We start from the raw sequence: 55,540 nt of genomic DNA, 5'->3' as shown, positions 1-55,540 counted from the left end.
TCTCCATGCCGTCCAAGTACTCCTCGGACCACTCCAAGGGCGACGCGGCCGAGCTGGCGCGCCGGACCGGCCTGAACTTCCGCACCGTACCGATCGAGCCGATGTTCGACGCGTACATGGGCGCGCTCTCCCTGACCGGCCTCGCCGAGGAGAACCTCCAGTCGCGGCTGCGCGGCACGATGCTGATGGCAGTCTCGAACCAGGAGGGCCACATCGTGCTCGCGCCGGGCAACAAGTCCGAGCTGGCGGTGGGATATTCGACCCTGTACGGCGACTCGGTCGGCGCTTACGGGCCGATCAAGGACGTCTACAAGACGACGGTGTTCCGGCTCGCGAAGTGGCGCAACCGCGCCGCCGAGGAGCGCGGCCAGACCCCGCCGATCCCGGAGGCCTCGATCACCAAGCCGCCCAGCGCCGAGCTGCGCCCCGGCCAGGTGGACACCGACTCGCTGCCGGACTACGACGTGCTGGACCGGATCCTGGAGCTGTACGTCGACCGGGACCAGGGCAAGGACGCCATCGTGGCGGCCGGCTTCGACGAGGAGCTGGTGACCAGGACGCTGCGGATGGTGGACACGGCGGAGTACAAGCGCCGCCAGTACCCGCCGGGCACCAAGATCTCGGCGAAGGGGTTCGGCAAGGACCGCCGGCTGCCGATCACGAACCGCTGGCGCGAGACGACGAGCGGCTGAGCACACCTTCGGAACCGGTACGGGGGCCTGCGGCAATCACCCGCGAGGCCCCCGTTCGCGTACGGTCCAGCAGCCCGGCGACCACTGCGATGCCCAGCCCCGCCACGGTCAGCGCCGCGCCGGCCAGGGCGGGGGACGTCCAGCCCCAGCCCGCCGAGATGGCGACGCCGCCGAGCCAGGCGCCGCCGGCGTTGGCGAGGTTGAAGGCCGAGTGGTTGGAGGCGGAGGCGAGCGTGGGCGCGTCCTGGGCCGCGCGCATCACCAGCATCTGCAGCGGTGTGGTGGTCAGGAAGCCGACCGCGCCGAGCACGACCACGGTGGTGAGGGCCAGCCACGGGGTGTGGACGGTGAGCGGGAAGACGGCGAGAGTCAGGGCGAGAGCGGCGAGCGAGCCGTAGAGGGTGGGGCGCAGCGCGCGGTCGGTCAGCGGCCCGGCGGCGAGTGCGCCGAGGGTCATGCCGATGCCGAAGAGGGCGAGGACGAGGGTCACGGAGGACTCGCCCAGGCCCATCGCGTCGGTCGTCATGGACGCGAGATAGGAGTAGACGGCGAAGACACCGGCGAACCCGAAGACGGCGGTGAGCAGGCCGAGCAGCACCTGACGGTCGGCGAGGGCGCGCAGCTCGCGGCCGATGCTCTGGTGCGCGTCGAGCGGCATGTGCGGGACGAGCCGGGCGAGGGCGGCCATGGAGACCAGGCCGATCGCGCTGACGACGAGGAAGGTGGCGCGCCAGCCGAGGTGCTGCCCGAGTGCGGTCGCGGCCGGTACGCCGACGATGTTGGCGACCGTGAGCCCGAGGAACATGGTGGCCACGGCGCGTGCCTGACGGCCGTCGGCGACGAGCCGGGCGGCGACGACGGCACCGACCCCGAAGAACGCCCCGTGCGGCAGCCCTGCGAGTACGCGCCCCGCGATCAGTGTGCCGAACCCGGGCGCGAGCGCGGAGGCGAGGTTCCCCACGGTGAAGAGCGCCATGAGGAGGAGCAGCATGCGCTTGCGGGGCACGCGGGAGCCGAGGGAGGTGAGCAGCGGGGCGCCGATCACGACGCCGATGGCGTAGGCGGAGACGAGGTACCCGGCGGTGGGGACGGAGGTGCCGAGGTCGTCGGCGACGTTGGGCAGCAGGCCCATCATCACGAACTCGGTGGTGCCGATGCCGAATGCGGACACGGCGAGCGCGAGTAGCGCGAGAGGCATGGGGATGGGCCTTTCGAGTTAAGTTCGCTTTGGAAACAAATACTCCCGGGCCACATGTTCCCACGCGTGAACGGGTGGTCGCGGACGGACTTCCCCCACCCCGCCCTCCCCCTACGGCCTGACGGCCGCGGGAGGACTCCACCCTCCCACCACGGCTCCGCCCCGGACCCCCCGCCTCAGGCCGTACGGGAGTCCGGGGGCTTGCCCCAGTTACGGGAAAGGGAGGTGGGGGAAACCTCACAGCTCCACGCGCGCCGCGATCGGCAGGTGGTCGCTCGCCGTGCGCGGCAGCGTCCATGACGAGACCGGCTCGACCCCGCGCACCAGGATCTGGTCGATCCGCGCCATCGGGAACGACGCGGGCCAGCTGAAGCCGAAGCCGTCGCCCGCCGCTCCCTGCGTCGAGCGCAGCTGGGAGGTGATGGCGTTCAGCGAGCGGTCGTTCATCGTGCCGTTGAGGTCGCCGAGGAGCACGACCCTGCGGACCTGTTCGCGCGCGATCGCCTCGCCGAGCGCGTCGGAGCTCTTGTCGCGCTGGTTGGCCGTGAAGCCGGCGTTCACCTTGACCCGTACGGACGGCATGTGCGCGACGTACACCGCCACTTCGCCGCCCGGCGCCGCGACGGTGGCGCGCATCGCGCGGGTCCAGCCCAGGCGGATGTCCACGGGCGCGGCGGCGGAGAGCGGGTGCTTGCTCCACAGGCCGACCGTGCCCTGGACCTCGTGGTACTTGTACGTCCCCGCCAGCGCCTTCTCGTACGCCGACACCTGCCCGATCGGCAGCTCCTGCAGCGCGACCACGTCCGCGCCCGACGCGGCCACGTCCTTCGCGGTGCCCGCCGGGTCAGGGTTCTCCGCGTTGACGTTGTGCGTGGCGACGGTCAGATCGCCGCCCGCGGCGGCCGACTTGCCGGTGAGCAGACCGCCGAACAGGTTCAGCCAGACGATCAGCGGCAGCAGCAGTGCGACCAGCGCGGTGGCCGAGCGCCGCAGCAGCGCGGCGACCAGGATCACCGGGATGAACAGGCCCAGCCACGGAAGAAAGGTCTCGGCAAGGCTGCCGACGTTGCCGATCCGGTTGGGGATCTGCGCGTGCAGGATCATCAGGAACGCGATCACCACGGCGAACAGCGCGATCAGAATGCCGCGCCGCCAGAAGCCCCGGTCGTCGCGCACCCGTTCGAGCATGCTCCGGAGCCGGGACCCGAAGGGCTGGGCGCCCGTTCCGCCGTTCGTCATAGAGGTGTCCTCACTGCCTTGCCGTCGCACCGGTCCCGCCGCCGCTCCTAGGACCCTAGGCGATGACCGCTGATTGCTCCGCCGTCCGTGGACGGCCGTACTTCCGGATGACGCCACGGGCGCGTACCGGGTTCCTGGTATCGGACCAGGTGGGAACGCTGTGACAGAACGCTCACACTTCGGCCCGCCGGCGCCGCGCCGTCAGCCGGGCGGACGCACGCCCTGCAGCACGGCGTCGACGATCCGCTCGGCGCTGCCCTCCCCCGGCGTGCGGTCGGGGCGCAGCACGCTGCGGACCAGCATCGGTCCCACGAAGAGGTCGCCGAGCAGGTCGAGGTCGAGGTCGGAGCGGATCTCGCCGCTCTCGACGCCGCGGCGCAGCACGGCTTCCATCAGTTCGCGGCGGGGGGCCACAGCGGTGCGGTGATACAGGTCCCAGAGCTCGGGATAGCTCTGCATCTGCGCGAAGAGGTTGTGCAGGAGGGCGGAGGAGCGCTTGGCGAGGCCGCGCCGCCGCATCGTCTCGACGAGAGCGATCAGATCGTCCCGGACACCGGTTCCGGGCAGCGGGGGGTCATCCGGTTCCATGGACCGCACGACGTCGAGGAAGAGGGCTTCCTTGCCCTCCCAGCGGCGGTAGATGGTGGCCTTCCCGACGCCGGCGGTGCGGGCGATGCGCTCGATGGAGAGCTCGGATATGGGCACGCCTTCCTCGAGCAGCCGCACGACCGCGTCGACGATGGACCGCTCGGCCGCCGCGCTGCGGGGCCGTCCTCGCCTCGGGTTGCTGTGCTGCTCCACCTGCTGCTCCCTCAGGGGCACGTCTCCGCCTCTCGCCGCGTCCCCCTGATTCTCCCCGACCCGGCCGCAGCCTTGATCGGCCAGGGCCGGAGCGGGCACGCCGCCGGCCTCAGTCGAGCGCCGCGGCCTGCGCCACGGGTTCCGGGTCCTGCGGATCCGGATCGTCGTCCGGCCGGCCGGGCAGGAACACCCCGACCACCACCGCGCCGATGACGGCGATGACCGCCGAGCCGAGCGACGTCAGATGCATGGCGTCGAGGAAGGCCTCGTGCGCCGGTCCGATCAGCGTCTTGCCCGCCGGGCCGAGCTTCTCCGCGGCGGTGAGCGTCGCCTCGAGGGACTCGCCCGCCGCGTCCCGTGCCCCGGCCGGCAGTGCGCCGAGGTGCTCCTCGATCCCGCTGCGATAGCGCGTGGCCAGCATCGAGCCGAGGACGGCCACGCCGAGCGCACCGCCGATCTGGCGGAAGGTGTTGTTGAGCGCGCTGCCGGATCCGGCCTTCTCCCGCGGCAGCAGCTGCACCACCGTGTAGGTCACGGGTGTCGAGACATGCGCCATGCCGACACCCTGGGCGAAGAAGGCGACCTCGATCACCCACACCGGGGTCGAGGCGTCGAAGTACGCGAAGGCCACGAACCCGGCCGCGATCAGCAGCATGCCCGCGGCCGCCGTGGCCCGGGTGCCGAACCGGGCCACGGCCAGGCGGGCCCGTGGAGCGAAGTACATCTGCGCCGCGGCCACGGGCACGATGAGCAGGCCGGCCTGCAGTGCGCTGTAGCCGCGCACGCTCTGCAGATAGAAGGCGGAGAAGAAGGTCAGGCCCATGAGGGCGAAGAAGACGAGCGCGATCGCGGCAACGCCGGCCGAGAAGGCGGGCTGTCTGAAGTACGCCAGGTCGAGGGCGGGGTGACGACTGCGCCTTTCGTGCACCACGAACCAGACCAGTACCGCGAGCCCCACGGCCACCGGGGCCACCACGGACAAGGCCGTGAAGTCGCCGAGCTCGCCGGCGCGGATGATCCCGTACACCACGAGCACCAGGCCGACGATCGACAGCACCACACCGACGGGGTCCAGCCGGCCGGGGTCCGGGTCCTTGGAGTCCGGCACCAGCAGCGCCATGCAGATCACGGCGATGATCACGACCGGCACATTGATCAGGAAGATCGAGCCCCACCAGAAGTGATCGAGGAGCAGTCCGCCGGTGAGCGGACCGCCGGCGATCGCGACGCCGACGCTGCCTGCCCAGATCCCCATGGCCCTGGGCTGCTCCTCGCGTTCGAAGACATGGACCAGCACGGCGAGCGTGGCAGGCATCACAAAGGCCGCGCCGAAGCCCATCATGGCCCGATATGCAATGAGTTCGGCGGCCGAGCCGGACAGTGCGGCGAACGCCGAGCCGACGCCGAAGAGGAGGGTGCCGAAGATCAGGACCTTCTTGCGGCCGATGCGGTCGCCCACCAGGCCTGCGGTGAACAGCATCCCGGCGAACACGAGCGTGTACGAGTTGATCGCCCATTCCAGCTCGCTCTGGGTGGCGCCGAGGCCGTGCGGCTGGGGGCTCGCGATCGTCTTGACCGCCACATTCAGGATGGAGTTGTCCAGCACGACGATGATCAGGCTGAACATCAGGACCGTGAGGATCATCCACCGGCGGCGGTGGACGGCCTCGGGGATCCGAGGCGAAGCGGTGAGGCCGGACGGGATCGTCATGCGGACAGGGTAGCCCGATTTCGATACGAGACCGTCTCGTATAGAAACTCCGTGCCGGGCGTGTCGCGACCTCTTTCCCCGGAGCGGCACGAGGTGCCACCATGGAGGCGGTCCGGGGACGCCGTCAGGGCGCCTCGAGATGACGAAGGAGCCGAACCCATGACGCTTCAGGCTGCCCAGAACCCCTCCGACAGCAGCAAGGCGCTGTACGGAGGCAAGGGGACCCGCCGCATCACCGTCCACGACATCGCCGCCGCCAAGGAGCGCGGCGAGAAGTGGCCCATGCTCACCGCCTACGACGCGATGACCGCTTCCGTCTTCGACGAGGCGGGCATCCCCGTGATGCTCGTCGGGGACTCCATGGGCAACTGCCACCTCGGCTACGACACCACCGTGCCGGTCACGATGGACGAGATGACGCTGCTGTCCGCCGCCGTCGTACGGGGCACCAAGCGCGCCCTCGTCGTCGGCGACCTGCCCTTCGGCTCGTACCAGGAAGGCCCGGTCCAGGCACTGCGCAACGCCACCCGGCTGGTCAAGGACGCGGGCGTCGGCGCGGTCAAGCTGGAGGGCGGCGAGCGCTCGCTGGCCCAGACCGAGCTGATCGTGCAGGCGGGAATCCCCGTGATGTCGCACCTGGGCCTGACCCCGCAGTCCGTGAACACCATGGGCTACCGGGTGCAGGGCCGCAGCGACGAGGCTGCCCACGGACTGCTCCGTGACGCCAAGGCCGCCCAGGACGCCGGCGCGTTCGCCGTCGTGCTGGAACTCGTGCCGGCCGAGCTCGCCGCAGAGGTCACCCGCTCCCTGCACATCCCCACCATCGGCATCGGCGCCGGCCCCGACACGGACGCCCAGGTTCTGGTCTGGACGGACATGGCGGGCCTGACCGGCGGGAAGGTGCCGCGCTTCACCAAGCAGTACGCCGACCTCCGCCGGACGCTGGGCGACGCGGCGAAGGCCTTCGCGGACGACGTCGTCGGCGGTGCGTTCCCGCAGGAGGAGCACACCTTCCACTGATCACTTCCGATCGCTCCGCGATCGGTCGCCGGCCACCTCCGGCACAGACGACAGCCCGCCGATCGTCCCCCGTCGGCGGGCTGTCGGCCTGCTCCGGGCAGGCGTACGGCTTAACCTGAGAGATGGACTCGGGGGTTCTGCGCTCTGTACCAGGAGGCGGTAGATCATGGCCGGAATCACGAGCAAGAGCTTCGACGCTGCGGACGAGACCCGTCCGTTCGAGGACGGCAAGGGAAGGCTGGACCTCGTCAACACCGACCGCGGATCCGTCGGGCGAGCCGTCTTCGAGCCGGGCTGGCAGTGGTCCAAGCACGTCAAGCCCATCGCCGGGACGGACAGTTGCCAGGCCGACCACGTGGGGTACGTCGTCAGCGGGCGGATGAAGGTCGTCATGGACGACGGCGAGTCCGCCGAGTTCGGGCCCGGTGACTTCATGGCCGTCGCCCCCGGCCACGACGCCTGGGTCCTGGGAGACGAGCCCTGCGTGGCGATCGACTGGGTCGGCTTCGGGAACTACGCAAAGGCCTGACCTGCACAGACATCCCCGGCATGGGCATGTGGGCGCCCTGTCGGCGATCTGTAGGCGTCCTGTAGGTGCGGCCGTGCACCGTAGTCGGCATGACGCGAACCGACATCAACGCCGTCGAGGTACGAGGCCTCGTGAAGCATTACGGCGAGACGAAGGCGCTGGACGGCGTGGACCTCGACGTCCGCGAGGGGACGGTCCTCGGTGTCCTCGGCCCCAACGGCGCGGGCAAGACCACCCTGGTCCGCTGCCTGTCCACCCTGATCACCCCGGACGCCGGGCGGGCGACCGTGGCGGGCTACGACGTGGTGAGGCAACCGCGCCAACTGCGCCGCACCATCGGGCTCACCGGCCAGTACGCCTCGGTCGACGAGAAGCTCTCCGGGTGGGAGAACCTCTACATGATCGGACGCCTGCTCGATCTGCCCCGCAGGGACGCCCGGCGGCGCGCCGACGAGATGCTGGAGCGCTTCTCACTCACCGAGGCGGCGCGGCGCCCCACGATGACCTACTCCGGCGGTATGCGCCGCCGGCTCGACCTGGCCGCCTCGATGATCGGCCGGCCCTCCGTGCTGTATCTCGACGAACCGACCACGGGACTCGACCCGCGTACCCGCAACGAGGTCTGGGCCGAAGTGCGGCGGATGGTCGGCGAGGGGGCGACCGTACTGCTCACCACGCAGTACATGGAGGAGGCCGAGCAGCTCGCCGACGAGCTCACCGTCATCGACCGCGGCCGGGTCATCGCGAACGGCGCGGTCGACGAGCTGAAGGCGAGGGTCGGCGGCCGGACCCTGCAGATGAGGCCGAGCGATCCGGCGCAACTGCCCGCGATGGCACGGGCGGTCGCCGATGCGGGCCTGGACGGTATCGCGGGGGTGCGGGTGGTACCGGAGGAGGGACTGCTGTACGTACCGATCCTCAGCGACGGGCAACTGACCTCTGTGATCGCCCTGTTGGGTGCACACGGCTTCGGCATCGCGCACATCGGCACCCAACTGCCCAGCCTGGACGAGGTGTTCCTGCTCATCACCGGCGGGCAGACGCCGGCCGTCACCGACACGATTCCCGAGGAGGTCGCGGTATGAGCGCGGCAACAGCTTCCGCACCCGCCACCGTGGCCACCGGGGAGGGCCGGATCGGCCTTCGGGCCAACCTGCGGCACATCGGCGCGCTGGTGCGCCGCAATGTCATGCAGATCAAGCAGGACCCGGAGTCGATGTTCGACGTCCTGTTCATGCCCGTCATCTTCACGCTGCTGTTCGTGTACGTCTTCGGGGGCGCGATCGCCGGCAAGGGCAGGCAGGACGTGTACGTCAGCTATCTGGTCCCCGGGCTGATGGCGATGATGGGCATGAACATCGCCATGGCCGTCGGCACCGGGGTCAACGACGACTTCCGGAAGGGCGTGATGGACCGGTTCCGGACGATGCCCATCGCCCGGTCCTCCGTCCTCATCGCGAAGATCGTCGTCGAGGTCGGCCGGATGGTGGTCGCCATCACCATCCTGCTCGCGATGGGCTTTCTGCTCGGGATGGAGATCAGGACGTCCGTCCCCGAACTCCTCGCGGCGGTGGGCCTGTCACTGCTGTTCGGCGCCTCGCTCATGTGGATCTTCATCCTGCTGGGACTGACCATGAAGACGGCGCAGGCCGTCCAGGGGATGGCCATGATGGTGCTGATGCCGTTGCAGTTCGGTTCGTCGATCTTCACCCCGCCGAGCTCGATGCCCGGCTGGCTCAAGACGTTCACCGACTACAACCCGCTGTCCAATCTGGCGGACGCGGCCCGGGGCCTGATGAACGGCGGCGCGGTCGCCCACTCCGTGTGGATGACGCTGGGGTGGGCCGCGGCGATCACCGTGGTGACGGCGCCGCTGGCAGTGGCCAAGTTCCGTAACAAGTCCTGACCGGGGGCGCGTCGGCTCACACCAGGGCGGTGGCCTCCTCGAGGGAGAGGCCGCCGCCCTCGGCGTACGCGGCCTCGTAGGCCGCGTCCCCCAGCAGGGCGCGGGCGGCCTGTTCGGCGAGGGCGCGGTTCTCGCGTTCCACGGTGGTCGCGAAGTGGCGGGCCGGCATCAGACCTTCGTACGCGCCGAGCAGGCGGGCGGCGCAGCAGCCCCGGTCCTCGCCGCCGAGACCGGCCAGCGCGCGGGCCGCGGTGAGCACATGGGTCGCGGGCATCTGCGGGGCGATCATCATGGCGAACGGTTCGGCGGACAGCCGCAGCGCCTCGCGTGCGTGCTCCAGAGCCTCGGCGTGGCGGCCGTCGACGACGTCGAGCCAGGCGAAGCCGCCGAGCACGATCCCCTCGAAGACGGTGAATCTGTGCAGGTACTCGCGCATCGACTCCAGCTGCCGGCGGGCCTCGTCGGTGCGCCCGGTGCAGCCGAGCCACAGGGCCAGGATCATCCGCGCCGCCGGAACCGCCTCGGCCCCGGACTCCCGTTCCGCGGCCAGCACCTCGCGCAGGATCGCCTCGCCCGTCCCGCCGTGGCCGCTCTCGATGAGCACCCCGGCGAGACGGGCCCGCAGCAGGGCGGCCTGGTTCTGGGCGCCGAGCTCCTTGGCGTACTCGACCGCCGCCCGGTAGTCGGCCGCGGCCTCGTCGTACGCTCCGGACCGCTCATGGGACTCGCCACGCGAGGACAGCGCCTCGGCCACTCCCCAGGCGTCGCCGAGACGCCGGTAGATCTCGAGGCTGCGGTCGGCGTCGCTGCGGGCGCTGCCGGCCGAGACGGTGCGGTTGGCCAGTACGTTGGCGCGGATCTGCAGGGCGGTGGCGAGCTCCCACGCGTAGCCGGCCTCCTCGGCGGTGCGGACGGTCTCGTCGAGGACGTGCATCACCTGGTCGCTGTCGCCGGTCATCAGGACTGCGTAGAACCACAGCGAGGCGGGGAACCGGCAGGTCTGCGGCCGGTCGGCCCCGTAGGCGGTGACGACGCCGTGGAGCCACTCGCGCCGGTCGGGGCCGGTCCACTCCTCGGCACTGTGGTCCATGCTGACCATACGGATCAGCGCGACCTGCCGCCGCGCCTCGTCGAGCAGTTCGCCCCGCAGCGGCGGCGGCGCGTCGATGCACCGCTCGTGCAGCGGAGGTGCGGGGCGCACGGGCGGCGCGAAGGGATCGGGTCCGAGGGAGCCGACGGCCTGCGACCAGTGGCGGGCGTCGGCGCGCAGGTCCTTCATCTGCCAGTACCAGGCGAGGGAGAGCAGGAGGCACAGTGCTTCGTGCTCGTCCCGGGCGCCGACGGCGCGGCGCAGGGCGGTGCGCAGATTCTCGTACTCCAGCTCCAGCAGCCCGACCGCGGCGCGCTGGCCGTGCTCGCGCAGCAGAGGGTCGGTGGTGCGGGCGAGTTCCCGGTAGTGGGCGAGATGCAGCCGCTCGACGGCGTCCCGTTCCCGGGCCTCGTCGAGCCGCTCGGCGGCGTACTCGGCGACGGTCTCGAGCAGCCGGTACCGCGTCTGCCCGCCGGGTGCGGGCACGGCGACGACGAGGGACTTGTCGATGAGAGCGCCGAGGGCGTCTGCGACGTCGGGAACGGTGTCGGGAACGGTGCCGTGCAGCGCGTACGGCATGCCCGGCGGGACCGATCCGTCCGGACCGGCTGGGGCGCTCCCCCGCGGTAGTGGTGCGGGCGGGCCGGAGCCGCCGGGGTCGGCCGATGACGGCACCGCCGGTGCAGTCCGTGCGGGTGGGACACCGAGGTTCGGGGCAGCCGCGGTGGGCGGCTGCGGCGCCCCCGCGCAGACCGATTCCGCCGCGCTCAGGTCGCAGCCGCCGGCGAAGACCGACAGACGGCGCAGGACAGCCCGTTCGGGGGCGTCCAGCAGGTCCCAGGACCAGTCGACCACCGCGCGCAGCGTCTGCTGGCGGGGCAGCGCCGTGCGGCTCCCGGTCGTCAGGAGGCGGAAACGGTCGTCCAGACGGTCGGCGATCTGGCGTGGGGTCAGCATCCGCAGGCGGGCCGCGGCGAGTTCGATGGCCAGGGGGAGGCCGTCCAGTCGCCGGCAGATCTCCGCGCACGCCGCCGCCGTCGCCTCGTCCTCGTCCACCCGGAAGCCCGGTCGCGCCGATGCGCCGCGCTCGGCCAGCAGGCGCAGGGCCGCCGGGTCCGGGAGCGGGTCGACCGGGCGTACCAGCTCGCCGGGCACGCCGAGCGGTTCACGGCTGGTGGCCAGGACCGTGAGGCCGGGGCAGCACTCGAGCAGCCGCTGCGCCAGCGTCGCCGCGGCCTCGACGACATGCTCGCAGTTGTCCAGGAGCAGGAGCATGCGGCGCCGCGCACAGTGTTCGGTCAGGCGGGCGAGTGCGTCGTCGCCGCGGCGGTCGGCGGCGCGCAGCTCCTCCGCACCGGCTCCGCGCAGCACGGTCTCCCGCGCCCCGAGCGCGCCGAGCACCGCCTCGGACACGGTGTCCGGGTCGTCGACGGGGGCGAGTTCGGCGAGCCAGACACCGTCCGGCCAGGGGTCGCCGGGACCGGCCGCCGCCGCGCGTTCGGCGGCTTCCTGGGACAGGCGGGTCTTGCCCGCCCCGCCGGGGCCGAGCAGGGTGACGAGCCGTGCGTGGCCCAGGTCGGCCCGGATTGCGTGAAGTTCGGGCTCGCGGCCGACGAAACTGGTCAGCCGGGCGCGCAGGTTGCCCGGCGCGGGGGCGGGAACACCCGGCGTGGGTACCGCGGACGCGGGCACGGCCGGCGTGGGCACGGTTGGTGCGGGTACCGCCGTCGCGGGCATGCCCGGCACGGGCATGCCCGGCACGGGCACGGCCGGCGTGGGCACGGCCGGCGTGGGCACGGCCGACCCAGTCAACCCCGACGCAGGCAACACCGGCGCGGGTTTGAGCAACTCGGCCTGGAGTCGCAGCAGTTCGGTACCCGGATCGGCACCGAGCGTGTCGGCGAGCGTCCTGCGTACCTCCTCGTACGCCGCCAGCGCCTGCGCCGCCCGCCCCGCGTCCCTCAGCGCCCGTATCCGCAGGGCATGCAGCGGCTCGTCCAGCGGATGTTCCGCGCACAGCGCGGCGAGCTCCGGCAGGGCTGTCTCGGCCCCGCCCAGCACGAGCTCGGCGGACAGCCGCGCACGGCGGGCGTCGAGCCGCCGGGACTCGAGACGCGCCGCCTGCGCCGCACGGTCCGGCAGATCGGCCAGCACCGGCTCCCGCCACAGCCCGAGCGCGTCGTCCAGGACCGTCGCCGCCTTGGCCACGTCCCCCTCCGCCAGGGCACGCGCGCCCTCCCCTGCCAGCCGGTCGAACCGGTGCAGGTCCACCTCGTCGCGTTCGGCGCACAGCCGGTAGCCGCCCTCGGCCGAGACCACCGCCCCGTGCCCGAGTGCCCGCCGCAGCCGGCCGACGAGCGCCTGCAGCGCCGCCACCGCGTCCGCGGGCGGATCGCCGTCCCACACCTCGTCGACGAGCACCCCGACCGGGACCGCGCGCCCGGCGCGCAGGGCCAGCACGGTCAGCAGGGCGCGCAGCCGTGCTCCGCCGAGCGCGACGGGAGTGCCGTCGTCGTGGAGTACCTGTACGGGGCCCAGTACGCGAAAGTGCACCCGGCCATTGTCCCTGGTGCCGACCGGGGCCTGTCCGGCGGGAACAGGAACCGGCGCCGGGGTACAGGACGTTCTCCCGGCACCCACCGGTACGGTCTATCCGCACGTGTGTCCCGCCCGCCCCGTTCCAGGAGTCGCTCCATGACCACCGCTGCCAGGCGCCACAGCGACCGCAGGATCAGTCCCGTCTTCATAGGGATCGCCGCGGTGATGGCGGTGACGGGCTGGGCCGTGTGGACGGAATTCGCGGCCAGCCCCGGCCTCGCCGTCTTCCTGTTCGTCACCTCGGCGTGGATCGTCTCGCTGTGTCTGCACGAGTACGCCCACGCCCGCACCGCGCTGCACGGCGGCGACATCACCATCGGCGCCAAGGGTTATCTGACCCTGAACCCTTTCAAGTACACACATGCGCTGCTGAGCATCGTGCTGCCGGTCATCTTTGTGATCATGGGTGGTATCGGTCTGCCGGGCGGCGCCGTGTTCATCGAGCACCACCGGATCCGGGGCCGCTGGAAGCACACCCTGATCTCGGCGGCGGGCCCCCTGACCAACGCGCTGTTCGCCGCCGTGTGCACCGCGCCGTTCTGGCTGGACGCGCTGGAAGGCATCCCCACCCCGTTCCGGTTCGCGCTCGCCTTCCTCGCGCTGCTCCAGGTCACGGCGACGATTCTGAACTTCCTGCCGGTGCCCGGCCTGGACGGCTACGGCGTGATCGAGCCGTGGCTGTCGTACAAGGTCCGCCGCCAGGTGGAGCCGTTCGCCCCGTACGGCATGCTCGTCCTGTTCCTGTGCCTGTTCTTCATCCCCGAGGTCAACGCCGCGTTCTTCGACGCGGTCTACGGGATCATGGACGCGCTCGGGGTGGACCGGATCGACATGGAGTGCGGACGGGACCTGTTCGAGTTCTGGGACGGGCAGCACGACTTCTGTGCGTCCCGCTGACCGTAGGCCCTGATCATTGTTGCTGACCGTTGCCCTGACCGCGTCAGGCCTGCCCGGAGCGGCCGGCAGGCCGTCAGCCCGCCGCCCGGCGCTCCGCCTTCGCCCGGCGCAGGTAGTACCAGGCCATGTTCGACGAGAGCCCGGCGAGCAGCACCCAGACGATCCCGAGCCAGGTGCCGTGGACGAAGGACACCACCGCCGCCGTGACGGCGAGCGCGCAGACGACGAGTGCGTAGAGAGCGAGGCGGGGCATGGGGTACGGCTCCTGTCGGGGGATGGTTCGTCCCGTCCAGTGTCCCCCATGCCCCCGGGTGCCCTACACGTCGGTGACGCGCAGCCCCGCATGGGCCTTGTACCGGCGGTTCACCGAGATCAGGTTGGCGACCAGCGACTCGACCTGATGGGCGCCTCGCAGCCGGCCGGCGAAGACTCCGCGCATCCCCGGGACACGGCCGGCCAGCGCCTGCACGATGTCGGTGTCCGCGCGTGACTCGCCCAGCACCATGACATCCGTGTCGATCTCCTCGATCGACTCGTCCTGGAGCAGCACGGCGGACAGGTGGTGGAAGGCGGCCGTCACCCGCGAGTCGGGCAGCAGGGCCGCGGCCTGTTCGGCGGCGCTGCCCTCCTCCGGCTTGAGTGCGTAGGCGCCCTTCTTGTCGAAGCCGAGCGGGTTGACACAGTCGACGACGAGCTTGCCGGCCAGCTCCTTCTGCAGCGCCTCCAGCGTCTTGGCGTGCCCCTCCCACGGCACCGCCACGATCACCACGTCGCTGCGCCGCGCGCACTCGGCGTTGTCGGCGCCCTCGATCCCGAGGCCCAGCTCGGCCGCGGCCCTCTCGGCGCGCTCCGCGACCCGGGAACCGATGATCACCTTCTGGCCCGCCCTGGCCAGCCGGTAGGCAAGTCCGCGGCCCTGGTCGCCGGTGCCGCCGAGGACACCGACGACGAGGCCGGAGACATCGGGGAGGTCCCAGGGGTCCTTGGCCGGAGCCTTCGGCGCGGTGCCGCTGCCGGTGCCTGCGTTGTCAGTAGAAGTCATGGCCCGACCTTACTTGCAGGTACTGCGCTCCCGATCGGGTGAGCCGAGGCCGGGCTGCCCCCGCCGGGACCCGGTTCTGGTACAGGATGCGGGGCCATGGATGCCGTACGCGTCGCGCTGCTGCGCGAAGTCCTGGCGGGGACCCAGTGGCCGGCGGCGACCCGGCAGTTCGCGCGGGCGCTGCGCTCGTCCGTGGTGCCGCAGGGCGGCGGGCTGCTGCTGGTGGGGACCGAGGAGTACGAGCCCTGGCATCTGGCCGCGCACCTGGCGGACGAGGCCGCCTGGTCGGGGCAGCCGGGGCTCGCGCCGACTCTGGTGCGCCATCACGCGCGCCCCGGGGACCCGGTCCAGCTCGCCGTGGGGCTCGGCAGGCTGGAGGCGGCGCGGCGCGGCGAGACATTGCTGGTCGTGGCTCCCGAGCGGCCGGACGCCGGACTGCTGGAGCGGGTGTGCGACGCGCGCCGGGCGGGGGCGACGGTCCTGGCTCTGGACGGCGGTGATCCGGAGACGCACGGTCTGGCCCATGAGGCGCTGGCGGTACCGGCCACGGACTGCGACGGCCGGCCCGCGGAGATCGACATCGACACCGTGCAGCATCTGGTCAGCGCTGCGGCGGGCGAGAACAGCCTGCCCGCACCGCGCGGCCGGCTCGGGTTCCGGGACCGCCTGTCGCGCCTCGCGGACCAGCTGATGTCCCCTCCGCCGCCCCGCTGGTGACCTGCCCCGCACAATCCGGTTGCCGCGGGCCACCGGACCGACGGAGCATGACCGCTTGTGACCACGGCTCCCGCGAGCTCCAAGCTCTCCGCGATTCTCCCGGACCTCACACCCTGGCGGTCCTCTCCCGGCTTCCGTCTGCTGTGGGTGCAGGGCCTGATCACCTACTTCGGCAGCTTCATGGCGATGGTGGCCCTTCCGCTCCAGATCAAGGAGCTCACCGGATCGCCGCTCGCGGTCGGGGCGATGGGCGCGGTGGAACTGGTCCCGCTCATCGTGTTCGGACTGTACGGAGGTGCCCTCGCCGATGCCGCCGACCGCCGCAGGCTGATCCTCGGCACGGAGGCCGGGCTCGGCCTGCTGGCCGTGGTCCTGCTGGTGAACGCCGCCCTCCCGCAGCCGATGCTCTGGCCGCTCTATCTGGTCGCGGCCGGAGTCTCGGCACTCGCCGGTATGCAGCGCCCGGCACTGGACTCGCTGATCGCCCGGATCGTGCCGCACGACCAGCTCACCGCGGCCGCCGCGCTGAACTCCCTGCGCTGGCAGACGGGCGCGATCGCCGGACCGGCGCTGGCCGGCCTGGTCGTGGCGTACGGAGGCCATGCCATGGCCTACGGGATCACGGTCGTCGCCTTCGCCGTGTCCGTACTGCTGTGTCTGCGCCTGGACCCGGCGCCGCCCGCGCACGACGCGCAGAAGCCGTCGCTGCGCGGCATCGCGGAGGGCGCGCGGTACGCATGGAGCAGGCCGGTGCTGCTGGGGACGTATGCGATCGACCTGGCCGCGATGCTCTTCGCGTTCCCGAACACGATCTTCCCGTTCCTCGCTGACGACCTGGACGCCGAGTGGGCGCTGGGCCTGATGTACGCCGCGGGCTCGGTCGGCTCCGTTGTGCTCAGCCTGACCAGCGGCTGGACCTCACGGGTGCGGCGGCACGGGCTGTTCGTGGTCTTCGGCGCCGCGGGCTGGGGTCTGGCGATCACCGCGGCGGGCTGGGTCACGAACATCTGGCTGGTGCTGCTGTGCCTGGCGTTCGCGGGGGCCGGCGACATGCTCAGCGGGCTGGGCCGCTCGACGATCTGGAACCAGACGATCCCCGAGGAGCTGCGCGGCCGGCTCGCCGGCATAGAGGTGCTGTCGTACAGCGTCGGCCCGCAGCTGGGCCAGGTCCGCGCCGGTGCGGCGGCCGGATGGACGGGCACCCGGCCGGCGGTGTGGAGCGGTGGACTCGCCTGTCTGGTGTCGGTGGGGCTGCTGACGGCTGCGCTGCCGAAGCTGTGGTCGTACGACTCCGAGACGGACGAGGACGCGCTGCGCAGGCGCTCCCAGAAGGAGGCGGCAGAGGTGGTGTGAGGCGTGAGGTGTCGCCCCTGCCCTGCGCGGCTTCGCCGGCCACGCATCCCGAAAGCGGGGCTCCCTACGCCCCTGGCGGGCGCGGGCCCCACCGGATCGAGCGTCTCGATCGCCGGCAGGGGCCGGTCCTGGGCCCGTCCGGGATCCCGGACGGGCCCAGGGGGGATCGGGTGGGGTGCCCCGGGCGGGGCACCCCCAAGGAACCGTGCTGCCCCGCGCAGGGGAGCTACGTGTCCTCCGGCCGGGCCGGGGTGTCGTGCCAGCGGGGATCGTTCTCCCACTCCAGATTCCGTTCGCGCGCAGTGTCCATCGCGTGCTCCGCCTCCGTACGCGAGGCATACGGGCCGAAGCGGTTCTTGGCCGGGCATTCCGGGCCTTCCTCGACCTTCTTGTGCTCCAGGCAGTAGTACCACTCGCCCGGTTTGCCCACCGTGCGCTTCTTGAACAGGGCCATCGTCGGCTCCTTCCTCCATGGCCATGCTGCCCCATGGGGCCTGGTTAGACTCGCTGGCATGTCTGGCCAGTCGCTGCTCGTTCCCGGGGAGCTCTCCCCCACCCGTTCCGTCCCCGGCTCCATCCGGCGTCCCGAGTACGTCGGGAAGCCCGCGCCCACCCCGTACACCGGGCCGGAGGTCCAGGACTCCGACACCATCGAGCGGATGCGGATCGCGGGCCGCATCGCCGCGCAGGCGATGGCGGAGGCCGCCAAGCACATCGCGCCGGGTGTGACGACGGACGAACTGGACCGTGTCGCGCACGAGTTCATGTGCGACCACGGCGCCTATCCCTCGACCCTCGGCTACCGCGGCTTCCCCAAGTCGCTGTGCTCCTCGGTCAACGAGGTGATCTGCCACGGGATTCCGGACTCGACGGTGCTGCGGGACGGCGACATCGTCAATCTGGACGTCACCGCGTACATCCACGGCGTGCACGGCGACAACAACGCCACCTACCTGTGCGGTGACGTCGACGAGGAGTCGCGGCTGCTCGTGGAGCGGACCCGCGAGTCGCTCAACCGCGCCATCAAGGCGGTGAAACCGGGCCGCCAGGTCAATGTCATCGGCCGGGTGATCGAGTCGTACGCCAAGCGTTTCGGCTACGGCGTCGTGCGCGACTTCACCGGGCACGGGATCAACTCGTCCTTCCACTCCGGGCTGATCATTCCGCACTACGACGCGGCGCACGCGACCACGGTCATCCAGGCGGGCATGACGTTCACGATCGAGCCGATGCTCACCCTCGGCACGTACGAGTACGACATGTGGGACGACGGCTGGACGGTCGTGACCAAGGACCGCAAGCGCACCGCGCAGTTCGAGCACACCCTGGTGGTGACGGACAGCGGGGCGGAGATTCTCACGTTGCCGTGAGCGGAACGCGGGGTAGCGTTTTTACCGACAGCGCGTCGGGAACACATTGACTTAGGTTAACCTAAGTAGTTAGGTGACCTAACTGCACGGACCGGCGGCGGCAACTGCCCGCGCCGCCGCGGTCGCGTTCCCGTCCCATCGGTCATTCGGTCCCCTGGAGGCCCGCCTTGGATGCCACCGCCACCGGCACTCCCTTCTCGACGCTGATCCGGGTCGCCTCGCACGAGCAGCACACCGAGGCCGAGACCTCGCCCTTCATGGGCGACCTGCTCGGCGGCCGGCTGGGCGTCGAGGCGTACGCGCGCTACACCGAGCAGCTGTGGTTCGTGTACCGGGCGCTGGAGGAGGCGGCCGGCGCACTGCGGGACGACCCGGTCGCCGGGCCGTTCATCCGGCCCGAGCTGATGCGCACCGCGGAGCTGGAGCGCGATCTGGCGCATCTGCGGGGTGCCGACTGGCGCGCCGGCCTCACGGCACTGCCCGCCACCGACGCGTACGCCGCGCGGATCACCGAGTGCGCCCACCACTGGCCCGCGGGATATGTGGCGCACCACTACACGCGCTATCTCGGGGATCTCTCCGGCGGCCAGATCATCCGCGACACGGCGGAGAAGACCTGGGGCTTCGCACGCAAGGGGGACGGGGTGCGATTCTACGTCTTCGAGCAGATCCCGAACCCCGCGGCGTTCAAGCGGGGCTACCGCGAGCTGCTCGACGCGGTGAACGCCGACGATCTTCAGAAGCAGCGGATCGTCGACGAGTGCAAGCGGGCCTTCGGCCTCAACGGCGCGATCTTCCGCGAGCTGGGGGCAGAGTTCCCGCTCAGTGCGTGAGGAGCCAGTTCCCGCTCGGTGCGTGAGGAGCCACGCGGCCCGGGTCCCCCGGGCCGCGCTCAGTGCATGAGCTGGGGCCGCCGGGCCGCGGGCGCCGGTGCCGCGAGGCGTACGCGTCCGCCGATCTCGATCAGGCCGTCGGGGCCGGGAGCGGCCAGGATCTGCGATCCCCGGCCCTGGGTGATGTTCAGGGCCCGGCCGAGCCGGTCGGTCAGCAGCAGCGCCGCCGCGCCCGTGGCCTCCTCCTCGGCGACGCCCTCGGGGCACACCCCGGCTCCACCGGAGCGGCTGTTGGCGCGCCCGTCGGCCCGGCGCGGGAAGGCCCTCGCCCGTACCCGGCCGGCGGCCTCGTCCTCCCAGGCCCACGCGTACAGCCGGCCCTCGCCCGGCGGCGGGGCGGGCAGGGCGTCGACCTCTTCGGGCGTCGCGTACCGTTCCAGCCGCCACGGCGGCGCCCAGTCGGCGTGCGCCGTGATCCACGTGAACTCCCCGTCCTGGCGCACCCATACCTCACCCGCGGGCGGGTTGACGGCCTCCAGATCGAGGAGCCACGCGGCCCCGACGAGCGGATGCCCGGCGAAGGTCAGGCGGGTGCCGGGCGTGTAGATGTCGACGACCCCGCGCTCGGGGTCGTCGACGAACACGGTCTCACTGAACCCGAGTTCGGCCGCGAGCACCTGGCGTGAGGCCTGGTCCGGGAAGCCACGGGGGTCGCGGACCACCCCCAGGGCGTTCCCGTACTGCCCGTCCGGCGCGCAGAACACGTGGAGCACATCGAGCACATCGAGCACATCGGGTTCGTTCACTCCGGCATTCAAGCATCAAGTGCCGACGGCCGCCCATGCCCGGTACGGGTGACGGCCGCAGCGGCTCACGGCGGCGCACCGCGGCGACCGCTCCCGCACCGGCGGCCACGATGCCCGCGCACGCCGCCACGACCGCACGTCGGCGCGGGCGGGCACTGCCCGCCCGCCCCTCCCCCGGTACGCCTCTCGTCGAGGCCCGGGATCTGCACGTCCGCCTCGGGCGGCGCGACGTTCTGCGACGCGGGGTCGGACTCACCGCGCACGGCGGCGAGGTGTGTGCGCCGGTGGGTCCCAACGGCGCCGGGAAGTCGTCCCTGCTGGCGGCCCTGGCCGCCGATCTGCCCGCTTCCCGGGGCACGGTACGGATCGCGGGGCGGGCCGCCACCGAGTGGTCCGCCCGCGAACTGGCGCTGCACCGGGCCGTTCTGCCGCAGTCCGCCGAGCTGTCGTTCCCGTTCCCCGTCGTGGAGGTCGTACGGATGGGGGCGTGCTCCATGGGCCGGGACCGCCCGGGAGGAGGACGAGGAGGCCGTCGCGACCGCCATGGCCGCCACCGAGGTGGCCGCTTTCGCCGCGCGCCCGTTCTCCGCACTGTCCGGCGGCGAACGCGCCCGGGTCGCCCTTGCCCGCGTACTCGCGCAGCGCACGCCGCTGTTGCTCCTGGACGAGCCGACCGCGGCGCTCGACCTGCGCCACCAGGAACTGGTGCTTGAGATCTGCCGTGAGCGGGCAGCGGCCGGCGACGCGGTCGTGGCGGTGCTGAACTGGTCAAGACCGGGCGCCGCGACGCGCTGCGCCCGATCTGGATCGACATCGGGATCGCGGGACGTTCGAGGCGCAGGAGCTGCTCGGCGGTTCGCTGTCGGTTCTCGCGGTGTGCCTGGTGACCTGGATGGTCTTCTGGATGCGGCGCACCGCGCGGCATCTGCGGAGCGAGCTGCACGGCAGGCTGGACGCCGCGCTGCAGATGGGTACCGGTGCGCTGGTCGCCACCGCGTTCCTCGCGGTGGGGCGCGAGGGCCTGGAGACGGCGCTGTTCGTATGGGCGTCGGTCCGCGCGGCCACCGAGGGGACCGGCAACCAGGCTCCGCTGACGGGTGTGCTGCTGGGTATCGCGACGGCGGTCGTCCTGGGCTGGTTGTTCTACCGGGGTGCGCTGAAGATCAACCTGGCGAGGTTCTTCACCTGGACGGGTGGCATGCTCGTCGTCGTGGCGGCCGGTGTGCTGGCGTACGGCGTGCACGATCTGCAGGAGGCGCGCTTCCTGGGCGGTCTGGCCGACAAGGCCTTCGACGTCAGCACGGCGATACCGCCGGACAGCTGGTACGGAACACTGCTGAAGGGCGTGTTCAACTTCCAGCCCGTCCCCACCGTCCTCCAGGTCACGGTGTGGGGGCTGTATCTGGTCCCGACCCTCGGCCTCTTCCTCGCCCCGGTAGGGTTCGGACGGTCAGAGCGGGTCGAGGAGCAGAAGGCAACCGATGAGAACGCTGGGTCGGGCGGCGACGGGGCTCGCGGCGACGGCGGTGCTGTCGCTGACGGCGAGCGCCTGCGTGACGGTGCACGGGGAACGGGAAGTCGTCCCGGCGGCGACGAAGGCTGAGGCCGCCAAGGCGCTCGAGGACTTCAGCGAGGCGTACAACAAGGCCGACAAGGCGTACGACCCCGCGCTGGACGCAGGCCATGTCACCGGCGCGCTCGGGGCCATCAACCAGGCGGGCCTGAAGGCGCGTCAGGTGAACTTCCCGAACGGCAACCCGGGCCATGTGCCGCTGGAGCTGACGGACGCGAAGTTCACCATCCCGAAGAAGGCGGGCTGGCCGCGCTGGTTCGTCGCGGACACCGACTCCAACCGGGACCGGGACGACAGCCCGACGGACAACCGCTGGCTGCTGGTCTTCGTGCGCAACGGCGCCGACGAGGGGTGGAAGGCCGCGTATCTGACGATCCTCACCCCGAAGGAGATCCCGGCCTTCAGGACCGACAGGGACGGCTTCGCCGAGAGCGTCGCCCTCGACAGCGGCGCGCTGGCGGTGGCGCCGCGCAATCTGAGCGAGGAGTACTCCTCGTACATCCAAAGCGGCCGGCCGGAGCACTTCGCGGACGGTCCGCACACCTCCGAGTGGCGCAAGGCCCGTGAGAAGGACGCGAATCTGCGGGGGATGTCGACGCAGTACATCGACCAGCCGCTGGACACCGGTGACTTCGCGCCGCTGGGGCTGGCCACCGAGGACGGCGGGGCGCTGGTGTTCTTCTCGATGCGCAACTTCGAGCGGCAGACGGCGGCGAAGGGCGTGCGGCTGAACATCAACGACGACGTCAAGGCGCTGCTCACCGGTGAGGTGAAGTCCACGATCACCAAGGAGCGGGTGTCCAGCCAGGCGGTGCTGGTGCCGCCGAGCGGGGGCGCGGCAGGCGGCGCGGCCGCGGGAAGCGATGCGGGTACCGCCGGTCGGGTGAACGTGCTGGGCCGGCTGACAGGTCTGACGGCGGCCGAGGGGTCGTAGCGGGACGCCGTCCGGCTACGACGGCCGGTTCCGGTCCATGGCCGGGCGGGTCCGGATCAGTGGCCGCGCGGGTCCATCGCCGGGCGGGCCCAGGCTCGGTGGCCGGTTCCGGTCCGCGGCCAGGCGGGTCCGGCTCCTTTGCCGCGCGGGTCCATCGCCGGGCGGGCTCAGGCTCGGTGGCCGGGCCCGGTCCGCGACCAGGCGGGTCCGGGCTCAGACGACTCAGGCTCCGTGGCCAGGTCCGGCTCCTTGGCCGGGCGGGCGCAGGCTCCGGGCCGGGGTCCGGCGCGGTTCGATTCCGGCAGGCCGCGTCCTGGCGGAGGCTCCGGCGCGGTCCGGTCAGCGGCCGCCGAGGGGCCGGGCCGCCTCGTGGCGCTCCCACTCCTCCAGCTCGCCCGCGTACCGCGCGCATGCGTCGGTCAGCGACTCCAGGAGGGTGAGCGGGTCCGGCAGCGGATGCTCCGGTCCGCGTACCCAGGTCACTGCGAGATCACCGTCGCCCGGCAGCCGGGCCGGCGGTACGAGCACATAGCTGCCTCGGCAGTGCCAGCGCAGCCCCGGATGCTCGTCCATCGTCTCCGGATTGCAGTCCAGGGCGCACGGCCACCATTCGTCCTCGTCCTCGGGCGTGCCGCGGGTCGCGGTGAAGAACAGCATCCGGCCCTCGTCGCCGCTGCCGCCCGACTCGGCCACCGGACCGACGTCGATGCCCTGCTCGAGCAGCCGCTCAAGAGCACTGCGACCGGCCTCCAGCGGTACGTCGAGGACGTCGTGGACCATGCCGGTCGCGGTGATGAAGTTGGCCTGCGGCTGATGCCGCGCCCAGCGCTCGATCTGTGCCCGGTCGGTGGTCGACTGCGTCTGCCAGGCGAAGGAGACCGGGTGGGTCGCGGGTGTGGGACAGCCGATGCGCTCACAGGAACAGCGGAACCCGACGGGGTGTGCGGCAGGCGCGAGCGGCAGTCCGGCGGCGGCGGTGGCCAGGAGCAGAGCCTCACGCCGCGAGTCCTGCGGGTCCTCGGCGTCGGTGTCCCTGGGGCGGCGGCGCAGCCACTGCGCCAGCCTGCTTCCCCCGGAAAGCCTGCCCTCCGTGCCGCGGTAGCGGCCGATACCGTCGCCCATCTATCCCCTCACACCTCATGCTCGCCCGATGCCGGACCCAGCCATCGTCCCACCATCCTGCTCCTCGGGTGGCCACTGTCCCCAACCGGGGTACCCGAGCGGCTGTTCCCGTGGGGCTGCTGTGAGGCTGCTGTGGGGCGCAAACTCCGCTCCCGTACGGGCTCAGTCCCTCGGTGCGAGGCCGTTCACGGCGTAGTCGACGACCAGGTCTGCGTAGTCGTGGGTGAGCGGGAGGGTACGCAGCAGCCAGCGGTGGGCGAGCGGTCCGGCGAACAGCTCCAGGGCGATCCGGGGATCGATACCGGCTCGGACGTCACCCGCGTCCTCGGCGGCGCGCAGCCGCTTCACATACAGCTGGAGCTGCGGTTCGAGCAGCTTCTCGACGAACGTCGCGCCCAGCTCGGCGTTGACCACGCCCTCCGCGGTGAGCGCGCGGGCGGGGGCGTCGTAGCGGGGGTCGTTGAGCTCGTCGACGGTGGCACGCAGGACGAGGCGCAGATCGGCCTCGAGGTCGCCGGTGTCGGGAATCTCGTACTCCCCAGGGCCCGCGGCCTCGGCGGCCTGCTCGGCGAGGTCGAGGAAGGCCTCGAGCAGCACGGCGGCCTTGGAGGGCCACCAGCGGTAGATCGTCTGCTTGCCTACGCCGGCGCGGGCGGCGATGCCCTCGATCGTCGTGCGGGCGTAGCCCACCTCGCCGACGAGCGCGAGCGCGGCCTCGTAGATCGCGCGGCGCGAGCGCTCGCTGCGGCGGGAGGCGTCGGGCGTTCTGGGGTCGGTCATGGCACCACCCTACCGCGCAGTGAGACGAGACGTCTCGCCTAGGTGTACGGCGCCGGGGCGCGGCGGCGGCACGTTGATTGAGCGAACTGCTCAAGGGCGGCGGCAGTGTGAAGTGCTGCACGCTGGGGCTGCGCGCCTGAGCCGAGGGGTACGGGAGCCATTCCGTACCCCCTTCGCCTCACCCTTCCGGCGGCCAGGCATCGCCCCAGTCCGCGTCGCGGGCCGCGCGGTACAGGGCGCCGTGGCGTTTGGTGACCGTCTCGCGGTGCAGGGTCTCGTCCGCCGCGCACAGGTCCAGCAGCACCATGCCCTTGCGGATCTGGGGTTTGCGGGTCACCCGGGACGGGGCCGGCGCGACGGGGAAGCGGGTGGCCGCGACGTAGCTGAACTTCTCGTCCTCGTACGGCAGCGAGCCGCCCTTCACCTGGCGGTGCAGGGAGGATCGGGCGACGCGGGTCGCGAAGTGGCACCAGTCCGAGCCCGGTTCGATGGGGCAGGCCGCACTGTGCGGGCAGGGTGCTGCGACGCTCAGGCCGGCCGCGATCAGCGCGTCGCGGGCCTCGATGACGCGGGCGTAGCCGTCAGGGGTGCCCGGTTCGACGATCACGACCGCCTGCGCGGCGCGGGCGGCCTCGGCGACGACCGCCTTCCGGTCCTCGGGGGTCAGCTCGTTCAGGACGTACGACACCGTCACCAGATCAGTGCTCTCGATCCGGAGCGCCGAGCTGATCCGTGCGCGCTGCCACTGCACGGCGCGCAGCGCGGGCACCTGGGAGGCCTCGGCCAGTTCGCGGCCCAGCGCCAGTGCGGGCTCGGCCCAGTCCAGGACCGTCGTGCTCGGCGCCGGCTCCTCCCACGCGTCCGCGACCGCCCAGCTCGCCGCGCCCGTGCCGCCGCCGATGTCGGTGTGGGTGGCAGGGGTCCACGAGGGGACCGCCGCCCGCAGTGCGGCGAGTGCGGACCGTACCGCCTCGAACGTCGCGGGCATCCGGTACGCCGCGTACGCGGCGACGTCGGAGCGGTCGCGGAGCACCGGTGCATGGGTCTGGGTGACCCCCCGGTAGGTGGCGATGAGCCGCTCGACAGCCTGCGCCGCGTGCCTGGGCGGCAGCCCGTCCAGCAGTGCGGCCAGGGTGCCGCGCAGGGTCTCGGCGGTGGGGGCGGTGACGTTCACCGCCCGATTCTAGGCCGTGTCCGACAAATAGCGCCGTCCGCCCGCGGGGCGGGGTGCTCGGCGTCCGGTGCGTGCAATCGCAAGGCGGAGGGTCATCCTCGTACTGAACGTACTTGGATGACTCCGACAACGCAGCTGGGGGTACCCCCAGGCGAAGCTCTGGGGGAGTGCGTGCCGGGCGTCGCGCACCAGGCGGGATTTGTCAGACACGGCCTCTAGGCGCGATCCCCGGTCCCGGATCCCCGGTGGCTGTGTCCCCTGCCTCGTCTCCCCTGCCGTCGGCTCAGACGGCTTCGTCGCGGCGCTGCCAGGGACGGCACAGCCCCAGGAAGCAGCCCACCGAGGCCAGCGCGCAGGTCAGCTGGACGACGGCCATCGGCACGGCCGTCGCCTCGCCCGCGATCCCGACGAGCGGCGAGGCGATCGCGCCGATCAGGAACGACGTGGTGCCGATCAGCGCGGAGGCGGAGCCCGCCGCGTGCGGGGTGCGCAGCAGCGCGAGCGCGTTGGTGTTCGGCATCGCGAGGCCCATCGCGGACATCAGGACGAACAGCCCGGCTGCGACCGGCACGAGACCCACCCGCCCGAAGACCCCCGACGTCATGAGCAGCAGGGCGGCCGCCGCGAGTGCGATCACGCTCAGGCCGATACCGAGCGCCTTGTCCAGGCTGACCCGGCCCACCAGCAGCTTGCCGTTGATCTGGCCGACGGTGATCAGACCGACCGAGTTGAGCCCGAAGAGCAGGCTGAACGTCTGCGGGGACGCCCCGTAGATCTCCTGAACCACGAACGGTGAGGCCGAGATGTAGGCGAACAGCGCCGCGAAGGCGAAACCGCCGGTCAGCGTGTACCCGGTGAAGACCCGGTCGGCGAGCAGTCCGCGCATCGTGCGCAGCGCCTCGCCGACGCCTCCGCCGTGCCGCCGCTGCGGGGGCAGGGTCTCGTGCAGCCACTTCAGCACGACGGCGGTGAGCAGCACACCGACGGCGGCGAGGACGACGAAGATCCCGCGCCAGTCGGTGATCCGCAGTACCTGGCCGCCGATCAGCGGAGCGACGATGGGCGCGACGCCGGAGACGAGCATCAGGGTGGAGAAGAACCGGGCCATCTCCACGCCGTCGTAGAGGTCGCGGACCACCGCACGGGCGATGACGATGCCGGCCGCGCCCGCGAGTCCCTGGAGCAGCCGGAAGGCGATGAGCAGTTCGGCCGTCGGGGCGAGCGCACACAGCACGGTGGCCACGGCGTACACGGCCATCCCCGCCAGCAGCGGGCGCCGGCGCCCCCACTTGTCGCTCATCGGACCGACGACGAGCTGGCCGAGCGCCATGCCCAGGAGGCAGGCGGTGAGGGTGAGCTGGACGGTCGCGGCGGGCGCGTGCAGCGAGTCGGTCACCGCGGGCAGCGCCGGCAGGTACATGTCCATGGACAGCGGCGGCAGTGCGGTGAGGCCGCCGAGGACGAGGGTGACCAGGAGCCCTGCGCGCCGCGCCGCGACGGCGGGGGCGGTCGTCTGCGCGGGCAGGGACGCGGACATCGGCGCCGGCGGGGACGCGGACACCGGGGCGGCCTGAGATATATGTCCTTGTTCGCTCTGGCCGCTCTCCGGCATCTGCTGCTCCCGTTCCTGGTTTCAACGAATTATGGTCTCCATTCCTCCGGCGTGGTCGAGTGCGTCTCGCGTCAGATCTGCCGCAGACCCGGGTTTCCCGCGTCCGTCACGAACGACGCGGCCGTGGTGACCGGCGAGCCCGGGGTCGTCACATGGGTGAGTGTCCGGAAGTCGGCGCGCGCCTGCTGCTCGCCCAGCGTGACGGTCACATAGCCGCGGCGTCCGTTGTAGAACCGCATGTGCGGATTGGCCCGGGTGTACGTGTCCCAGGTGGCCGGCTTGTCGGCGCCGTCCTTGCCGCTGGAGATCGACGTCGCCACGATCTCGGTGCCGACGACCTCGGCGCCCGGGGTGTCGTAGTCCCGCTTGATGTCGTACGCGTACGCCACATGGACGTCTCCGGTGAGGATCATCAGGTTCTCGACGCCGGCCGACCCGGCGCCGTCGAGGATCCGGTCGCGGGAGGCCGGGTAGCCGTCCCAGGAGTCCATGCTGACCCGGGCGGGCTCGGTCAGATCCAGCTTGCGCCGGGAGAAGTTGACCTGCTGCGGCACGACGTTCCACAGGGCACGCGACTGCCGCCAGCCGTCGATCAGCCAGCGCTCCTGGGTCTCGCCCGTCATGGTGCGCGCCGGGTCCTCGGACTCGGGGCCGGGGATGTCCAGGCCGTCGCCGTAGGCCTGGTCGGAGCGGTACTGCCGGGTGTCGAGCACGTCGAACTGGGCGAGCCGCCCGAAGTGCAGTCTGCGGTAGAGCTGCATGTCGGTGCCCCGGGGCCGCTGGGGCGTGCGCAGCGGCTGGTTCTCCCAGTACGCGCGGTAGGCCGCGGCCCGGCGCAGCAGGAACTCCTCACGCGGCACGTCGTTCTCGGGGATCTCGTCGGCGTAGTTGTTCTCGGTCTCGTGGTCGTCCCAGGTGACGACGAAGGGGTGCGCGGCGTGGGCGGCCATCAGATCGGGGTCGGACTTGTAGAGGCCGTAGCGCAGCCGGTAGTCCTCCAGGGTGATCGTCTCGCGGTTGTAGTGGGCGGGCAGTCGGCGGTCGGTGTGGTTACGGGCTCCGCCGACGGCGTTCACGGCGTACTCGTAGAGGTAGTCGCCGAGGTGGAAGACGACGTCGAGGTCCTCGTCGGCGAGGTGCCGGTGGGCGGTGAAGTAGCCGTCGTGGTACGCCTGGCAGCTCACGGCGGCGAACCTGAGCTCGCTGATGCGGGCAGCGCGGGCGGGCGCGGTGCGGGTACGGCCGGCCGGGCTGATCCAGCTGCCGGCGCGGAAGCGGTAGTGGTAGACGCGGTCCGGGTCGAGGCCGGTGGGCTCGACATGGACGCTGTGGTCGAACTCGGGGTGGGCGGTGGCGCTTCCGCGCCGGACGATACGGGTGAAGAGCTCGTCGTGGGCGAGCTCCCAGCGCACCGTGAACCGGGCGGCGGGCAGCCCGCTGCCGGGTTCGTACGGTCGCGGGGCGAGCCGGGTCCACAGGACGACGGACCCGGGCTGGGGGTCACCGGAGGCCACGCCGAGCGTGAAAGGGTCCTCGGTGATCTTCTTGGCGTCCGCCTCGGCCGCAGACGCGGAGCCGGGCAGATTGACGGCGAAGGCCAGCGCGGCGGCCGCGGAGGCGGTGGTCAGGAAGGTACGGCGGCCGATGTGCCGGGCCGCCGCCCTGAGTTCGGGTGCGTGGTCGCCATACTGCGGCGCGGGTGTCATGTGCCCCTCCCCTGACGGCTGTTGTCAGTTCGCATTGGAGTGGCGGGGGACGAAGCCGTGTTGTCGGGGACACAACTTCCGCATGTCGGTCGCATGAGTTCCGCGTTCGCCGTCGGCGCGTACGCTGCGCGTCCATGGATGCAGACGCAGTTCGTGCACATCGGGTACGGAGGATCGCGGTGGTGACGGGCGCGGGCTCGGGCCTCGGCCGGGCCGTCGCGCTGGCACTGGCTGACGGCTGGTCAGTGGCGCTGGCCGGCCGTCGGGCCGAGGCGCTGGAGGAGACGGCGGAGCTGGCCGGTCCGGACGCGGATGTGATGTGCGTGCCCACGGATGTGACGGACCCCGAGGCGGTGGACGCGCTCTTCGCGGCGGTGCGCGAGCGCTACGGCCGGCTGGACTTCCTGTTCAACAACGCGGGCACGTTCGGCCCCGGCGGCATCCCGTTCGAGGACCTGCCGTACTCGGCCTGGCGCAAGGTGGTGGACGTCAATCTGACCGGCGCGTTCCTGTGCGCGCAGGCGGCGTTCCGCCAGATGAAGGCACAGGACCCGCAGGGCGGGCGGATCGTCAACAACGGCTCCGTCTCTGCGCACACACCCCGCCCGCACTCGGCCCCGTACACCGCGACGAAGCACGCGCTGACCGGCCTGACGAAGTCGCTGTCCCTGGACGGCCGTCCGTACAGCATCGCCTGCGGCCAGATCGACATCGGCAACGCGGCGACGGAGATGACGGCCCGGATGCAGTCCGGAGTCCTCCAGGCGAACGGCGAGCTGGCCGCGGAGCCGGTGATGGACGCGTCGGACGTGGCGCGAACGGTGCGGCTGATGGCGGACCTGCCGCTGGAGGCGAACATCCAGTTCACCACGATCCTGGCGACGGCGATGCCGTTCGTGGGGCGGGGCTGACGCGGGGTGGGACTGAGGGGGAAGTGGGGCTGACGGGGCCCCTGTGACAGCGGCCGGCAGCGCGTTGGCTAGCCTGCTGCGATGCGGTGGTGGCACGACATCAACATCTGGGTGAAGCGGAGCGGGGCGGCGCTGCTGACCGCGGCCCTGGTGGGCGGCGGGTACCTGTGGCTGGAGCAGCGCTCGCCCGAGCACCGGCTGTCCGAGGCGTGCTCGGGCATGCTGCCGGTGTCGGACGTGCTGGACATGACCGGCGACGACTTCGAGCTGACCAGCGGGACGTTCGACGTCTCGAGCGAGGTCACGGAGCCGGCGGGCCTCGCCACGAACTGCAAGATCGGCAGCCTGTGGATCGACATCGAGACGACCGCCGGCGCCCACAGCCCCTACGGCACCTACACCTTCCAGCGACGTGACGACGTCCTGCCGGTGCCCCTGGGTTCCGGCTGGTCGGGTTTCATCGTCGCCGAGGACGAGGACGGGGGACTCGACGCATCCGTGCTGCTCGACTGCCCCAACTGGCCCGCCCGCAAGGGCAGTGGCATCCTCGTCACCACCCAGGCCCGGTACTCGACGGACCGGGTGGGCCTCGCCCGTGTGGCGACCGCCACGGCGCAGCGCACTGCAGAGCGCACCGGCTGCGACGCGACCCCCGGTACCCGGATCGACCGGGTGGATCCGGCGCCGCCGCCTCCCGACACCAGCGTCGCCGCCGAATTCCCGAAGGGCACCTGCACGGGCCTGACGTCCCACAAGGCCTTCCGCGAGACCGCGGCGGCCACGGCTCCGGTCGAGTACTGCGTCCTCGAAGGCGGCCTGGCACTGCAGGCCGAGTACGGTCCCTTCGCGGGCGGTCGCGACGGGACGTACGGCGGTCAGTCCCGCCCTGCGGGCAACGCGCGCAACATGGCGTGGGCCTCGGCCCGCTGCAAGGGCGCGCTGGGCACCGGCATGTACTGGGCGGAGACGACCGGGAACGCGGACCGCGAACCGGCGAAGAAGCTGCTCGACGCCGCGGAACTGAAGGACCTGCGCCGCTTCGCCCGGGACTCGGCGGCGCGTCACGGCTGTTCGGCGCCCACCGTCCTCTAGTCCCGTACTTCGCGGGTCGTCCAGTGCCGCCCCCGCCAATGTTTGCCCGGTGGCGAGGCGTCCTGGTGCGGTCAGATGCAAGGCGCCGGATCGGCCTCGTAGTGGGCTTACTCGGCTGATACGGCAACGCAGCAGATGGTCGTGCCAGGGCGGCGAGCGGGGCAAACCTTGGCGGGGGCGGCACTAGATGCAAGGCTCGCTCCGGTGGACCACGGTGACGGCGGAGGTCCAGGCGTGAGCGGTCCGTCGCGGTGTCAGGCTTCGGTGGCGGACGAGATTGTCGGCGCGGTGCCGGGAGCGGTGCGGCCCCTGCCGAGGCGCCGGCTGATCCGGCTCATCGCCTGGGACATGCGGGACGGCAGGGCGTCGGGGTCGGGGATGGTCACGGGTCGCACGCGTCCGTTGTGGAGGGCGGAGATCCGCCAGCCCTGCTCGGTGCGGACGACCACGAGGGTCTGCCGGGACAGGCGCCGTTTGGGCAGCTCGGAGCGCCACGGCATCAGCACCGATGCCGTGCCGTGGACGACGGCGGCGTCCGCGGTTATGTGGCGGATCGCCTCCAGGTCACCGACGAGCGCCGAGCCGGCCAGCACGCCACGGAACAGCCGGTCGTGGTTGTCCTGGAGAGCAGGTCGGCCGGTCGCGCGGGTGCCGTCGTAGGAGACGTAGTCGGCGTCGTCGGTGAAGCAGGCGCCGAAGGCGGCGGCGTCGTTGTCGGTCCACGCCTGCATGAACCGGTGGAACAACTGCGCGATCTGCTCGTCGCTGGTGGGCATGGCGGCCTCCCCGAGTTATCATTTCGACTGTCGAATCTTACGCTAACAGAAAGCTTCGAATGTCGAAAGATGATGGCTTGCGCGAGGTCGCCGTGCGGATGAGGTTGCTTCAACAGAGCTTCGACGCCTTCGACGAAGCAGCCGCGGCCACGCTGGGGCTGAACCGCACCGACCTGCGCTGCCTGGATGTGATCCTGGCCGAAGAGCCCGTGTCGGCCGGAGAACTCACCACTGCTGCCAAGCTCAGCCCGGCGGCGACGACGACCGCCATCGACCGCCTCGAACGAGCGGGCTACGTCACGCGCAGCCGGGATGCCGCCAACCGGCGGCGGGTTCTGGTCACCGCCACCGAGGCGGCCCGCACTGCCGAGCGCGAGGTGTACGGGCCCGTCGGCGAGGCGGGGATGCTGGCGCTCCGGCGCTACGACGAGCAGCAGCTCGCCGCGATCAACGACTTCCTCGAGACGGCCCGCAAGGTCCAGGAAGAACAGACAGCGCGCCTCAAAGGGCTGCCGGGCCCTGAATGAACGCAGCCATCGGCCAGGCAGGCGCAGCCGGCCCGCCCCCATGGGAGGCTGCGGCCATGGATCAGGAGTGGGAGACCATCGGCCGCCTGCACGCCTGGCTGGAGCAGGCGAACCAGCTGCCGCCCGAACAGGCGGTGCTGCTGCGGATGCTGAAGCTCACGGAGGAGACCGGCGAGGTCGCCCAGGCGATCATCGGTGCTACCGGCCAGAACCCGCGCAAGGGCACGACGCACAACTGGCATGACGTGCAGGCGGAGTTGTGCGATGTGATCGTCACGGCGATGGTCGCACTGCGGACACTGACCCCGACGGCGGAGGAGGTCTTCACCGCCCACCTGGACGGCGTCGCGAAGCGCTCACTTGCTCAGCCCCCGGCTGAAGCGTCCGGATGAGCTCGGGTCGAACCCGCGAGAACCGCCTCCAAAGACCCCGGCGGCGGCCCATGATGGAACAAGGCCGTGTGCCGGGATTCCGGTCACCGGAATCCCGGCACACGACCTCGAAGGCGGGACTGCACTACCCCTTCTGTCTCCTGGTGTCGCTCGCGCGATCCCACAGCGGTCCCCCGCCAGGCAAGTCACGGCTCGTTTCCTCTCCCTCACAGTGCGCACCCACGCGGATGCGAGATGTGTGATCTGCGCCATTGACATACACGCAATTCTCCCGTCTCGGTGCACCCTTACGTTCTGGCCATGGAACAGAACCTCGGGCGCAGAGGCTTCCTGCGCCTCACCGGAACAGCCGCCCTGACTGCCTCGCTGGGCAGCGCCCTCACCGCATGCGGAACGGCCGACAACAACTCCTCATCAGCCAAGCCCGGCCGTACCGTGCGACTTGGGTTCATCGCGTTGACCGACTGTGCACCACTGGTGATGGCGAAGGAGCTCGGGTACTTCGCCGAGCGTGACCTCAACGTCGAACTGATCAAGCAGGCCTCGTGGCCGGCCACTCGGGACAACCTGCTCAACGGCCAGATCGATGCTGCTCATGCCCTCTTCAGCCTCCCCCTGTCCGTTGCATCAAAGATCGCGGGCACGGGTTCGACCGACCTGAAGATAGCCATGGTGCTCAACAACAACGGCCAGGCCATCACCCTCAAGAAGGACTTTGCCGACGCAGGCTACGCGGATCTGGAAGGCGCCCGGGCACTGCTGGAGAAGAAGTCGCCGACGCTGGCCATGACCTTCCCCGGCGGCACGCACGACACCTGGCTGCGGTACTGGCTGAAAGCCACCAAGGCCGATCTGTCGAACGTCAAGATCGTTCCGGTCCCGCCGCCACAGATGGTCGCCAATATGAAGGTCGGCAACATGGACGGCTACTGCGTCGGGGAACCCTGGAACGCCGTCGCCGTCAAGCAGGACATCGGCTTCACTCACCTGACCACCCAGGATCTGTGGCAGCACCACCCGGAGAAGGCCCTGGTCGCGGGCGCCAAGTTCGCGACGGAGCGCAAGGACGTCCTGGCCGACGTGATGGGGGCGATCCTCAAGGCCGCCAAGTGGCTCGACGACCTGGACAACCGCGCCAAGGCGGCGACGACCATCGGCGCCGCGCAGTACGTCAACGCACCGCCGAAGGAGATCGAGGGCCGGCTGCTCGGCACCTATCAACTGGGAGCGGACCTCGGCGAGAAGAAGTACAGCGGCGACCAGATGATGTTCTTCCGCGACGGCAAGACCTCCGCGCCGCGCCGCGCGCACGCGATCTGGTTCCTGACCCAGTACCAGCGCTTCGGACTGCTCAAGGAAGCACCGTCCTACACCAAGATCGCCGATGAGATCATCCTGCGCGATCTCTATGAAGAGGTCGCCGGCAAGGAGGGCATCGACGTACCGGGCGACGACATGAGCCCGTTCCCCCTCAAGCTCGACAGCGCGACGTTCGACCCCGCCAAGCCCGAGGATGAGGCGAAGCGGCCATGACCAGCTCACTGACCGGCACGGACCAGGCTGATCCTGCGACGGAGCCGACCATCCAGCCGGAGCCGTCCGGCCCCCCGGACGCCGGGCCCGCCGTCCCCGGCGTCCGGGGGAGCCGGCTCGCCGAAGCTGGCCGTGGCATCGGCTGGGCCGTGGTCGGTACCACCGCTGTCGTGCTGCTCTGGCAGCTCGCCACGTCCACGTCGACCGACGTCCCGGCTCCGCTCGACGGGGCCCGGGCGCTGGCTGACCTGATCGCGGATCCGTTCTACGACAACGGCCCGAACGACAAGGGAATAGGCCTGCAACTGGGCATTTCACTGCAGCGGGTGTTCACCGGCTTCGCGCTGGCCGCCGTGGTCGGAGTGCTGGCCGGCCTGCTCATCGGCGCGAGCCGGCGGGCCTGGCTGGCGTTCAACCCGGTGGTGCAGGTGCTGCGTCCGGTGTCGCCGCTGGCCTGGTTCCCGATCTGGCTGTCGGTGTTCAAAGACGCCGACCAGGCCTCGGTATTCGTCATCTTCATCACCGCGCTCTGGCCCACGCTGATCAACACCGCGGCCGGCGCGGCGGAGATCCCGCGGGACCACCGCAACGTTGCGCGGGTCTTCCGGTTCGGCCGCCTGGCCTACCTACGGCACGTGCTCGTGCCCAACGCCCTGCCGTCCGTCATCACCGGGCTGCGGCTCTCGATGGGCATCGCATGGATGGTCATCGTGGCGGTCGAGATGCTCTCCGGCAATGCGGGGATCGGGTTCTTCGTGTGGGACTCGTACAACGCCGGCAACCTCAGCGCAGTCGTCGCCGCGATCGTGCTCATCGGTCTTGTCGGCCTGGTCCTTGACGTGATTCTGGTACGGGTCTCGCGCAAGGTCGCTATCGAGGAGGTTCAGTCGTGACTGTCGAGATCCGCGGGCTGCACAAGACGTTCCGCCGAAGGGGGGCAGCCGCTCAGCATGTCCTGCGCGGTGTCGATCTGACCGTCGAGGAGGGGGAGTTCGTCTCCTTCATCGGCCATTCGGGCTGCGGCAAGTCGACGCTGCTCAATCTGGTCGGTGGGCTGGTCCGCCCGGACGCGGGTGAGGTCGTGGTGGACGGTCAGACCGTCACCGGGCCGGGTCCGGAACGGGCGATGGTCTTCCAGAACTACTCGCTGCTGCCCCGGTTGAGCCTGCTGGCCAATGTGCGCGAGGCCGTCCGCGCAGCACGTCCGGACTGGTCCCGGACGAAGGCCGACGACATGGTCGAGCGGTATCTGACCGCTGTCGGGCTGTGGGAGCACCGCGACAAGCGCCCGGGTCAGGTGTCCGGCGGAATGGCTCAGCGGGCCGCGGTCGCCAGGGCCTTCGCCGTGGCACCCCGCACCCTGCTGCTGGACGAGCCGTTCGGTGCGCTGGACGCACTCACCCGCTCGCGATTGCAGCAACAACTCGTCGAGCTGTGGGGCAACGAGTCGGAGACCGAGAAGGTGCTCATGGTCACGCACGGGCTCGATGAGGCGATTCTCCTCGCCGACCGGATCGTGGTCATGTCCAACCCGCCGGAGCCGTCGGTGCGCACGATCATCCCGGTGCCGATCCCGCGGCCTCGGGACCGCGCGACGATCGCCGCCCACCCGGCATACGCCGGTACTCAGGAGCAGTTGGCCGAGCTGCTGCTCGTCGACCAGGCGGAGGCCGCATAGCCCCCGCCGGTCTCAGGGTCGATACACGTTCGCCGAGCGGTCGACAAGGGTGTGAGGTGGCTGCGTGTGGTGGTCTCAGCCGGCGTCGACGCCTCCTCGCAGGCTGAGACCACCTCCCGCGGCCAGCTCACATTTGCCGTGAGACCACCCACCGGGCCTCGCGGCGCACGTCGCCCGGCGGATCCGCCCGGCGCACCTGACGGGGTGACCGTTCGGCATTGCCGGCGTTATGCCGATCATGACCCTTCGACGTATGACCACCGTCCTTGGCACCCTCGCCGCGACCGCGCTTCTCACCGTGGCCGCCCCCGCCTCCGCCCAGGCCGCCGCCGCGGTGCCCGCCTGTCCCGGCGGGTCCGTCTGCTTCTTCAGCGAGGCGGACTTCGGCGGCTCCTCGTGGGAGTGGACCGCCGGCAGCGGCTACCGCGATCTTCCCCCGTCCCTCCACGACCACGTCGGCTCGTTCGTCGCGTCGACCGACGCCTGCTTCATCGCGTACGAGCCCACCGAGAAGCGCCAGGCACGGGGCGGCGACTGGCGCAGGGATTACCGCGGCGACTTCGGCGGCCGGATGGACGCGGTCGCGCCGGGCGCCTGCTGAGCGGAATCCGTGTGAAGCTCCCGCCCTCGGCCCGACGGCGGGAGCTGCCGCGACCGCCGGCTGGCCTGGCTCGCAGCAACGCCGTGGCGATGCCCTCGGCGGGCGGACGCCCCCCTTCTCGCCCAGCCGCCTGACCTGGGCAGACGCCACCGCTCGCCCTGGCGGCTTAGCATGAAATGCACGGTATGGGCACCATATGCCGCCAGGCAGAGGGAGGGCCGACCCGTGACCGCTGGGGCTGCGACCAATGAGATCCCTGGCATGGCCCGTGGCCCCGGAGGCGCGGGCACACCCCGGTATCTGCCGGTCTCCGAGCACGGGCTGATCGGGGACCTGCGCAGCGCCGCGCTGGTGGGGACGAACGGCACGATCGACTGGTACTGCTGCACCCGCTTCGACGCACCCAGCGTCTTCGCCTCCCTGCTCGACGCAGAGAACGGCGGCTCCTTCGAGCTCGCCCCCGACGTGCCGACGCGGACCAAACAGTTCTACTTCCCCGACACCAATGTGCTCATCACCCGCTTCATCGCCGATGACGGTGTGGGCGAGATCCAGGACTTCATGCCCATCACCGACGACTCCCGCGAGGCCGACCGGCACCGTCTGATCCGCAGGGTGGTGTGCGTCCGCGGCTCGCTGCCGTTCCGTGCATACGTGGCGCCACGCTTCGACTACGGGGCCCAGCCGCACACCGTCCGCACCGAGCACGGCTGCCCGGTGTTCGAGTCGCCGTCGCTCACCCTCACGCTGACGTCCAGCGTGCCGTTCGAGACCGACGGCCGGGACGTGTGGTCGCTGTTCAAGCTGCACGAGGGAGAGACGGCCGTGTTCGCCCTCGACCGGATCGGCGGCGACGTGGCACCACGGGCCTGTCCCCGCTCCGAGGCCGCAGACCTCTTCGAGGCCACGGTGCGGTACTGGCGGCAGTGGTTGTCCCAGTCGCGCTACCGCGGACGCTGGCGCGAAATGGTGCACCGCTCCGCGCTGACGCTCAAGCTGCTCACCTACGCCCCCACCGGCGCCATCGTGGCAGCACCGACGACGAGTCTGCCCGAGCAGATCGGCGGCGAGCGGAACTGGGACTACCGCTACGTCTGGATCCGCGACGCGGCCTTCTGCGTCTACGCGCTGCTCCGGCTGGGTTTCACCGACGAGGCCCGTTCCTTCATGCAGTTCCTGACCGAGCGCATCCGGCGCGCCGACGACGGCACGGCACCGCTGCAGATCCTGTACGGCATCGACGGCCGCCGCGAGCTGCCCGAGCGGGAACTGCCGCATCTGGAGGGCTATCTGGGCTCCGCCCCCGTACGCGTCGGCAACCAGGCCGTCGACCAGTTGCAGCTGGACATCTACGGGGCGCTCATCGATTCGATCTATCTCTACGACAAGTGGGGAGAGCCGATCTCCAGCGCCCACTGGGACACCGTCTGCCATCTGGTCGACTGGGTGTGCGGCAACTGGGACCAGCCCGACGAGGGCATCTGGGAGACCCGCGGCGGGCGCAAGAACTTCCTCTACTCGCGACTGATGTGCTGGGTGGCGATCGAACGAGCCATCCGGGTCGCCAGACGCCGGGGACTGCCGGCCGATCTGCTGCGCTGGAGCAGGACGCGCGACACGATCTACTTCCGGATCATGCAGCGTGGCTGGTCGACCGAGCGCAACGCCTTCGTCCAGCACGAGGACAGCAGTGTGCTCGACGCCTCGGTGCTGATGATGCCGCTGGCCAAGTTCATCTCCCCGACCGACCCGAAGTGGCTGTCCACGCTGGACGCGCTGGGCGAGGAACTGGTCTCCGACTCTCTGGTCTACCGCTACGACCCGCAGGCCAGCCCGGACGGACTGCAGGGCGAGGAGGGCACGTTCTCGATCTGCTCGTTCTGGTACGTCGAGGCGCTCACCCGGGCCGGACGCCTGGACGACGCCCGGCTGGCCTTCGAGAAGATGCTCACGTACGCCAACCATCTCGGCCTGTACGCCGAGGAGATCGGCCGCACCGGCGAGCAGAACGGCAACTTCCCGCAGGCATTCACGCACCTGTCCCTGATCAGCGCGGCCTTCAACCTCGACCGGGCACTGGGCTGACCGGGCGCCGGGCGGCCGGCGGCGTGAGAAGCGTTTCGGGCTGACGCCAGCCGTTGAGTGATACCTGCGGCCCCCGCACGAGGTAGCTGCGAAGCGCGCTGTCCGTGGTGGCGACGAACCTCTCCGGCAGGGCGTCGGCATCGACCCAGCAGACCTGGGAGTGCTTTCCGGGTTCGCGGTTCTCCGGCTCGCCGGTCCATTCGTGGGCTGCGAAGACGACCGTGAGGAAGCCGTTGGGGGCCTCCACGCCCCAAGCGCCGTGGATGATGTGGGCGACCTCGAGGGACTCGGGCTTCACAGTGAGTCCGGTCTCCTCGTAGAGCTCGCGGACCGCGGTCCCGGTGATCGGCTCGCCCGGCTCGCTCTTGCCGACGGGCAGGTCCCACATGCCCTGGGCGAACTTGGCGTTCTCGCTGCGCCGGAGGAGGACGACGCGGTCGGCGGCCTTGTCGTGGACGATCACGGCGGCAACCAGCAGAGTCATCGACTCGAGCGCCGGCTTGAGGGCGTGGGGGCGGTCATCGGTCTGCTGAGCCACGGGGCTCCTCTCGTCGGGCGGGTGTTCGGCATGTTGGGCGAGTGCCTCGCGGGAGCGCGGCCGCCCGGACGCATCCCCCGACGGCGCCCCGATGGACGTCACCCAACTCGGGGCGGTGGAGCCGGACATGGAACCTCGAAGCCCTGTTCGTCATCAAGCAGGGCAAGGAGGGCCGACGGCCTGACGAGGACATGGGGTGGGCACGGATGGGCAGCGGCATCGGGGGCACGGCACTTGCCTGTGCCGTTCTCATGACGGTCCTGGCGACGGGCTGTACGGCGGCCGGCGCGGCGGACTCCCGTACCGGAGAACCCTCTGTGTCCGCGCCGCAGAGCAAGCCGCCCGGCGGCACGGACACGGACGCGAAGGCGGAAACCGACGCCGCCTACCGCAAGTGGGGTCTCGAGCCGATGGCCGCACCGCCCGCCCCGCCCGCGGCGAAGCCGCCCGTACGAGGGGCGGCCGACGGCCGGGTGCCGGTGATCAGCGAGATCCCCACCAAGGAGAAGATCGTCTTTCTGACGTTCGACGACGGGACGGAGAAGGACCCCGAATTCGTGACGATGATGCGGGACTTGAAGGTCCCGTTCACGATGTTCCTGACGGAGTCCGTCATCCGCGAAGACTACGACCACTTCAAGAAGCTCCAGCAGCTCGGGAACGGCGTCCACAACCACACCCTGACCCACCCGAACCTCCGCACCCTGGGCGCGTCGGCCCAGAAGCACGAGATATGCGGCCAGCAGGAGAAGCTGAAGAATCGATACGGCACGGCTCCGCGGCTGTTCCGCCCGCCCTACGGCAACTGGAACGAGACAACCCGGGCCGCAGCCGAGTCCTGCGGCATCGAGGCGATCGTCCTCTGGCGCGAGTCCATGCAGATCACAAACATGCAGTACCAGCGCGGCGACAAGAAGCTCCACCCGGGCGACATCATCCTGGCCCACTTCCGGGGTCCGTCCGACCTCAAGGGCGCGACGATGACCGAGATGACGGCGAACCTGCTGCGCCACATCCAGGAACAGGGCTTCACGGTGGCCCGGCTGGAGGACTACCTCTAGACCGTCGAACGCTCCGAGCTCGCCGGGCGGTAGTTCGAGACGTTTCTCGCCGAGTGCCCTGGCATCCTTCCGATCCGGCCGGACCGGAAGGACAAGCCCGTCCGGCACGGCCGAACTGCCTGTGTCCGTGCTGATCGCGTAGGACCGCCAAGAGCATCGGACTCACTCATCCAGGGCCCCCGGGTAGGCGGTGCAAGCGGCATCCTCGGACAGCCGGAAGTCAACGCCGGTGAGCGTCTCGGACAGCTCCCACAGCCGGCGGGCGGTGGTGGTGTCACGGACGGCGCGCTCCCGGTTGCGCAGGACCGGCTCGCCGCGTAGCTGCAGCGGCCCGTCGGGCACGACATACGCTCCGCCCGGCAGATCCGGGACGGTCGCGGCGTACAGGGAGGTCTTGGCGCCTTCGGGTGTCGGGCGGAAGGCGACGCGGACCAGCAGCCGGGTCAACGCTCCGTAGAGTCGGCCGCGGTTGCGGTTGGCGCCGCCGGTGACAACGTTGGTGCGGGTGAGTCCGGGGGCCACGGCCACGCTGCGCAGCCTCAGGCCGGCGGCGTCGGCGCGGCGTTGCAGTTCGGTGGCGAAGTAGAGATTGGCGCGCTTGGACTGCAGGTAGGCGAACATCGCGCGGTAGCGGCGTTCGGCGTTGAGGTTGTCCAGGTCGAAGCGGGCGAACCGCTGGCCTTCGCTGCTGACGGAGACCACCCGCGGATCGGGCGAGGCGAGCAGATGGGGCAGCAACAGCCCGGTCAGGGCGAAGGCGCCCAGGTGGTTGATCCCGAACTGCGACTCGAACCCATCGGCGGTCCGGGCAAACGGCGCCATGGCCACGCCGGCGTTGTTGACCAGCAGATCGAGCCGGTCATGGCCCCAGTCGTCGGCGAAGGCGCGTACGGAGGCAAGGTCGGCCAGGTCGAGGAGGCGCACCTCGGCATGGGCGCCGGGTGCCCGGGCGAGCAGCCGGTCCAGGGCGGCCTGCCCCCGTTGGGGACTGCGGCAGGCCAGCACGACATGGGCGCCCCGGCGAGCGAGCACCTCTGCTGTGACCTGGCCGATGCCACTGTTGGCTCCGGTCACCACCGCCAGGCGGCCGGACTGGTCGGGGATGGAGTCGAGGGTCCACGTACGGGAAGCGCTGGGCATGGCCTTCCTTCTCCTAGGTCGAGGGCGTCCGGCACGCAGCCGGGCAGGAACCCCTCAATGCAACTTCTAGTTGCGATACGCTGGAGCCTGACACGTAAATACCCGCTAACGCAACTAGGAGTTGCAATGGAGTTGGGTTCCTCCGGGCCCGCCCGCCCGGTCGGACGCGGCCGCAAGGCACAGGCGGCGGTGCGCGCCGCCACCCTCGCCGAGTTGCTGGACCGGGGATATGCCGAGCTGACCGTCGAGGGCGTGGCCCAGCGGGCCGGGGTGCACAAGACGACGCTCTACCGGCGCTGGAAGGACCGCGAGAGCCTGGTCGTCGACGCGCTTGCCGAGCACTTCGCCACCGACATCCCCACTCCGGACACCGGCGCCGTCGAGACCGACCTGCAAGCGCTCGCGCGGGCGCTCGTGCAGAGCATGACGGGCCCGGTGGGCAGGGCGGTGCAGACCGCGATGTACTCCGACGCCGGCCGGCTGCCGGAGATCGCCGAGGCGCGGCGGCGGATCTTCGCCGACCGGTTCCGGCGGGCCGAGCCCGTGGTCACCCGCGCCATCGAGCGGGGCGAACTCCCGGCAGGGACCGATCCGGTCGAGCTGTTCAAAACGCTGGCCGCTCCGATCTACTTCCGGTTGCTGGTCAGTGCCGATCCGGTCGAGGAGGGCACCGCCGACCAGGCGGTGCGGATCACGCTCGCCGCCGCCCGCGCCGGCGCCCTGACACAGGGCGCTCCGTCGTAGCCGTCGAGCCGGCCGAAGCGGACGCCGGTCAGGCATGAAGGACAGCGTGCTCGCCCCATGCGCACAGCGCCGCGAGGCTCATGCTGTCTCACGGCACTCTTGGCAAGGAATCGGGCAACGTTCGCCCCTCTGCGACGTGTTGGCTGGTGCTGCGCCGGCGGGCACGGGCTTGCGGGGTCAATGAGGTCCGTCGGGTACGTCTCCGTGGTGCGCGCTCTCGAAGTCACTGGTGGATGTAAGCCCCTCGATGAAGGACCGGAAGTTCGGGGCGAGGGTCAGTTCTGCTTTGAGTTCCGCGTCGAACCAGGTCATGGAGGGTTCCCCGTGTTGGCCGCAGGCTCGGTAGTCCAGCCCGATCCAGCAGGGCCCGTCACCCGAGACCAGCACCACCGCGGTGGGGAGCCCCCATTCCTGGACCAGGTACGGGCTGTCGAGCATGGAGAGAGCTTCCTCGTGGCGGCCTATGCCCATGACGAGGTCGAACGGGACGTGATCGGCGCTCCACGAGGTCGGCCGACTCGTAGGGAAGGCATTCCGGCCGGCCGCGACCGCGCCTCCGTTCTGATGGCGCAGCAGGTCGAGCAGGGAACTGGGGAGTGTGACGTTCAGCAAACGCTCGGCCTCCACGATCAGCTGGTCGGTCAGGGGCGGCTGCACTCCGTGCCGGCTACTGGTGTCCCAGAGGGAGTGGCGAAGATCCTCAAAACGTGCCATGACCGGAATCGTAGGAGACCTGTGTGTGGCGCTTCGCCGCGTGACTTGGGACGGGCGGCCGGAATGATCACGTGACCGGACGTGTGCGGGAGCGGAGACGGCCCCGCACCACGGGGTGCGGGGCCGTTCGATATCGGGTTGTGCTGCGGTCAGCTCTCGGCGTTCGCCCGGCGGCGGCGCCACCGGACGAGGAGTCCGCCGGCCGCCACCGCGAGGGCGGCGAGGGCGGAGATCAGCCCGACCGGGGTGTTCGAGCCGGTGTCGGCGAGGCCGCCGTCAGGGTCCGGGGTGTTGCCGCCCGGCTTGCCCGGGACGGTCGCCGTCGGGTCCGGGGTACCCGGGCCGGTCGGGGAGGGGGTGGGGTCCGGCTTCCCGGGGTCCGTCGGCGTGGGCGTGGGGGTGGGGTCGGGCCTGCCGTCGTCGGTCCTGGCCGCCCCGTTGCCGCCGAGGAGGGCGGTGTCGCTGTCGCGGGCGGAGGTCTCCGCGCGGACGGAGTCCTTCGTGCTCCGCGGAAGCTCACGGTGCTGGGTCCGGAACTCCACACCGGACATGTTCCGCTTCGGGGACTTGGAGAAGTCCACTCCGCCGACGGTGAAGGTGTAGATGGTGCCGCCGGAGGGCCATTCGTACTTGTACTCGCCCTCGGTGAAGGACTTGCGCATCTGCTCCCATACCGTGCGCTTGTCCCAGTTCTTGTTCTCGCCGCGCAGCGGCCACCGCTCGAGGTTGTTGCTGTCGATGACGGGGCGGAAGTCGGTGGGCTTCTTCGCGTCCTGCTGCCGGATCCACTCGGCCGCGACCCGCGAGCGGTAGACCGAGCGCAGGTCCTGGTACTTCGGGTCCTTGTTGACCTTCTCCTGGACCGCGGGAATGATCCACTGCTTCATGAGGCGGACGCTGTACTCCTTCTCGGCCTCCGTCAGCTTCTTGTCGCAGCGTTCACCGGGTACCGGCGTGGTGAAGTCCATCGGCGCGTGGTTGACCTTCAGCGGGGCGTCGAGGATGTAGATGCCGCCGTCCTGCTCCCGCACCTTCGCCCGGTCGGGGACGATCCAGTTGCGGCCCGGACCCCAGCACGGAACACCGTCGACCTTCGGGGCCGCGGCCATGAACTCCCGGCCCGGGGACTTCTTCGGATCCAGGGCGCGGGACCAGTCCCGCTTCATCTCCATGTCGGCTTCCAGCAGGATCCGGCCGGCATCGGTCTCGCCGAACGCCTTGTCCATGATCTTGTCGGGCTGGTCCGGGTTCAGGTTCACCCACATCCGGTCCGGGGACAGGGCCAGCCATGTGAAGAACGCGTCCGAGGCGAGCGTCAGCTTGGCCTCGCCGCCCCACCCGGGGTTGGTGTCCTCGTCGGGCATGAAGTCGGCCTTCATGGAGTAGTCCATGCCCTTGCCCTTGACGGGGTTGCCGACGTACTGAAGTTCGAGGGTGGAGAAGTCCACGCCGCCAGGGCCGCGGCCGAGCGCGGAACGGGTGTCGACCCGGTTGTGTTCGGCCTGGATCTGCCGGGCCTGGGCCGGGTTCTTACCGGACTGGTAGGCGAGAGAGTTGATGGGGCCCTGGGTGCCGGTGTTCGGCCGCGGGTTGAACACCGGGTAGGACTTGGTGTACTTGGTCTGCGGCCACAGGCCCTTGCCGGTCGCCCTCCGCTCCGCGATCCGGATCGGGTTGTTGCCGGTACCGCGCTCAGCACGCAGGGCCTTGTTCTCGGCCGCGTACTCGCGGCTGGTGACACCGTTGGGCTTCTCGCCGGTGAACATCGTGAACTTCGACTTCGTGAAGTCGTACTTCGCGTCCTTGTGGCGCAGGATGATCTTGTCGTTCCTGAACTGATCGATCTTGCGCTTGCCGTTGGACTTGAACTCGCCGAGGTCGCCGGTGCGCTGGTTGTAGGCGTCGTAACGACGCGAGGCGATCTTGTTGCCGTCCTTGTCGTAGATCTCGATCGTGACTTCACAGAGCCAGTCAGGGCCGACAAGGTTGAAGTCCTGAACGGTCTTACGCTCGAAGACGCCGCCCTTTGCCCCGTTGGCCTGGTTGTTGATCAGGTAGCGGGGCACCCAGGACCGGAACGGCTTGGGGCTGGCGGACTCCTTCTTGTGCCGGTGATAGCGCGCGTAGATCGCGCGCTTCATGTCCTCGGGGTCCTTGGACCTGGCGTACTCGGCGTCCCACTTGTCGATGTCCGCCCGGCTGGACCCGGCAGCGTTCAGGTCGGCCTGCGTGGGGGTGGGAACGTTCTCGAAGCCCTTGAAGTCGTTGTTGTAGTAGTACTCCTCATCCGGACCGGACCGGGTCCAGTGGTGCTGCCCGGTGGGCGCGCCGGAGTTGTTGGGAGTGCGGGGGAAGGTCTTCTTCAGGTGCATCTTGTCGCACCTGCCGCCGGATGTGATCTTGGCGTAGTCCCCGGGCGCGGCGGATGCGGTGGCGGGCAGACCCACCAGCATCATCCCCGCGGAGGCGACGACCGCGAGGCCCAAGGCCAGGCGCCGCCGTAAGCGGATCGCTATAGGTGTGCTCACGTACGTGTCCCTGTGGGGGCTCATGGGACAGGAAGGGAAGGCGGGGAAGGGCCCCCGTGACATGTCTCCGCCACCCCACCGGCCAACCTAGGGCCGGCCGGCCGTGAGTTGCAGCGTATTGTTGACGTTGCATGTGTCAACTCAGTGAAGACCCTTCACAGTTGACCGACACACTCCCGCGCTAGCGTGACCGGCATGAGCGACCACACCGACCACCACCCCGCCGACGATCCGGCACGCCACCCGGAACTTCTGGAGTGGCTGACCGAACGACAGGCGGCGTTCCCGCACTGGGCCGAGAACACCGGGGGAGCCGACCGGTTCGACTTCACCCCGGCCTCGCTCGACATCCTCGACGGCCTGATCCGTGAGACGTTCGACAGCTCCGAGGACATCGACTCCCGGCGACGGCGTGACGATTTCGTGCAAGGCGCGGTCTGGTACGTCGGCGAGATGATGTGCCGCGAGCACGGAATGGTGTGGAAGTACACGCCCGAACCCCTCGACGACGGCACCTGTCCGCCGCTGTTCGATCCCGCCGACACACCGGCCCTCGACACCCCCAGTGTCGCTTTCCCCGACGCCGGTCCCTATGAGGGCTTCTACCCGCTCAACATCCTGCGCCGGATGCTCATCGACGAGGACGAAACCGGTATGCCGGTCGAAGAACGCCTGGTCGACTTCCTCGACCCCGACCACCTCAAGGACGACGAGGACGACGAGGAGTGACGCCGAGCCCCCTGGCGGCGGGCCCCGATGACACCGATGGTGCGTCCCGGATCACGAGGGTGGTGCAGGTACGCCGTACCGCGCTTCAGGCTGCCCTCCGCGTCCGCCGACCGACCCCGGCCAGATGGTCAAGAGCCCACGCGGTCGCATCCGCCGCGATCGCCAATACGCGAAAAAGAGCCTCTGCCCTGCGTTTTCACTGGTCAGAAGCGGTAGGAGGCAGACGAGTCGGGCTGTACGCCGGGTTCTGTCACCCGGTGACCTCGCGGTCGCCGGGGAGACGGCCATCCATCTAGGGCCGACGTTGCCGCCGGCCTCGTGCGGTCTACCCGCGGACTCGGGCGGGCAGCCCTCGAACGTCCGCGCAGGGCGCACCTTGCGGTAGCGCCCCTCTTGACCTTGCTCCAGGTGGGGTTTACCTAGCCGCCTGAGTCACCTCAGGCGCTGGTGGTCTCTTACACCACCGTTTCACCCTTACCGAGGACCGAGGTCCCCGGCGGTCTGTTTTCTGTGGCACTGTCCCGCGGGTCACCCCGGGTGGGCGTTACCCACCACCCTGCCTTGTGGAGCCCGGACGTTCCTCGGGAGGATCCGAAGATCCTCACGCGGCCGTCCGCCCGGCTCGTCTGCCGTGATGACCATGCTACCTGCCCTCATCGGGCGGCTCAGACGAAGTCGGAGGTCTCCAGGTCGAAGCCGAAGGGATCAGGGAGGGGCAGAGGCTTACCGAAGGGCATCGTGTGGGCCTGCCGGTAGTCATCATTCTTCGGATCACTGAAAAGGGTGACTGAAGACGTCTCTCGATCGACAAGCAGGTAGAACGGGATGCCACCACGGGCATAGCAGCGGCGCTTGGCCTCACGGCCGGCGTCCGGCTTGTTGGAGGTCACTTCGGCGACCATGGCCACGCCCTCACACGGCATCCAGGGCTCGGCACCGAAGAAGAGGCCGAGCGCGAGGGGCGCGAAGGTGCAGTCGGGGATGGCGTGGTTCTTCGTACAGCCACCTCCGCTCTTCAGCTTGAGGCCCTTGTTCCCGGACACATCCATGTCCGTACGCGATCGCTTGATCACCTGCCTCACGATCCGGCTGATGTAGCCCTCGTGATCCCCGTCCGGCGGCGGCGTCACAACAATCTCCCCCTCGATCAGCTCCGCGCGGAAGCCCTCCGGCGTGTCCAGCGCCAGGAAGCCCTCCAGCAGGACGTCCGCCTCCGTGAGCGGTTCATGCGGCACGGCAGTCATGTCGCGCTCCTTCCTCGGTCGCTCGTCAGACTCGGACATCGGCGCACCCGCCGTCCGTGAGATGGGGATCGTTCCCTCGATCGTGGCACATGATCATGGAAAACCGGAGGCACTCGGCGTCCACCCGCGGCCTGGCGCGACCTCGCTTGACCTTGCCGCAGCGTCAGGGTTTCTACTGAGGGGCATGAAGATCGGAGAGATCGCCGCACTGGCGGGCGTGACCCCGCGGACCGTGCGCCACTACCACCATCTCGGGCTGCTGCCGGAGCCCGCGCGGCTGCCCAACGGCTATCGCGACTACGGGCTCCGGCACGCCGTCGTCCTCGCCCGGATCCGGCGGCTCACCGAGCTTGGGCTCGGGCTCGCCGAGGTGCGCGGCGTACTCGCCGACGACGCGGGGCGCGAACTCGCCGAGGTGCTGGAGGAGCTGGACGCCGACCTGGCGCGGCAGGAGGCGGCCATCGCCGAGCGGCGGGCACGGCTCGCCGTGCTGATGTCGCAGGCGCGCGAGGGGCGGCTGCCGGCCGAGGGGCCCGTGTCGCCGGAACTGGCAGGGCTGTTCGGGGCGTTCGCGCCCAGCGACTCCCCCATGGCTGCCAAGGACCGCGAGCATCTGGCGCTGCTGGACTCGATGGTGGGGCCCGAGCAGCGCGAGCAGCTGTACGCGGCGCTGCGGCCGCTCGCCGAGGATCCCCGGTTCGCCGGGCGCGTCCAGAAGCTCTACGAGCGGCTCGACGATCTCGCCGACGCGTCGCCCGACGACCCCCGCGTCGTACCGCTCGCGGCCGAACTCGCGGCGAGCGTGCCGGACGCGATGATCTCCCTGATGGGCGACGGCCTGCACGAGACCGACAGCCCCTTCGGCACGGCGTTCCTCACCGACTTCGCCCCGGCCCAGGCCGCGGTCGTACGGCAGATGATCATGCTGCTCGCCGCACGGGCCCGGGGGCGGCGATGAGGGCCGCCCGCCTCGCCCTGTGGGGACTGGTGCCCGCCGAGATCGTGCTGGCGTTCCTGCTGGTGGCCGGGGTCCGGGTGCCGCCCGCGGTCATCGCCGTCGCCGAGCTGCTCGTGGCCTGCGTGCTGGTGCTCGAAGTGTCGGTACTGCTGCGGCTCTTCACGGCCTCGCGCCGCGCCGGCACCCCTGCGCGCGAGGCGCTGCTCGGCGCCGTACGCGACCTGGTGCCGCCCGCGCTCGCCCGGCTCCTCGTGCACGAGCTGCGCGCGATGCACAGCCTGGCGCTGTGGCTGGTGCGGCGGCGGCACGGCGTACCGGCGGGTGCGCACCCCGCGGCGTACACCGGCCCGCAGACCGCGCTGATGTGGGGAATGATCTTCGTTTCGGTCGTCGAGACCATCGCGCTGGCGGTGCTGGTCCCCTGGCCCCTGGTGCACGCCGTCACTCTGGTGATCGACGTGTACGGGGTGCTCCTGCTGGTCGCCATGCACGCGGCCTGTGTGACCAGGCCCCATGTCGTGGGGGCGGACGGGTCGCTGCGGATCCGCTACGGGGCGCTGTTCGATCTGCGGATAGCCGCGGACGAGATCGCTCGGGTCCGGGTGGAACGGCGGTATCCGGACGGGCGGCTGGTCACCGTGCGCGAGGACGGGTCGCTGGACCTGATCGTGGCGGGCCACACGACGGTGTCGGTGGAGCTGACCGCGCCGGTCGGCTTCGTACGGCCTCTGGGCAGCCGTGGCAGTGCGCACACCGTCCGCTTCCACGCCGACGACCCGCAGGCGCTGGTGGCCGCGGTCCGGTCGGCCGCCGAGCGGCGCGAGCGCCCGGCCCCGGAGCCGGCCTGACACGGGCCCCGGCGGCTACGCCGGCGCGAACAGCACCCTCGACGTCCCCGGGTCCGCCTGGGTGAGCCGGACCCGCAGCCTCTCCCCCAGCGGCAGCTCGCCGCCGTCGGCCTCGATCCTGGCGACGACCGCCGGTTCTTCGAGGACGACCGTGCCGACGTCCGGCTCGTGCTCCTTGACGTCCACCACCACCGCGTCGAAGACCTCGCCGACCCGCTCGCGCAGCAGCACGGCCTCGACGAGGTCGAGGCATTCGCGTTCGACGGTGTCGGCCCGCCGGGATCCCTCGGCCATCTCCTTCGGCAGCGCGTCCAGCGCCGCCGTCACCCACTCCGGCGGCGACTGCCCGGCCACCGCGGCCAGGCACAGCTCGCCCGCGTACCGGTCGACGAGGCGGCGCAGCGGTGCGGTGCAGTGGGTGTACTCGTCGGCGACGGCCGCATGGACCGCGGGCGTCGGGAGCTGCCCGTCGCGGAACGCGGTGTACCCGGCGCCGCGCAGGAGGGTGGTGCACTCCTGGAGGAACGCTGCGTGACGGGCGTCGTGCGGGTCGAGGGAGCGCACCAGCTCCGCGTACGACACATGGTGCGGCCACTCGATGTGCAGGGCCTTCGCCGAGCGGTGCAGCCGGGCCACCGCGCCGTCGGGGGCCGTGGGCAGGGTGCGCAGGACGCCGGTGCCCGCCTCGATCATCAGGTCGGCGGCGGCCATGCCGGTGAGCAGGGAGATCTGGGCGTTCCAGGCGTCGGCGGGCAGCGGTGCGCGGTACTCGAGGACGTACGTGCCCTCGCGCTCGACGATCTCCTGCTCGGGGACGTTGAGGGAGATCCCGCCACGTTCGATCTCCATCGCCTCCCGCAGCCGCCCGATGTCCCCCAGCAGCGCGAGGGGCTCCTCGGCGGTGCCGTCGTCGATCCGCCGCTGGGCGCCTGCGTAGTCGAGCTTGGCCCGGCTGCGCACCAGCGCGCGGCGCACGTCGGCCGTGACGGCCCGGCCCTCGGCGTCGAGGTCGATCCGCCACAGCAGCGCGGGCGCGCTCTGGCCGGGCAGCAGGCCGGCCGCGCCCTCCGAGAGCTGCGGCGGGTGCAGGGGGACCTTCTCGTCGGGGAAGTAGAGCGTCTGCACCCTGCGGTGGGCCTCGGCGTCGAGTGCGCCGCCGGGCGCGACGAACGCCGCGACGTCGGCGATCGCGTAGTGGACCCGGAAGCCGCCGCCCTCGCGGCGTGCGAGGTGCATCGCCTGGTCGAGGTCGAGCGAGGTGGGCGGGTCGATGGTGAAGAAGGGAATGCCGGTGGCGTCGTGGTCCGGCAGCCGCGGGGAGCGGACGGCCGACTCCGCCTCGGCGAGCACCTCGGCCGGGAAGGTGACGGGCACGTCCAGCCTGGTACGCAGCGCGCTCAGGGCCGCTCGCAGCGGGACCTCGGCTGCGCCCGTCATGTGCAGATGGCGGCGCATGGACCGAGCGTATGGCGCGGTGGGGGTGGCGGCACTTTGTAGGCTGACGCGGGGGCCGCACCCCCCGCCCCCGTTCGTACGAAGGAGACCTGTCGTGCTCGTGCTGTTGCCGCCGTCGGAGGGTAAGGCCGCCCCGGGGCGCGGCGCGCCGCTGAAGCCGGAGTCGCTGTCGCTGCCGGGTCTGGCCGATGCGCGCGCCGCGGTGCTGGACGAGCTCGTGGAGCTGTGCGCCGCCGACGAGGCGAAGGCGCAGGAGGTGCTCGGGCTGAGCGACGGCCTGCGCGGCGAGATCGCGAAGAACGTGGAGCTGCGGACCGCGGGTACCCGGCCGGCCGGGGAGATCTACACGGGTGTGCTGTACGACGCCCTGGGCCTGGCGACGCTGGACCAGGCCGCGCGCCGGCGGGCCCGGCAGTCGCTGCTGGTGTTCTCGGGGCTGTGGGGCGCGGTGCGGGTGGGCGACCGTATCCCGTCGTACCGCTGCTCGATGGGGGTGAAGCTGCCGGGGCTCGGCGCGCTGGGGACGTACTGGCGGCGTGCGATGGACCCGGTCCTGCCGGAGGTGGCCAGGGGAGGGCTCGTACTGGATCTGCGGTCGTCCGCGTACACGGCGGCGTGGAAGCCGAAGGGCGAGGTGGCGGGGCGTACGGCGACGGTGCGGGTGCTGCACGCGCAGATGGTGGACGGGGTCGAGAAGCGGTCGGTGGTCAGCCACTTCAACAAGGCGACGAAGGGGCGGATCGTGCGCAGCCTGCTGGAGGCCGGGCGTGCGCCGAGGTCGCCGGGTGAGCTGGTGGAGGCGCTGCGCGACCTCGGGTACGTGGTGGAGGCCGAGGCTCCGGCACGGGCGGGCGGGCCGTGGGCGCTGGATGTGGTGGTGGCGGAGATCCACTGAGGCGCACCCCGGCACGTTGCGCATGTTGCAACGCTCGTTGCAGAAAGCGCAGCGGTTGGGCAGGATGGTCGGCATGCCCTCCGTACTCGACCTTGCCCCCGTCATGCCCGTCGCCGTGATCGACGACGTCGCCGATGCCGTGCCGCTCGCACGTGCCCTGGTGGCGGGCGGGCTGCCCACGATCGAGGTGACGCTGCGGACACCGGTCGCGCTCGAGGCCATCGAGGCGATCGCCTCGCAGGTGCCGGACGCGGTGGTCGGCGCGGGCACGGTCATCTCCGCGCCCGGAGTGGCCTCTGCCGTGGCCGCCGGGGCGCAGTTCCTGGTCAGCCCCGGCTGGACGGACGCGCTGCTCACGGCGATGTGGGCGTCCGGGGTGCCGTATCTGCCCGGTGTGTCGACGACCTCGGAGGTCGTGACGCTGCTGGAGCGCGGGGTGCGGGAGATGAAGTTCTTCCCGGCCGAGGCCGCGGGTGGCACCGCCTACCTCACGTCCCTCGCCGGGCCGCTCCCCCAGGCGCGCTTCTGCCCGACGGGCGGGATCTCGCTCGCCTCGGCGCCCGGGTATCTGGCGCTGCCGAACGTGGGGTGCGTGGGCGGCACGTGGATGCTGCCCGCCGACGCCCTCACCGCCAGGGACTGGGACCGGGTCGAGGCCCTGGCCCGTGAGGCGGCGGCGCTGGCGACGGTCAGCTGAAATCCACCTGGACGTGGTCGGCCAGGGGCCGGTAACCGAGGCGCTGGTAAAGGGCGTTGCTCGTCGGGTTGGCCAGGTCGGTGAAGAGCAGCACCTGCTCGGCACCGGCGTCCAGTGCGGACCGGCTGACGGCGCAGGTGACGGCCCCCGCGTAGCCGCGGCCGCGCAGGGCCGGCGGCGTGTAGACGGGTGAGAGACGGGACTGTCCGGCGAGGACCGGCGTGCGGGCGGCCATCGAGACGGGCGCGGCGCCGGTCTCCCACAGGTGGAGGCAGCCGTCGGCGACACGGCGCGCGACGTTCGCGGTCCAGTCGGCGTCCGGGTCCTCGCCGATGTCGGCGGCGAAGCTCTTCATCCACGCGGCAGCCGGCGGTACGTCGTCCTCGGTGGCCGGCCGCGCCCGCCCGGGCGGCGCCGGGTCGGGCGGCGTCAGCTCACCGAGCCGGAACAGCCGGAACCGCCCTGTCACCGTCCATCCGCCCGGCCCGGCCCACTCCCCGGCGAACGCGCGAGCGGGCGCGTCTGGGCCCTTCACCCCGGTGACGTGCGCGGCGCCGTCGGCGCGGAGCGTGCGGGCGAGCTCACGGGCGTGGTCCGGTGAGGCAGGCCCGAACAGGGGCGCCCTGGGCGGAGTGTGGAGGAAGGCCGCCTCGACGGGAGCGTCCCGGTGCGCCCGCCACCAGCCGAAGCGGACCGGGTGCCCGCCGCTGTCCCCGTACAGGTCCGGCCCGTGCCGCCGCAGAGCCTCGCTGACGCTGATGAGCGCCGTGGATCCGGCGGGGTCGGCCGTGAGGTAGGCGTCCGCCTCACGGCGGAACTCCTCGACGTCGTAGGTGAGATGCCAGGTCATGTGCCTCATGGTGCCCCAGGAACGGGGTCAGGCCCGAAGGTGTTTCAGCGTGACCTCGGGCAGCGCGTACGGTCCGCCCTGGGGAGCGGACGGGTCGGTGGGCAGTTCGGCCCCGGCGATACCCGCCGCGTTGTCGACCGGCTCGTAGGCCAGTTCCGCCGGCGCCGGAAGCTCCCAGAAGCGGCGCGTGTTGGCGGAGACGGCGTACACCGCGGTGAATCCCGCCGAGGGCGGGGCGGTGAGCGCGGCGCGGACGAACCCGACCGTGTCCCGGGGGCTCAGCCAGGTCGCCAGATGACGCGGCTCGGCCGGCGTCTCTTCGAAACTGCCGATGCGCAGACAGATGACGGACAGGCCGAACTTGTCCGCATACAGCTGCCCGAGTGCCTCGACCGCGGCCTTGCTCACCCCGTAGAGACCGTCGGGACGCACCGGCTCCAGTGGCGAGGTGCGCTGCCCGGCGGGGTAGAACCCGGCCACCCGGCTGCTGCCGGCGAGCACCACCCGCCCGATCCCACAGCGCCTGGCGGCCTCCAGGACGTGGTGGGTGCCCAGCACGTTCGCTTCCAGCAGGTCCGCCAGGGGCGCCTCGTCGGGCACGCCTCCCAGATGGAGCACCGCGTCCACGCCCGCCGGCGCCGACTCGACGGCCTGTGCGTCGCGCAGATCCACGGTGTGCACCGTCTCGTTCGCGGCCCGGGGCGACAGGGGCACCCGGTCCAGCAGAACGAGCCGGCTCGTCTCGGCCCGCAGTGCTTCACGCACCACGGAGCCGATGTCCCCGCCGCTCCGGTGACAGCCACCGTTCCCAGGCCCACAGTCCCTCCCCGAGACCTCGACAGCCGCCGATTCCCGCAGCCGTGATCCCTTTTCGGGGCCTGTGGGGCGGGAGTTGATCAGCGCAGGTGGGACGTGTCGTTCAGGAGACGCAGTGACGCGTTGCCGTCCGCGTAGTACGCCAGCGCCGAGATCGACGCCGCCGACAGTTCCATCCGGAACAGGGACTCCGGCGGGGCACCGAGGGCCAGGCGGACCAGGGTCTTGATCGGGGTGACGTGCGTGACCAGCAGAACCGTACGGCCCTGGTAACGGGACGTCAGCTGGTCGCGCGTCGCGGCGACGCGGCGTGCGACCGTGGTGAAGCTCTCACCGCCGCCCGTCGGCGCCGCCTTCGTGGACGCGAGCCATGCCGTCAGATCGTCCGGATACCGCTCCTGGACCTCGGCGAAGGTCAGGCCCTCCCAGGCGCCGAAGTCCGCCTCGCGCAGTCCCTCTTCGATCCGTACGTCGAGTCCCAGCCGCGCGGCGACGGCCTGTGCCGTCTGGCGGCAGCGGCGCATCGGTGAGCTGACGATCTCCTGGATCGTGCCGCGCTCCGCGAGGGCCGTGGCGACCGCGTCCGCCTGGCGGCAGCCCACCGCGGACAGCTCGGGGTCGCTGCCGCCGCTGCCCGAGAAACGCTTCTCCGGGGTGAGTGCCGTCTCGCCGTGCCGCAGCATGACGAACGTGGCCGGCGCCCCCAGATCGGGGCCCCATCCGGCGGACGAGGACTCGGTCGACATCACCGGGGCGCTCGCGGCGGGCGCGGTGACCCGTGCACCCGTACTCGCTCCCGTCAGCGCCGCGCGGGCCTTCGCCGCGCCCGCCGCGGCGTCGCCCACCACACGGGCGGCCCGCTTGTCCTCCTCGGTGGACGCGAGGGCCGCAAAGGACGCGGAGGGCTCCCACTGCCTGCCCCGCTTGCCCGCGTCCATCGCCTCGTTGGCGAGCCGGTCCGCGTGCTTGTTCCGCTCGCGCGGGATCCATTCGTACGTCACCTGGGAGGACGGAAGGACGCGTGCGGCCTCCGCCGCGAGCGGCTTCATGTCCGGGTGCTTGATCTTCCAGCGGCCCGACATCTGCTCGACGACCAGCTTGGAGTCCATGCGGACCCGAACCTTCGCCTCCGGGTCCAGGGCGCGGGCCGCCTTCAGCCCGGCCACCAGGCCCTTGTACTCGGCGACGTTGTTCGTCGCCACGCCGATGTACTCGGCGGTCTCCGCGAGCGTCTCGCCCGTCGCCGGGTCGAGGACGACCGCGCCGTAGCCGGCGGGGCCCGGATTGCCCCGGGAGCCGCCGTCGGCCTCGACGACGAACTCCCGCATCACAGACCCGATTCGGAGGTACGGACCAGGATGCGGCGGCAGTTCTCGCAGCGCAGCACCGTGTCCGGCGCGGCGGCGCGGACCTCGTTCACCTCGGTGATGTTCAGCTCGATGTGGCAGCCCTCGCAGCGGCGCTGGTAGAGACGGGCCGCGCCGACGCCGCCCTGCTGCTCGCGCAGCTTGTCGTAGAGCTTCAGCAGATCGGCCGGGACCGAGGCGGCGACGACCTCGCGCTCCTTGGCGACCGTGGCCGCCTCGCGGTCGAACTCCTCCTGCGCGGCGTCCCGCCGGGCGGTCGCGTCGTCGACCTTGGCCTGGACGGACCCGACGCGCTCGGTCAGCTCGCCCACCCGCTCCTGCGCGGACTCACGGCGCTCCATGACCTCGAGGACGACGTCCTCGAGGTCGCCCTGGCGCTTGGCGAGCGAGACGATCTCGTGCTGCAGGTTCTCCAGGTCCTTGGGCGAGTTGACGGTGCCCGAGTCCAGACGCTGCTGGTTGCGGGCGGCGCGCTGGCGCACCTGGTCGACGTCCTGCTCGGCCTTGGTCTGCTCGCGGGCGCAGTCGCTCTCCTCGGTCTGCGCGGCGACGAGCAGGTCGCGCAGCTGCGTGAGGTCCTTGTTCAGCGACTCGATCTCGGCGTGCTCGGGCAGCGACTTGCGCTTGTGGGCCACCTGCGACAGGCGTACGTCGAGGG

General features: G+C 71.1%; 52 protein-coding genes, 1 other RNA gene and 2 pseudogenes (2 of these 55 only partly in view). 29 read left to right on the top strand and 26 right to left on the bottom strand.

The window, feature by feature from the left end; genetic code table 11:
- Positions 1–692 carry the 3' portion of an NAD+ synthase gene (locus tag OHS70_RS26790; RefSeq protein WP_328401347.1) on the top strand. The gene continues 1,093 nt to the left of window position 1, outside the view, so 692 of the gene's 1,785 nt are visible here — the last part of the coding sequence; its start codon lies off the left edge, out of view; it ends in the stop codon at positions 690–692.
- Here OHS70_RS26790 and OHS70_RS26785 read toward each other — a convergent pair.
- From OHS70_RS26785 to OHS70_RS26770, 4 genes are all read right to left on the bottom strand, one after another.
- Entirely contained in the window at positions 658–1,890 is a 1,233-nt protein-coding gene (locus tag OHS70_RS26785; protein WP_328401345.1) for an MFS transporter, read from the bottom strand. The genes OHS70_RS26790 and OHS70_RS26785 overlap by 35 nt on opposite strands.
- A gap of 237 nt (positions 1,891–2,127) precedes the next feature.
- Positions 2,128–3,078 carry an endonuclease/exonuclease/phosphatase family protein gene (locus tag OHS70_RS26780; protein ID WP_384040778.1) on the bottom strand — a complete coding sequence of 317 codons (951 nt, stop codon included), beginning with the start codon at positions 3,076–3,078 and terminating at the stop codon, positions 2,128–2,130.
- 252 nt (positions 3,079–3,330) lie between these two features.
- Complete coding sequence (locus OHS70_RS26775; RefSeq protein ID WP_328401341.1) at positions 3,331–3,930, bottom strand: TetR/AcrR family transcriptional regulator; 600 nt, start codon at positions 3,928–3,930, stop codon at positions 3,331–3,333.
- A gap of 109 nt (positions 3,931–4,039) precedes the next feature.
- Positions 4,040–5,641, bottom strand: coding sequence for a DHA2 family efflux MFS transporter permease subunit (locus tag OHS70_RS26770; RefSeq protein ID WP_328401339.1), 1,602 nt, complete (start codon positions 5,639–5,641; stop codon positions 4,040–4,042).
- A gap of 159 nt (positions 5,642–5,800) precedes the next feature.
- Here OHS70_RS26770 and panB point away from each other — a divergent pair, with 159 nt between their 5' ends.
- The 4 genes from panB (at position 5,801) to OHS70_RS26750 (ending at position 9,096) form a co-directional block, all read left to right on the top strand.
- The gene (gene panB, locus OHS70_RS26765) at positions 5,801–6,661 is read left to right on the top strand and encodes a 3-methyl-2-oxobutanoate hydroxymethyltransferase (RefSeq protein WP_328401337.1); all 861 of its coding nucleotides are present in this window, start codon (positions 5,801–5,803) and stop codon (positions 6,659–6,661) included.
- 166 nt (positions 6,662–6,827) lie between these two features.
- Positions 6,828–7,190 carry a cupin domain-containing protein gene (locus tag OHS70_RS26760; protein WP_328401335.1) on the top strand — a complete coding sequence of 121 codons (363 nt, stop codon included), beginning with the start codon at positions 6,828–6,830 and terminating at the stop codon, positions 7,188–7,190.
- An 89-nt stretch (positions 7,191–7,279) separates the two neighbouring features.
- Positions 7,280–8,275 carry an ATP-binding cassette domain-containing protein gene (locus tag OHS70_RS26755; RefSeq protein WP_328401333.1) on the top strand — a complete coding sequence of 332 codons (996 nt, stop codon included), beginning with the start codon at positions 7,280–7,282 and terminating at the stop codon, positions 8,273–8,275.
- Positions 8,272–9,096: an ABC transporter permease gene (locus OHS70_RS26750; RefSeq protein WP_328401331.1), complete on the top strand. Its 825-nt coding sequence runs from the start codon at positions 8,272–8,274 to the stop codon at positions 9,094–9,096. The genes OHS70_RS26755 and OHS70_RS26750 overlap by 4 nt, the downstream gene beginning before the upstream one ends.
- A 16-nt stretch (positions 9,097–9,112) precedes the next feature.
- Here OHS70_RS26750 and OHS70_RS26745 read toward each other — a convergent pair whose 3' ends face one another.
- Positions 9,113–12,739, bottom strand: coding sequence for an AfsR/SARP family transcriptional regulator (locus tag OHS70_RS26745; protein WP_328401329.1), 3,627 nt, complete (start codon positions 12,737–12,739; stop codon positions 9,113–9,115).
- A gap of 141 nt (positions 12,740–12,880) precedes the next feature.
- Between OHS70_RS26745 and OHS70_RS26740 the strand changes: the two genes are divergently transcribed.
- A complete protein-coding gene (locus OHS70_RS26740) occupies positions 12,881–13,681 on the top strand; it encodes a site-2 protease family protein (RefSeq protein ID WP_328401327.1) in 801 nt (266 codons plus the stop codon).
- A gap of 73 nt (positions 13,682–13,754) precedes the next feature.
- Here the strand turns inward: OHS70_RS26740 and OHS70_RS26735 are convergent, their stop codons facing one another.
- Both OHS70_RS26735 and npdG read right to left on the bottom strand, forming a co-directional pair.
- Positions 13,755–13,934, bottom strand: coding sequence for a hypothetical protein (locus OHS70_RS26735; RefSeq protein ID WP_328401326.1), 180 nt, complete (start codon positions 13,932–13,934; stop codon positions 13,755–13,757).
- 63 nt (positions 13,935–13,997) lie between these two features.
- Positions 13,998–14,723: an NADPH-dependent F420 reductase gene (gene npdG, locus OHS70_RS26730; protein WP_328401324.1), complete on the bottom strand. Its 726-nt coding sequence runs from the start codon at positions 14,721–14,723 to the stop codon at positions 13,998–14,000.
- Positions 14,724–14,819: 96 nt separating this feature from the next.
- On the opposite strand from npdG, the gene OHS70_RS26725 reads away from it, so the two are divergent.
- Positions 14,820–15,440 (top strand): hypothetical protein, encoded by a 621-nt coding sequence (locus tag OHS70_RS26725; protein WP_328401322.1) that lies wholly within the window; start codon positions 14,820–14,822, stop codon positions 15,438–15,440.
- A gap of 57 nt (positions 15,441–15,497) precedes the next feature.
- Positions 15,498–16,793 carry an MFS transporter gene (locus OHS70_RS26720; RefSeq protein ID WP_328401320.1) on the top strand — a complete coding sequence of 432 codons (1,296 nt, stop codon included), beginning with the start codon at positions 15,498–15,500 and terminating at the stop codon, positions 16,791–16,793.
- 226 nt (positions 16,794–17,019) lie between these two features.
- Here the strand turns inward: OHS70_RS26720 and OHS70_RS26715 are convergent, their stop codons facing one another.
- Positions 17,020–17,247 carry a hypothetical protein gene (locus tag OHS70_RS26715; protein WP_328401318.1) on the bottom strand — a complete coding sequence of 76 codons (228 nt, stop codon included), beginning with the start codon at positions 17,245–17,247 and terminating at the stop codon, positions 17,020–17,022.
- Positions 17,248–17,305: 58 nt separating this feature from the next.
- On the opposite strand from OHS70_RS26715, the gene map reads away from it, so the two are divergent.
- Positions 17,306–18,163 (top strand): type I methionyl aminopeptidase, encoded by an 858-nt coding sequence (gene map / locus OHS70_RS26710; RefSeq protein WP_328401316.1) that lies wholly within the window; start codon positions 17,306–17,308, stop codon positions 18,161–18,163.
- Between the two features lie 167 nt (positions 18,164–18,330).
- Positions 18,331–18,996 (top strand): biliverdin-producing heme oxygenase, encoded by a 666-nt coding sequence (locus tag OHS70_RS26705; protein ID WP_328401314.1) that lies wholly within the window; start codon positions 18,331–18,333, stop codon positions 18,994–18,996.
- A 59-nt stretch (positions 18,997–19,055) separates the two neighbouring features.
- On the opposite strand, the gene OHS70_RS26700 is transcribed toward OHS70_RS26705, so the two are convergent.
- Complete coding sequence (locus OHS70_RS26700) at positions 19,056–19,802, bottom strand: PhzF family phenazine biosynthesis protein (RefSeq protein ID WP_328401312.1); 747 nt, start codon at positions 19,800–19,802, stop codon at positions 19,056–19,058.
- A 110-nt stretch (positions 19,803–19,912) separates the two neighbouring features.
- Between OHS70_RS26700 and OHS70_RS26695 the strand changes: the two are divergent.
- The 3 genes and pseudogenes from OHS70_RS26695 to OHS70_RS26685 all read left to right on the top strand — a co-directional run.
- Positions 19,913–20,567 (top strand): annotated as a pseudogene (locus OHS70_RS26695) (ATP-binding cassette domain-containing protein); the annotation flags it as partial.
- A pseudogene (efeU, locus tag OHS70_RS26690) lies at positions 20,561–21,405 on the top strand (iron uptake transporter permease EfeU); the annotation flags it as partial. The pseudogenes OHS70_RS26695 and efeU, both read left to right, overlap by 7 nt.
- On the top strand, positions 21,293–22,309 hold the full coding sequence (locus OHS70_RS26685; RefSeq protein WP_328405924.1) for a hypothetical protein: 1,017 nt from the start codon (positions 21,293–21,295) through the stop codon (positions 22,307–22,309). The pseudogene efeU and the gene OHS70_RS26685, both read left to right, overlap by 113 nt.
- A gap of 339 nt (positions 22,310–22,648) precedes the next feature.
- On the opposite strand, the gene OHS70_RS26680 is transcribed toward OHS70_RS26685, so the two are convergent.
- From OHS70_RS26680 to OHS70_RS26660, 5 genes are all read right to left on the bottom strand, one after another.
- The gene (locus OHS70_RS26680) at positions 22,649–23,431 is read right to left on the bottom strand and encodes a bifunctional DNA primase/polymerase (protein ID WP_328401309.1); all 783 of its coding nucleotides are present in this window, start codon (positions 23,429–23,431) and stop codon (positions 22,649–22,651) included.
- A 162-nt stretch (positions 23,432–23,593) separates the two neighbouring features.
- A complete protein-coding gene (locus OHS70_RS26675; RefSeq protein ID WP_328401307.1) occupies positions 23,594–24,211 on the bottom strand; it encodes a TetR/AcrR family transcriptional regulator in 618 nt (205 codons plus the stop codon).
- A gap of 178 nt (positions 24,212–24,389) precedes the next feature.
- On the bottom strand, positions 24,390–25,385 hold the full coding sequence (locus OHS70_RS26670; RefSeq protein WP_328401305.1) for a small ribosomal subunit Rsm22 family protein: 996 nt from the start codon (positions 25,383–25,385) through the stop codon (positions 24,390–24,392).
- A 283-nt stretch (positions 25,386–25,668) separates the two neighbouring features.
- The gene (locus OHS70_RS26665; RefSeq protein WP_328401303.1) at positions 25,669–26,997 is read right to left on the bottom strand and encodes a Bcr/CflA family multidrug efflux MFS transporter; all 1,329 of its coding nucleotides are present in this window, start codon (positions 26,995–26,997) and stop codon (positions 25,669–25,671) included.
- Positions 26,998–27,068: 71 nt separating this feature from the next.
- Positions 27,069–28,703, bottom strand: a complete 1,635-nt coding sequence (locus OHS70_RS26660) for an alkaline phosphatase D family protein (RefSeq protein ID WP_328401301.1) — start codon at positions 28,701–28,703, stop codon at positions 27,069–27,071.
- A 134-nt stretch (positions 28,704–28,837) separates the two neighbouring features.
- On the opposite strand from OHS70_RS26660, the gene OHS70_RS26655 reads away from it, so the two are divergent.
- Both OHS70_RS26655 and OHS70_RS26650 read left to right on the top strand, forming a co-directional pair.
- Complete coding sequence (locus OHS70_RS26655) at positions 28,838–29,614, top strand: SDR family oxidoreductase (protein WP_328401299.1); 777 nt, start codon at positions 28,838–28,840, stop codon at positions 29,612–29,614.
- 81 nt (positions 29,615–29,695) lie between these two features.
- On the top strand, positions 29,696–30,706 hold the full coding sequence (locus tag OHS70_RS26650) for a hypothetical protein (RefSeq protein WP_328401297.1): 1,011 nt from the start codon (positions 29,696–29,698) through the stop codon (positions 30,704–30,706).
- A 254-nt stretch (positions 30,707–30,960) separates the two neighbouring features.
- On the opposite strand, the gene OHS70_RS26645 is transcribed toward OHS70_RS26650, so the two are convergent.
- Entirely contained in the window at positions 30,961–31,482 is a 522-nt protein-coding gene (locus OHS70_RS26645; RefSeq protein WP_328401295.1) for an SgcJ/EcaC family oxidoreductase, read from the bottom strand.
- Positions 31,483–31,580: 98 nt separating this feature from the next.
- Here OHS70_RS26645 and OHS70_RS26640 point away from each other — a divergent pair, with 98 nt between their 5' ends.
- The 7 genes from OHS70_RS26640 to OHS70_RS26610 all read left to right on the top strand — a co-directional run bounded on the left by OHS70_RS26640 (position 31,581) and on the right by OHS70_RS26610 (position 38,298).
- Entirely contained in the window at positions 31,581–32,009 is a 429-nt protein-coding gene (locus tag OHS70_RS26640) for a MarR family winged helix-turn-helix transcriptional regulator (protein WP_328401293.1), read from the top strand.
- A 56-nt stretch (positions 32,010–32,065) separates the two neighbouring features.
- A complete protein-coding gene (locus OHS70_RS26635; protein WP_328401291.1) occupies positions 32,066–32,401 on the top strand; it encodes a MazG-like family protein in 336 nt (111 codons plus the stop codon).
- Between the two features lie 300 nt (positions 32,402–32,701).
- A complete protein-coding gene (locus tag OHS70_RS26630) occupies positions 32,702–33,934 on the top strand; it encodes a CmpA/NrtA family ABC transporter substrate-binding protein (RefSeq protein WP_328401289.1) in 1,233 nt (410 codons plus the stop codon).
- The gene (gene ntrB, locus OHS70_RS26625) at positions 33,931–34,827 is read left to right on the top strand and encodes a nitrate ABC transporter permease (protein WP_328401287.1); all 897 of its coding nucleotides are present in this window, start codon (positions 33,931–33,933) and stop codon (positions 34,825–34,827) included. The genes OHS70_RS26630 and ntrB overlap by 4 nt, the downstream gene beginning before the upstream one ends.
- Complete coding sequence (locus tag OHS70_RS26620; protein ID WP_328401285.1) at positions 34,824–35,612, top strand: ABC transporter ATP-binding protein; 789 nt, start codon at positions 34,824–34,826, stop codon at positions 35,610–35,612. The genes ntrB and OHS70_RS26620 overlap by 4 nt, the downstream gene beginning before the upstream one ends.
- 253 nt (positions 35,613–35,865) lie before the next feature.
- The gene (locus tag OHS70_RS26615) at positions 35,866–36,213 is read left to right on the top strand and encodes a peptidase inhibitor family I36 protein (protein WP_328401283.1); all 348 of its coding nucleotides are present in this window, start codon (positions 35,866–35,868) and stop codon (positions 36,211–36,213) included.
- Between the two features lie 261 nt (positions 36,214–36,474).
- Positions 36,475–38,298, top strand: a complete 1,824-nt coding sequence (locus tag OHS70_RS26610) for a glycoside hydrolase family 15 protein (protein WP_328401281.1) — start codon at positions 36,475–36,477, stop codon at positions 38,296–38,298.
- Here the strand turns inward: OHS70_RS26610 and OHS70_RS26605 are convergent.
- On the bottom strand, positions 38,273–38,836 hold the full coding sequence (locus OHS70_RS26605; RefSeq protein ID WP_328401279.1) for an NUDIX domain-containing protein: 564 nt from the start codon (positions 38,834–38,836) through the stop codon (positions 38,273–38,275). The two genes, OHS70_RS26610 and OHS70_RS26605, sit on opposite strands and share 26 nt — an antisense overlap.
- Before the next feature lie 191 nt (positions 38,837–39,027).
- On the opposite strand from OHS70_RS26605, the gene OHS70_RS26600 reads away from it, so the two are divergent.
- A complete protein-coding gene (locus OHS70_RS26600) occupies positions 39,028–39,897 on the top strand; it encodes a polysaccharide deacetylase family protein (protein WP_443062762.1) in 870 nt (289 codons plus the stop codon).
- Positions 39,898–40,059: 162 nt separating this feature from the next.
- On the opposite strand, the gene OHS70_RS26595 is transcribed toward OHS70_RS26600, so the two are convergent.
- A complete protein-coding gene (locus tag OHS70_RS26595; RefSeq protein ID WP_328401277.1) occupies positions 40,060–41,037 on the bottom strand; it encodes an oxidoreductase in 978 nt (325 codons plus the stop codon).
- Positions 41,038–41,163: 126 nt separating this feature from the next.
- On the opposite strand from OHS70_RS26595, the gene OHS70_RS26590 reads away from it, so the two are divergent.
- The gene (locus tag OHS70_RS26590; RefSeq protein WP_328401275.1) at positions 41,164–41,781 is read left to right on the top strand and encodes a TetR/AcrR family transcriptional regulator; all 618 of its coding nucleotides are present in this window, start codon (positions 41,164–41,166) and stop codon (positions 41,779–41,781) included.
- 177 nt (positions 41,782–41,958) lie between these two features.
- On the opposite strand, the gene OHS70_RS26585 is transcribed toward OHS70_RS26590, so the two are convergent.
- Together OHS70_RS26585 and OHS70_RS26580 are read right to left on the bottom strand one after the other, a co-directional pair.
- Positions 41,959–42,495 carry an SMI1/KNR4 family protein gene (locus OHS70_RS26585; RefSeq protein ID WP_328401273.1) on the bottom strand — a complete coding sequence of 179 codons (537 nt, stop codon included), beginning with the start codon at positions 42,493–42,495 and terminating at the stop codon, positions 41,959–41,961.
- Positions 42,496–42,644: 149 nt separating this feature from the next.
- Positions 42,645–45,023, bottom strand: coding sequence for a hypothetical protein (locus tag OHS70_RS26580; RefSeq protein WP_328401271.1), 2,379 nt, complete (start codon positions 45,021–45,023; stop codon positions 42,645–42,647).
- A 195-nt stretch (positions 45,024–45,218) separates the two neighbouring features.
- Between OHS70_RS26580 and OHS70_RS26575 the strand changes: the two genes are divergently transcribed.
- Positions 45,219–45,752 carry a hypothetical protein gene (locus OHS70_RS26575; protein ID WP_328401269.1) on the top strand — a complete coding sequence of 178 codons (534 nt, stop codon included), beginning with the start codon at positions 45,219–45,221 and terminating at the stop codon, positions 45,750–45,752.
- Positions 45,753–45,972: 220 nt separating this feature from the next.
- Here the strand turns inward: OHS70_RS26575 and rnpB are convergent.
- Positions 45,973–46,377, bottom strand: an RNA gene (rnpB, locus tag OHS70_RS26570) — RNase P RNA component class A.
- Positions 46,378–46,417: 40 nt separating this feature from the next.
- The gene (locus OHS70_RS26565; RefSeq protein ID WP_328401267.1) at positions 46,418–46,996 is read right to left on the bottom strand and encodes a Uma2 family endonuclease; all 579 of its coding nucleotides are present in this window, start codon (positions 46,994–46,996) and stop codon (positions 46,418–46,420) included.
- Positions 46,997–47,180: 184 nt separating this feature from the next.
- Between OHS70_RS26565 and OHS70_RS26560 the strand changes: the two genes are divergently transcribed.
- Both OHS70_RS26560 and OHS70_RS26555 read left to right on the top strand, forming a co-directional pair.
- Positions 47,181–47,954: a MerR family transcriptional regulator gene (locus OHS70_RS26560; protein ID WP_328401265.1), complete on the top strand. Its 774-nt coding sequence runs from the start codon at positions 47,181–47,183 to the stop codon at positions 47,952–47,954.
- A complete protein-coding gene (locus OHS70_RS26555; protein WP_328401263.1) occupies positions 47,951–48,802 on the top strand; it encodes a hypothetical protein in 852 nt (283 codons plus the stop codon). The genes OHS70_RS26560 and OHS70_RS26555 overlap by 4 nt, the downstream gene beginning before the upstream one ends.
- Positions 48,803–48,817: 15 nt before the next feature.
- Here the strand turns inward: OHS70_RS26555 and OHS70_RS26550 are convergent, their stop codons facing one another.
- Positions 48,818–50,257: an RNB domain-containing ribonuclease gene (locus OHS70_RS26550; protein WP_328401262.1), complete on the bottom strand. Its 1,440-nt coding sequence runs from the start codon at positions 50,255–50,257 to the stop codon at positions 48,818–48,820.
- 94 nt (positions 50,258–50,351) lie between these two features.
- On the opposite strand from OHS70_RS26550, the gene yaaA reads away from it, so the two are divergent.
- Together yaaA and eda are read left to right on the top strand one after the other, a co-directional pair.
- Positions 50,352–51,152, top strand: coding sequence for a peroxide stress protein YaaA (gene yaaA, locus OHS70_RS26545; RefSeq protein WP_328401260.1), 801 nt, complete (start codon positions 50,352–50,354; stop codon positions 51,150–51,152).
- Between the two features lie 73 nt (positions 51,153–51,225).
- Positions 51,226–51,849 (top strand): bifunctional 4-hydroxy-2-oxoglutarate aldolase/2-dehydro-3-deoxy-phosphogluconate aldolase, encoded by a 624-nt coding sequence (gene eda / locus OHS70_RS26540; protein WP_328401258.1) that lies wholly within the window; start codon positions 51,226–51,228, stop codon positions 51,847–51,849.
- Here the strand turns inward: eda and OHS70_RS26535 are convergent.
- The 4 genes from OHS70_RS26535 to OHS70_RS26520 form a co-directional block, all read right to left on the bottom strand.
- Positions 51,842–52,699, bottom strand: coding sequence for a GNAT family N-acetyltransferase (locus OHS70_RS26535; RefSeq protein WP_328401256.1), 858 nt, complete (start codon positions 52,697–52,699; stop codon positions 51,842–51,844). The genes eda and OHS70_RS26535 overlap by 8 nt on opposite strands.
- Positions 52,700–52,726: 27 nt before the next feature.
- Positions 52,727–53,467 (bottom strand): NAD-dependent epimerase/dehydratase family protein, encoded by a 741-nt coding sequence (locus OHS70_RS26530; RefSeq protein ID WP_328401254.1) that lies wholly within the window; start codon positions 53,465–53,467, stop codon positions 52,727–52,729.
- Between the two features lie 128 nt (positions 53,468–53,595).
- The gene (locus tag OHS70_RS26525; RefSeq protein WP_328401253.1) at positions 53,596–54,843 is read right to left on the bottom strand and encodes a bifunctional RNase H/acid phosphatase; all 1,248 of its coding nucleotides are present in this window, start codon (positions 54,841–54,843) and stop codon (positions 53,596–53,598) included.
- A protein-coding gene (locus OHS70_RS26520) for a zinc ribbon domain-containing protein (protein WP_328405920.1) crosses the window boundary here: on the bottom strand, positions 54,843–55,540 show its 3' portion. 46 nt of this gene lie beyond the right edge of the window; only the last 698 of its 744 coding nucleotides appear in the window; the start codon falls outside the window, past its right edge — the gene reads right to left on this strand; the stop codon is at positions 54,843–54,845. Before OHS70_RS26520 ends, OHS70_RS26525 begins: the two co-directional genes overlap by 1 nt.

Origin of the sequence: Streptomyces sp. NBC_00390 (genome assembly GCF_036057275.1) — a bacterium.
GTDB lineage: Bacteria > Actinomycetota > Actinomycetes > Streptomycetales > Streptomycetaceae > Streptomyces.
The sequence above is the reverse complement of the archived record's forward strand: the minus strand, read 5'-3'. Positions and strand labels throughout refer to the sequence as shown.

What these genes read in the sequence shown, in the direction of transcription:
- OHS70_RS26640 (WP_328401293.1), top strand. Translation starts at nt 31,581, where the DNA reads ATGAGGTTGCTTCAACAGAGCTTCGACGCCTTCGACGAAGCAGCCGCG.
- OHS70_RS26755 (WP_328401333.1), top strand. Translation starts at nt 7,280, where the DNA reads ATGACGCGAACCGACATCAACGCCGTCGAGGTACGAGGCCTCGTGAAG.
- OHS70_RS26575 (WP_328401269.1), top strand. Translation starts at nt 45,219, where the DNA reads ATGAGCGACCACACCGACCACCACCCCGCCGACGATCCGGCACGCCAC.
- OHS70_RS26680 (WP_328401309.1), bottom strand. Translation starts at nt 23,431, where the DNA reads ATGGGCGACGGTATCGGCCGCTACCGCGGCACGGAGGGCAGGCTTTCC.
- map (WP_328401316.1), top strand. Translation starts at nt 17,306, where the DNA reads ATGTCTGGCCAGTCGCTGCTCGTTCCCGGGGAGCTCTCCCCCACCCGT.
- OHS70_RS26555 (WP_328401263.1), top strand. Translation starts at nt 47,951, where the DNA reads ATGAGGGCCGCCCGCCTCGCCCTGTGGGGACTGGTGCCCGCCGAGATC.
- OHS70_RS26565 (WP_328401267.1), bottom strand. Translation starts at nt 46,996, where the DNA reads ATGACTGCCGTGCCGCATGAACCGCTCACGGAGGCGGACGTCCTGCTG.
- eda (WP_328401258.1), top strand. Translation starts at nt 51,226, where the DNA reads ATGCCCTCCGTACTCGACCTTGCCCCCGTCATGCCCGTCGCCGTGATC.
- OHS70_RS26675 (WP_328401307.1), bottom strand. Translation starts at nt 24,211, where the DNA reads ATGACCGACCCCAGAACGCCCGACGCCTCCCGCCGCAGCGAGCGCTCG.
- ntrB (WP_328401287.1), top strand. Translation starts at nt 33,931, where the DNA reads ATGACCAGCTCACTGACCGGCACGGACCAGGCTGATCCTGCGACGGAG.
- npdG (WP_328401324.1), bottom strand. Translation starts at nt 14,723, where the DNA reads ATGACTTCTACTGACAACGCAGGCACCGGCAGCGGCACCGCGCCGAAG.
- OHS70_RS26590 (WP_328401275.1), top strand. Translation starts at nt 41,164, where the DNA reads ATGGAGTTGGGTTCCTCCGGGCCCGCCCGCCCGGTCGGACGCGGCCGC.
- OHS70_RS26750 (WP_328401331.1), top strand. Translation starts at nt 8,272, where the DNA reads ATGAGCGCGGCAACAGCTTCCGCACCCGCCACCGTGGCCACCGGGGAG.
- OHS70_RS26610 (WP_328401281.1), top strand. Translation starts at nt 36,475, where the DNA reads ATGGCCCGTGGCCCCGGAGGCGCGGGCACACCCCGGTATCTGCCGGTC.
- OHS70_RS26635 (WP_328401291.1), top strand. Translation starts at nt 32,066, where the DNA reads ATGGATCAGGAGTGGGAGACCATCGGCCGCCTGCACGCCTGGCTGGAG.
- OHS70_RS26595 (WP_328401277.1), bottom strand. Translation starts at nt 41,037, where the DNA reads ATGCCCAGCGCTTCCCGTACGTGGACCCTCGACTCCATCCCCGACCAG.
- OHS70_RS26725 (WP_328401322.1), top strand. Translation starts at nt 14,820, where the DNA reads ATGGATGCCGTACGCGTCGCGCTGCTGCGCGAAGTCCTGGCGGGGACC.
- OHS70_RS26645 (WP_328401295.1), bottom strand. Translation starts at nt 31,482, where the DNA reads ATGCCCACCAGCGACGAGCAGATCGCGCAGTTGTTCCACCGGTTCATG.
- OHS70_RS26760 (WP_328401335.1), top strand. Translation starts at nt 6,828, where the DNA reads ATGGCCGGAATCACGAGCAAGAGCTTCGACGCTGCGGACGAGACCCGT.
- OHS70_RS26785 (WP_328401345.1), bottom strand. Translation starts at nt 1,890, where the DNA reads ATGCCTCTCGCGCTACTCGCGCTCGCCGTGTCCGCATTCGGCATCGGC.
- OHS70_RS26770 (WP_328401339.1), bottom strand. Translation starts at nt 5,641, where the DNA reads ATGACGATCCCGTCCGGCCTCACCGCTTCGCCTCGGATCCCCGAGGCC.
- panB (WP_328401337.1), top strand. Translation starts at nt 5,801, where the DNA reads ATGACGCTTCAGGCTGCCCAGAACCCCTCCGACAGCAGCAAGGCGCTG.
- OHS70_RS26780 (WP_384040778.1), bottom strand. Translation starts at nt 3,078, where the DNA reads ATGCTCGAACGGGTGCGCGACGACCGGGGCTTCTGGCGGCGCGGCATT.
- OHS70_RS26660 (WP_328401301.1), bottom strand. Translation starts at nt 28,703, where the DNA reads ATGACACCCGCGCCGCAGTATGGCGACCACGCACCCGAACTCAGGGCG.
- OHS70_RS26740 (WP_328401327.1), top strand. Translation starts at nt 12,881, where the DNA reads ATGACCACCGCTGCCAGGCGCCACAGCGACCGCAGGATCAGTCCCGTC.
- OHS70_RS26655 (WP_328401299.1), top strand. Translation starts at nt 28,838, where the DNA reads ATGGATGCAGACGCAGTTCGTGCACATCGGGTACGGAGGATCGCGGTG.
- OHS70_RS26615 (WP_328401283.1), top strand. Translation starts at nt 35,866, where the DNA reads ATGACCACCGTCCTTGGCACCCTCGCCGCGACCGCGCTTCTCACCGTG.
- OHS70_RS26560 (WP_328401265.1), top strand. Translation starts at nt 47,181, where the DNA reads ATGAAGATCGGAGAGATCGCCGCACTGGCGGGCGTGACCCCGCGGACC.
- OHS70_RS26525 (WP_328401253.1), bottom strand. Translation starts at nt 54,843, where the DNA reads ATGCGGGAGTTCGTCGTCGAGGCCGACGGCGGCTCCCGGGGCAATCCG.
- OHS70_RS26630 (WP_328401289.1), top strand. Translation starts at nt 32,702, where the DNA reads ATGGAACAGAACCTCGGGCGCAGAGGCTTCCTGCGCCTCACCGGAACA.
- OHS70_RS26650 (WP_328401297.1), top strand. Translation starts at nt 29,696, where the DNA reads ATGCGGTGGTGGCACGACATCAACATCTGGGTGAAGCGGAGCGGGGCG.
- OHS70_RS26715 (WP_328401318.1), bottom strand. Translation starts at nt 17,247, where the DNA reads ATGGCCCTGTTCAAGAAGCGCACGGTGGGCAAACCGGGCGAGTGGTAC.
- OHS70_RS26535 (WP_328401256.1), bottom strand. Translation starts at nt 52,699, where the DNA reads ATGACCTGGCATCTCACCTACGACGTCGAGGAGTTCCGCCGTGAGGCG.
- OHS70_RS26600 (WP_443062762.1), top strand. Translation starts at nt 39,028, where the DNA reads ATGGGGTGGGCACGGATGGGCAGCGGCATCGGGGGCACGGCACTTGCC.
- OHS70_RS26735 (WP_328401326.1), bottom strand. Translation starts at nt 13,934, where the DNA reads ATGCCCCGCCTCGCTCTCTACGCACTCGTCGTCTGCGCGCTCGCCGTC.
- OHS70_RS26585 (WP_328401273.1), bottom strand. Translation starts at nt 42,495, where the DNA reads ATGGCACGTTTTGAGGATCTTCGCCACTCCCTCTGGGACACCAGTAGC.
- OHS70_RS26550 (WP_328401262.1), bottom strand. Translation starts at nt 50,257, where the DNA reads ATGCGCCGCCATCTGCACATGACGGGCGCAGCCGAGGTCCCGCTGCGA.
- OHS70_RS26665 (WP_328401303.1), bottom strand. Translation starts at nt 26,997, where the DNA reads ATGCCGGAGAGCGGCCAGAGCGAACAAGGACATATATCTCAGGCCGCC.